Genomic DNA, 56,665 nt, shown 5'->3' with positions numbered 1-56,665 from the left:
GGCGCTGGATGACAATGCGTTTAATCAGGTATTATGCGCGGCCAGCCAGGCCGTGTTGGGGCCGGTAGAGCTTGTCAGCGAGCGTCAGGCGTTTGGCTTAACCATGCGTTACGCCAGCAGCTGGCAACGGGGCAGGGTGGTGCTGGTGGCAGATGCCGCGCACAGCATTCATCCGCTGGCTGGTCAGGGTATGAATTTAGGCCTGATGGACGTTACTGCGCTGGCCCAGTTAATTAGCGAGCAGCAAACTGCTGGCGACGACATTGCTGCGACGTCGATGCTCAGATACTACGAACGCTGGCGTAAAGCGGAAGCGCAAAGCATGATTGTCGCCATGGAAGCCTTTAAACGCGGCTTTACTGCCAAACCGGCACTGTTGAAATTGCTGCGCGGCGCCGGCTTAGTGGCGGCCGATAAGCTGCCATGGCTGAAACAGCAACTGATGGCCCATGCCCTCGGGCTTAAAGGTGACTTACCCGAGCTGGGAAAAAAACAAGGTAATGATGGCGATACATTGTCAGAGGCTTAATCCGCTGCTTTGCCTTAGTTTTATTTGTAACAGCAACTGTCGCATTACAAAAAGTAATCCAAATTGGGCTGTTTGCTGCCGGGGCTATGCGGTATAATCGGCCGGTATTTTTTAGTCTCAAGCTTAGCATTTTTACGTAATAGCCTGAAAAATAAGGCTTATTGCTATTGTTAGTTTTACCGCTTGTGGCCCTCACAATAAGTAGGAAAAAATAATGGCTCAAAAAACCGCGTTACATGCCAGCCACCTTGCTGCTGGTGCCAAAATGGTCGACTTTTTTGGCTGGGAAATGCCAATTAACTACGGCTCACAAATTGAGGAGCACCATGGCGTTCGTCGCGATGCCGGTATGTTTGACGTATCCCATATGACCATTGTTGACTTAACCGGTAGCAATACCCGTGAGTTTTTACGCTATTTACTGGCCAATGATGTTGCTAAACTGACTGTACCGGGTAAAGCACTGTATACCGGCATGCTGAATACAGCAGGCGGCGTAATCGATGACTTAATCGTCTATTTTATCCAGGATGATTTTTTCCGGTTAGTGGTTAACTCGGCCACCCGCGAAAAAGATCTGGCGCATATCAACGCTGAAGCTAAAGCTTTTGATGTCACCGTGACCGAGCGGCCGGAATTTGCGATGATTGCGGTGCAGGGCCCGAATGCTAAAGCCAAAGTCGCCACCTTATTAAGCGCTGAGCAGCAAGCGGCGGTTGCGGGCATGAAACCTTTTTTTGGCAAGCAGGCCGGCGAGTTATTTATTGCCACGACCGGTTACACCGGTGAAGATGGCTATGAAATAGCGATGCCTGAAGAGCAGGCCGCTGCTTTCTGGCAAAAACTGCTGGACGCCGGCGTCGCCCCGGCCGGGTTGGGCGCACGTGATACGCTGCGCCTGGAAGCCGGCATGAATTTATACGGCCAGGATATGGACGAAACGGTATCGCCGCTGGCCGCCAATATGGGCTGGACCATTGCCTGGACGCCGGAAGATCGCAACTTTATTGGCCGCACGGCGTTAGAGCAGCAAAAAGCCGCCGGTACCGATAAACTGGTGGGGCTGGTGATGGAGCAAAAAGGTGTACTGCGTCACGGTCAGCGGGTAGTGGTTGACGGTGGCGAAGGCGTTATTACTTCAGGCACCTTTTCACCCACTTTAGGTTACAGTATTGCGATGGCGCGGGTTCCGGCTAACACTGGCGACACGGCTGAAGTGGATATTCGCGGCAAGCTGGTCAGCGTTAAAGTGGTTAAACCGGCGTTTGTACGGATGGGTCAAAAAGTCATCTGATAGCAGTACTGCCAACAGCAGATATAATAACTAACGTAGACAACTAAAACATACGTATCAAGACAGCTAAGGAATTTACAATGAGCTCAATCCCTACAGAATTAAAATATGCGAACAGCCATGAATGGGTTCGTAACGACGGTGATGGTGTTTTCACCGTAGGTATTACCGAGCACGCCCAGGAGCTGCTGGGTGACATGGTATTTGTTGAGCTGCCGGAAGTGGGTGACACTGTTACCCAGGGCGACGATTGCGCCGTGGCAGAGTCAGTAAAAGCCGCCTCTGATATCTATGCACCGCTGTCAGGTGAGGTGGTAGAAGTAAATGAAGCGCTGGCCGATTCTCCCGAGCAGGTCAACGCCAGCCCGTATACCGACGGCTGGATGTTTAAGATTAAAGCCAGCGACGAAACTGAGCTGAATACCTTACTGGACGCTGCCGGTTACAAAAGCAGCATCGACGAAGCTTAATAAACAGATCGCTATAGCATAAAGCCCCGTACTTACCGGGGCTTTATCTTACTAACAGCTGTGCTGCACGCTGTAACAATATTAGGACATTCAAAGCATGACCCATACCGCTGTGAAAACCCTGTCGCAACTTGCGAACCACGACGAATTTATTCAACGCCACATTGGCCCGGACGAGGCTGAAACCGCCGCGATGCTGGCCGAGCTTGGCGTTGACAGCATGGAAACGCTGATTGCTCAAACGGTACCGGCCAGTATTCGCTTACCCAAGCCACTGGCTACCGGTAACAGCCGCACTGAAAATGACGCGTTAACCCATTTAAAAGCGGTGGCAGCAAAAAACAAAATGTATAAGTCATACATTGGTATGGGTTATCACCCGACGTTAACGCCGAATGTTATTCTGCGTAATGTGCTGGAAAACCCGGGCTGGTACACCGCGTACACGCCTTATCAGCCGGAAATTGCCCAGGGCCGCTTAGAAGCGCTGCTAAATTTCCAGCAAATGTCGCTGGATTTAACCGGCTTAGAGCTGGCCAGTGCGTCTCTGCTGGACGAAGCGACCGCCGCTGCCGAAGCGATGGCGCTGGCCAAGCGGGTGAGTAAAAGCAAAGCGAACCTGTACTTTATCAGTGACGATGTGCACCCGCAGACTATCGACGTGGTAAAAACCCGCGCTGAAATGTTTGGTTTTGATATCGTTATTGGTAAAGCAGCAGACGCTGCCAGCCATGATGTTTTCGGTGCCTTAATTCAATACCCGACCACCAATGGTGATATCCGTAACGACAGCGCGTTAATTTCCGCGTTGCAGGCGAAAAAAGCAGTTGTGGCCGTAGCGACTGATCCGATGGCATTAATGCTGTTAAAGTCACCGGGCGAGTTGGGTGCCGATGTGGTACTGGGTTCAATGCAGCGCTTCGGTGTACCTATGGCCTACGGTGGCCCGCATGCGGCCTTTTTTGCCACCCGCGATGCTTACAAACGCTCCATGCCGGGCCGGATCATCGGTGTGTCGAAAGACCGTCGTGGTAATCAGGCACTGCGGATGGCGATGCAAACCCGTGAGCAGCATATCCGCCGCGAAAAAGCCAACTCAAACATTTGTACCGCTCAGGTATTACTGGCCAATATCGCCTCGTTCTATGCGGTTTATCATGGCCCGCAGGGCTTAAAAGACATCGCTGAGCGCATTCACCGCAGTGCTGATATCTTCGCCGCCGGTATTAAAGCCAAAGGCGTTGAACTGGTAAACAGCCACTGGTTCGATACCGTTACCTTTAAAGTCAGCGATCGCGCTGCCGTGGTGAAACGGGCACTGGCTGCCGGCGTTAACCTGCGCACTGACGTCAGCGACAGCCTGGCTGTCAGCTTTAATGAAGCGACCCAGGCCGCCGATCTTGCTGAGCTGTTTGATATTGTATTAGGCACAGGCCATAGTCTGGATGTTGAAAAGCTGGATGCTGATATCGTTGCTAATGGCTCTGCGTCTATTCCGGCTGAATTGGCGCGTACCACCACAGTATTAAGCCATCCGGTATTTAACCAGTATCACAGTGAAACTGAGATGCTGCGTTATATCAAAAAGCTGGAAAACAAAGATTTAGCGCTGAATCATTCAATGATTTCACTGGGCTCCTGCACCATGAAATTAAACGCCACCGCCGAGATGATCCCAATCACCTGGCCGGAGTTTGGTTCATTGCACCCGTTCGTGCCACGCGATCAGGCAACCGGTTACTATGAAATGATAACCGAGCTTGGCGACTGGCTGGTTAATATTACCGGTTATGACAATATCTCAATGCAGCCTAACTCAGGCGCCCAGGGCGAATACGCTGGTATGGTGGCGATTCGTAAATACCATGAAAGCCGTGGTGAAGGGCATCGTAATATCTGTTTAATTCCGGTATCGGCGCACGGTACTAACCCGGCAACAGCGGCAATGGCCAGTTATGATGTGGTGTTGGTCGACTGTGATAAGTCGGGCAATATCGATATGGCTGATTTAAAAGCCAAGGCAGCAGAAGTGGGCGAGCGCTTAGCGGCCATTATGGTTACCTATCCGTCTACCCACGGTGTGTTTGAAGAGAGTATTCAGGAGCTGTGCGACATCGTCCACTCTTACGGTGGCCAGGTGTATATGGACGGCGCCAATATGAACGCCCAGGTTGGTTTAACCTCACCGGGCTTTATCGGCTCTGACGTATCGCACTTAAACCTGCATAAAACCTTCTGTATTCCGCATGGCGGCGGCGGCCCGGGTATGGGCCCAATCGGTGTGAAAAGCCATTTAGCGCCGTTTTTACCAAACCACCCGGTGGTAAAAATTGACGGTACCGGTGACAGCAACGGCGCAGTATCTGCTGCGCAGTTCGGCAGTGCCGGCATATTACCTATCAGCTGGATGTACATTGCGATGATGGGCGCAGAAGGTTTAAAACAGGCCACCGAGTTTGCCATTTTAAATGCTAACTATATGGCCAATAAACTGAACCCGCACTTCCCGGTACTGTACCGTGGTACCAACGGCCGGGTAGCCCATGAATGTATTATCGATATCCGGCCATTAAAAGAGGCCAGCGGTATTACCGAAATGGATATTGCCAAGCGCTTAATGGATTACGGTTATCACTCACCGACGATGAGCTTCCCGGTAGCCGGCACGCTGATGATTGAGCCAACTGAATCAGAAAGCAAAGCCGAGCTGGATAAGTTTATTGAAGCGATGAGCAGTATCCGTAACGAGATTGCCAAGGTAGAAGCAGGCGAGTGGACAGTAGACAACAACCCACTGGCCTATGCGCCGCACACCATGGCTGACATTCTCGACCCGGCCTGGGATCGCGCCTACGAGCGCACCTACGGCGCCTTCCCGGTAGCCTACGTTGCCGAGAACAAGTTCTGGCCAACCGTTACCCGTATCGACGACGTATATGGCGATCGTAATTTAATGTGCGCCTGTCCAAGCCCTGAGGCTTATCGGTAAGCGAATCACTAGCGTGTAGCGTTTTAGCGCAATAACTAAAAACCCCGGCCAACGTGCCGGGGTTTTTTATGCAGGATACCCTGCTAAATATGAGTTTGGTTTGGTCTGATAGACTACGACGTGCACGAAGCAGACATTCCTAACCTCTAGCCATACTATTAACACTGAATTATATCCACTTCACATTTGGATGCCACAGGTGCTTGTTAGCCGAGTCAGCAGGTACTGTAGCTTAATCAAATATTAGCTGTACCTATAAGTTATTGTAAGTTTTAAAGAACCGGTGTAATGTTCTGTACATTGAATTTACAAAGAAAGGTTAAGCCGGCTGAGTTTGAGCGCAAATGCGCATAACCGAGTTTCTACTTTTTATGGGTAAGAACAGCACAAGCAAAAGTTCGGTGCATTGTTATCTTTTAAATTAATATCAATATGTATGGAAATTAAAATGGTAGATGTTGCCCAAATTAAACCAGAAAACTTGAATCTTTCGAAGGAAGAAATTTACAAGAAAGATCAAAGAGCTAGATTAGCCAAATATTTAATCGGTGAAAAAGATGCTATGGGGTATACGATAAGTAAAATTTATGCCCGAGGAGATGAGCATGTGATTTATGAAGTTAAAGAAGCTTCTGCCATAGAGTCACTTAAAGTAATCATTGATACCGAAATTGAAACCAACGGAGAGCCGATCAATAATTTTCAAAAAGTCAAAGACAAATTCGACAAACTCAAATCTGTAATGTATAAATCTGGTTCGGATGCATCCTATAAACAACGTGCAGCTAGTGCGTTAGTTACTGGAATTATGGGTAATATAGCGGAGTCTAAATCTCTTTTTGAAGGTATTGAGGCAGATGCTCTTGAAGAATATAAAAATAAAATTTACGGGCGTTTATTTTATTTATTGGGCGCAGTAATCCTTACTGTTATTTTTGTTTTTATATCCCTAGGTGTATATTTTTTTAGACATGCCGACATTATTAAAAATAATACTCAGTTTGCCTATATTATGTATAGCGTTACTTTTGCGTGTTTCGGTGGTTTTTTTTCAGTTTCTTTAAAAGCAAAAGAGGTTTTTACTCAACGTGCTTTAGGATATTGGATGTTTGCAGTATACGGGGCTGAAAGGTTGATCATTTCGATAATTGCAGGAATCGCTGCGTATACTCTAGTTTCTTCTGGCTTGTTATTTTCAGCGTTTCAAAACAATAGCTCCAACATTTTTCCTGTACTAGTACTTTGCTTTGTATCTGGGTTCAGTGAAACCTTAATCCCTAACTCACTCAATAAATTAGAAAAAAAGACTTAAAAGCAGCGCTAACACATATGAGCCTTCTCGGATTCAATAGGTAAAACCGTTCTTCTGGCCGCGTTAGCGGTCAGTCTGTTGTCCATCAGCAAGATAGACTGCTTCATCTGCCATCATGGTTACCAGGCGCTAGCCTGCAACAAACACATATCGGGGCTCTCTTATCTCATGCTCAATGAGTGACTGCTGATTTCAGCATCCTTGCTGACAGCAGGGGCACCGGACATTCATCGGTTAACCTGTTGCTGGCACTATTCAATCAAAAGGGTCACAATCAAAAGGGTCAGGTTCATTGATTTTGGATAAGTGGGTTGTTCTCAAGAGAAATTAAGTTGTCAAACCGACCAATCTTCAACCTGCAAATCCAGTACCCGTTTAAATTCCCGGGTGTTATTGGTTACCAAAATACAGCCTGTGGCGATGGCCTTACCGGCAGCAGCCAGGCAGACAACAAGTTCTTGTCACCCGTTAACCTTTATTTTAGCGACTCAAAAGAGATCTGGTTTTGGGAGGTCAGGTAATTGCTATGAAAAAACTCGCCATATATGCACTACTTGTTGTTGTCACCTTTATCTTAAATTTTGCCATTTACAACCTGTCGTTTAATCCACAAGCCACTCCGTTCTTGCATGAAGAGCAGAGAGTTGTAAGCGGCTTACTGATGTTGAAAACCACCTTGCCCGCATACTTTATTGCCGCTGTTGTTATTGCGGCGATGTTTTATTGGCTGGGAAAGCGCAGGTAGGGCTCTCTAAAATGAGGGGTGATGGATTATCTGGGAGCAATCAAAAGGGGCAGTGTCATTGATGCATAGCTGAATTGCTTCTGATGCAGTATCAAGGAACCTGACCCTTTCGGTCTGTATTTTGTAGGTTGGGGGACGTTAATGCTAATTAATGCGGTACTCGCCCAAGGCAAAAATCGTAGTGGCTCGTGGTTTTTAATTTCATTAATCTTGGGGCCTATTGCCACTTTAATGCTGGCCCTGGTTTCCAAGCTGCCAGAAAATCGGTAAGGTAAACTTTTTTACTACAAACGGTTGTTTGCCAGCGCGGCTACGCTGAGCGTTATCGCGCAGATAGGAACGATATGAGCGGACCACAGAAAAGCGGAGTTATAGTTTACTCAAACAATATAAAGAGATTGTCTGATTTCTATACTGGTATGTTTAACCTGACCTTGCTAAGAGAAACCGATGATTTTATCAGTGTTGGCGATAGTGATTTCAATATTGTGATCCACACACCACCAATTGAGATTCCTGAACACCACTTCAATACAGTAAAAATATTTCTCACGGTAGAGAGCCTCGAAGAAGCAAGAGGTCGGGTTGAAAAGTTGGGTGGCGAAGCGCTAGCGGGGGAGTGGTCAAATCCCGTATTTAGCGTCTGCAATATTTCAGATCCAGACGGAAACCACATACAAATCAGAGAGTTTAAGCTATAAAAACGCTATCTCTTACGTGCCTTTTAAACAGGTTCTAATTATATCGCCAAGCGATCCCCGTCTGGCAAGGCTAACCGTTCCGCATGGCGCTCCAGTTTGGACTCAAGATGTGTACTCGGCGATAGAAATAAGCTATAGAAGGGTTACGGGGAAATAACAAGCAGTAGCAACCTCGTTTGGATAAAACAAGGAGAGACAAATGAAATGCATATTGCTGATACTTACCTGCGTTGCAACATTAACTATTGGTGCTGTTAGCGCCGCCGACGTTATTGTGCCATTTGGCATACCCAAACCCCCTAATGCGAGATTGGCTATTAATGATGCCTATGATAGCGGTGCTGGTGACAGAGAGGAATGGATAGCAAGGTTCGGCACGAAAGCATCACGCCAGGACACTATCGCTTTTTATCGTGATGCGCTGGAACAGGCTGGGTTTGAAATTTATTCAACAGCGGACAGAGCTGGTTCTGCCATGCTGGCGGCCAAGCGGGATAGTGACCGCATTACCATTTCTTTTAAAGATAAAAGCGATTGGGTTGAGACGAATGTAAGCGAAATTTCTATCAAAGCGGTGTACAACAAATAGCTGATATCACTTAACACAAGCGCGCCCGTTGCCTGCGGCAGGCTCAGACATTCCCCTGTTCGTTTAAAAGAGGTTCTATCCACTATTGATTAAGTCGATACTTAAAAGAGAGCGGCTGACCCCCCGTTTTGGTTGACACAGAGTGTCACCTTGCCCGCATACTTTATTGCCGCGATGTTTCATTGGCTGGCGAAGCGCAGATAGTGCGCTTTAGAATGAGGGTTGCTGGGTATACTTCACCCATCGGCGACAAACCAACAACACCATACACCTGGTAATTAAGGGCTACAGACAATGAGCAAGATTTACGTGCTGCATGAAAACAATGACTGGACAGTTCATTTACAAAACAGACTTGATGAACTGAATTACCCTTATGAGTTATGGCACTTAGATGAGGGCTCAATCGATTTATCGGCTGAGCCACCACAAGGCGTTTTTTATAATCGTATCAGTGCATCGTCCCACACCCGGGATCACCGGTTTGCCCCTGAACTGGCTGGCGCGGTTATCGCCTGGTTGGAATATCATGGCCGTAAAGTAATAAACGGCAGTCGTGCATTAAGTCTGGAGATCAGCAAAGTACATCAATACTTAGCCTTAGAAAAAGCAGGTATAGCGACGCCAAAAACCATTGCCGCAGTAGGTAAAAAACATATTATTGAAGCGGCAAACTCGCTTGGCATCAGCTCATTTATCACTAAGCATAATCGTGCGGGCAAAGGCCAGGGTGTGCAATTATTTCACTCAGTACAGGCACTGCAAGACTATCTCGACGGGCCCAATTTTGATGCGCCGGTTGATGGCATTACCCTTATTCAACAATATATTAAGGCAACCGAACCCTTTATCATCCGGCATGAGTTCATTGGCGGCAAGTTTTTGTATGCGGTTAAGGTTGATACCTCTGAAGGCTTCGAACTATGCCCGGCTGATGCCTGTTCAATTGGTGACATGTTCTGCCCAACTGACGAAACCTCCACTAAGCCCAAGGCTAAATTTGAAATACTGCAAGACTACCGCCCGGCGTTTATTGAACAGTATGAAAGGTTTTTGGCAGCGAATGCCATTCAGGTTGCGGGTATCGAGGCCATTCAGGATGCCGACGGCAACAGCTATGCCTATGATGTGAACACCAATACCAATTACAATTCAGACGCTGAGGCAAAGGCGGGGCAATTTGCCATGCTTGAGCTGGCACAGTACCTTAAAGCTGAGTTAGATAAATTAGCGTTGTAAAACGTCGGTTTCTGGACGAGTAGGGTTATTAAGTAGCAGGCAAAGTAGCAGGGACAGGTCTTGCCTTTTGCCAATCCCCAAAGGCAAGAAACAAGACCAGAATCCGATACGCGTAAATTACAATGTCGCACACTCTGATTAGTTGTCTCTATTGCTTAATGGCTTTTTCCGGCACTAAATCCGGGTTCCATTTTCTAAAGGTGTTGTCTAAAAATTCATTGGCAAGCGGCTCAAACTCAGGGTGTTGGCTCATTCCGTAAAAGGCGGGCGAGCTTAAGATAAACTTCTCAATTCCTATGGTGAATGTGTCCAGCATTGGTTGGCGCTTAAACATATTCTGGGTTTGCTGTAGAGAAATATCGCTTTTGAAATACATCAACCCTGCACACCACCAGCCAAGCTTATTTTGGGTTTGTTGGCATAGGGAATTTGCATTAGCAAGGTTAGTTTGCAGTGCCAGTACATAACTGTCGTCGCCTTTGCGTTTTTTAACGGCTGCGTAGTCATAAGGCTCACTGCGATTAAGATCAACGCGTTGCATAAACTCCTCTGCGCTTAGGCCTGCCAACTGCTGCTGTTGTTCATACAAGGTTTCGTCGCCTAACAGCAGCTTGTAGTATGTCAGTAATTCGGTTTTTGTAGATTCACTAACCGGTAATTGTTGATAGCGCAGGTGTTGTTGTTCGTTGAGTTTGCCTCGCATATCTAAATCCAATAGTAGTAAAAAGGCGTTATAAAATTGTTCTGCATAATCCGGTGACTGGCGTAACTCTGCTGCCATATAATCCAGCGCGGTATCGGTATTGCCGGTCAGGATATTAACTGCAGATTTTGCCCTTCTATAGTCTGCAACTGGCTCGCCGCGGTAGCCGCTAACCAGGGCTAAGGTCGCTTCAATATCCTGTTGGTAGGCGTAACTAAAATAAAGGTTGCTGACGAAGTTCAGTGAGCTGTCGGGAAATAGCCGTTCCATTCTTGATAACAATGCCTGAGCTTTAGCTGGCTGTTCCGTTACTAAGTACAAATACACCAGGTTGGACATATTGACCTGACTTTGCGGATTGGTTTTCAGTATCTGCTCCCGGCGCAGAATCATATCCTGGTAATTATCCAGCCTTAACGTACTGATATTTTGAATGAGCGGGTCGTTAGGGGCTTGTGCATAAGCTTGTTGAAAAAGCACCTGACTAACCTCTAGCTTAATGTTGTTCTCAGCGTGCTTTGCCATTACCAGCGTTTTAAGTGGAAAGTCTGGTGCCGCCAATAGCTCCCAAAACAAGCGTTCTGTCTCTGCCTGACGCAATGCGTCGGTAAAACCACCATAGTCTAAGGCAAAGGTATACACCATATACAGTTGCGCCTTAGCCAGAGAAAACTGCGGATCGAGTTTAATGGCTTGTTGCAATAAGTCAGCGGCTTGCTCTAATGACTCTGAGGTGCGCTGATAAGCCAGCTCCCGCCCCTGAATAAATAACTCATAGGCGTCGGGATTGGTGGTCATCCCGGCTTCATGTTCAACCTGCTCGGGTAACAGATTCAGTTTGAGTGCCTGGGTAATGGCAAAGGTCAGCTCATCTTGCAGGTCAAAAATACTGGTGAGTTCACGATCATAGGTTTGTGACCAGATATGTGCGCCAGTGGCAACTTCAATTAACTGCGCGGTAATCCGTACTTTGTCTTTATCTTTGCGCACGCTGCCTTCGAGTACATAGTTAACATTAAGTAGTTCGCCGATTTTGCGAATATCAGTTTGGCTGCCTTTAAAGTTAAACGAAGAGGTACGTGCTATCACCACCAACTGATTTAAACGCGCTAAAGAATTAAGGATTTCTTCGGCAATGCCATCACCAAAATAACCCTGGGAATTATCCCGACTCATATCTTCAAACGGTAATACGGCAATAGAGCGCTCAACTTTCATCGGCTGAACTGACAAACCAGTTTTGGTAAAAGATAAACGCCAATGCCAGCGCTAACGCGGCGGCTAAAATATAATTAATTTTACTGCCGGTTTGCTTACGAATAGACTCGTTAATATCCACCTCATGAGTGCGTTTAAGCCCCTCAGGTGTCAGTTCAAAGGCCCAGGCAAAAATACAGACAAACGGCAAGGCAATGGCCAGAATGACGGTGGTAATGGTGCTAAATAGAGTAGGCAGATGTAAGGCGGGCGAAATAACCGCAACAATTTGCAGGATAATCCAGCAGGTAACCAGATAAACACTGGCAACCTTGAATACATTACGGCGTTTTAGCTCAGTAAATAATGTCATGCGTCCTGCTCATTATTTTTTGTAAGTTAACCTTAAAGGATAAACGGCAACAGTACAAATAATGTACGAATATATTCATGCTTGAAACCACGCGATGCTATTTGCTACCGGACTTACCTCTATGAGCTGCGGGATCCGAGCTGCAGGGTCGGGTCTTGCGTTTTGCTAATCAGAATAATGCTATTTATATCAAGATACTGATGTAAACTCTGCTTCAGGTAAAAACCAGTAAGCAGGGTATGTGATGAACAGTGCTTTACACTTGTTTCTGTGGATAGCAGGGCTAACAACGCTTTGTTATTTTGTATTTCTTATCCTGACTCATATGGTCGAAGACAAAAGGCAACGTGGCATTGAGATGATTAATGGCAGAGAAGTCGATATGGGCCTGCAGGGAAGTGCCTATGACGATGAATTATTGCAGGCTGGGTTACATTTATGGCCTGGTAAAGACGGCGAAAACGAGTTAATTAGTGCTGCGCCTACTGCTGCAATCATTTCTGAATTAATGGCTGAACTGTACTGGCAAGAGATTAGCTATGTAACATTGGTATTTGCCGATTCCAGCAGGGTTGAGGTCAGTGGCAGTTTAGATGACGGCTTTAGTGCAATGTACCAAAATGGCGACGAGGAGCAGTTTGCCGATCCGGCCCCCGCATCCATTACCGAGATGACTGATATGCTGTGCGCTTTTAAAGCGGATCCGCAAGCGGCTTTAAAGCAATATGGCTTTGTATGAAATATTAGGGGCGGGCCTTTCTTTTTGAATCAGTGGTCGGAGTTAATTATCGCCATTATCCTGCAAGGTATTGAGATGCATGGAGTTAACTTAGGTCATCTTTATTTTTTTCCGCCCCTTTTTCCTGCTCTCTTTTTCCGTGTTTATCTATAGTATTGCTCTTTACCATCGATATAATACCGGGCAGGTTTGACTGGTTGTGATTAATTAAAGCATTACTAATTCATGGCACTATACGTTTAACCCTATAAGAACGACATTAACCCAAGCATAAAAGGTGTACTTACAATGGAAGAAATAACAGTAACATGGAAATTGGCAATAAAAGTATGGTGGAGCTGGTTCTGGCGGATGTTTATCTGGGCTATTCCTGCAGCTTTATGCGTGGGGTTTTTTATTGGAATGGTCTCAGCAATGGTAGGCTTTTCGCTTAGCGAATACGGACTACAATTGAATCTTATTGGTGTGCTTATTGGCATGTTCTTTGGTATCTACGCAATGAAAACCATTTTAAATATCCGTTTTAACGGATACCGTATTGCGTTAATTAAAACTGATGACGGGGTAACGGCTATTGATGCCTGAAGCATAAATGAGTGGGACAGGTTCTGTATTATTTTCCAATTGAAAAAGTAACAAACAAACCTGACTCTGAGACGTGTTAGCTTTAAGGGAGTTAAATTTGAAACTTGCAGAAGCATTAAGTATAAGAGCCGATTTGCAGAGAAAGGTAAATCAGCTAAAAGAACGGATATTAAGGAATGCAAAGATTCAAGTTGATGAGAAACCAGCTGAAGATCCAAATGAGCTACTCTTAGAATTAGATCAGGCTTCGAAAGAGCTTGTTGTTCTGGTGAAAAAAATAAATAAAACAAATAATATTTTGACGTTTGACCAGAATAATACGATGGCTGACATCTTGGCCGAGCGAGAGCAGCTGGCCTCTTTGCGAGATCTCTACAGAGAGCTAGCCAAACAAGCTACTGTTTCTCAAGATCGTTATAAAAAGCTAGAGATCAAGTTTATGCCTGCTGTGGACGTAAAGAGTGTTCAGAAGCAGGCTGATGACTATGCCAAACAGTTCCGTGAACTTGACGTCAGAATACAAGCATTAAACTGGACTGAAAACTTGATTGATTAAAGAAGTACGGTAAGTTTGTATTCGGGCGAATGTTTCCCGTCAACTGGGTTAAGTTGTACTACGGTGAGGTGTAGGGGCATACCTCGAAGGTTCAACTCCTTCATTTATTGTTATCCCCTGTATTGTGTACATTAGAACATAGTACTTATTACTGTTACTCCCAAAAACATTGACGTTTACAAGCTGAGGGTGGGGACGGGGTCTTCTTTAACTAAGCATTTTTGAGCTTTTTGTCTCATTTGTTTGATAGTGGGGGCGGGCATTGTGTCCGGTTTTAGATGCACTGTTGCACTGGGTAGAGCAGAAAGCCTCGCTTTGATAGAAACGTTCTTTTGAATACTTACTTGACGGTTGAAACACAGTGTTGGTTCATGAGCCCTTGCCTGCAATTGTGCCGACTTGTTATACGAACGCGTTTATAGAAAACGGAGCCAGCGTGAAAATTATTCGCAGTAAAGACTTTAGCGCCAGCCGCGCCTGGGGCGCGCTGGATATCGCCAGTATGAATGGCATTACCACCCGCTTGCACTGGACAAATCAGCCTTATAAATGGCATATCAATGATGGTGAAGAAGTATTTGTGGTGCTTGATGGCATGGTAGATATGCATTACCGCCAGGATGGCAACGAACAGGTTAGCCGGTTAGCTGCCGGTGATATTTTTTATGCTGGTATTGGCTGTGAGCATGTCGCTCATCCGGTGGGCGAAGCTCGGATTTTAGTGATAGAAACAGCGGGTAGCGTTTAACAGGTTTTGCCGCGCTAAGAAAATGACACCGACACCGACAATGACAATGACAATAACAGTCCGATTAATTAAACCGGCAGATATTATGGCAGTCGTGGCACTACAGGATAGCTGCTACAGCGACGCCTTATATGAAAGCCCGGCACTATTGCAGCAACGTTTAAGTGTCGCTGCCGACAGTTGCTGGCTGGCTGAAAACGTTAACGGCCAGTTATTAGCTTATTTATTTAGTTATCCGTCAATCAATGGCCAGATTACGCCGTTGGCGTCGGCTTTTACATTAAATGCTATGCCTGAGCTGCTATACCTGCATGATATGGCCGTAAACCCGGCAGCGCGTGGGCTGGGGCTGGCCAGCCGCTTGCTTGCTACCGCTCAGCAGCATGCATTAAGCCAGGGCCTGATGAAACTGGCCCTGGTAGCCGTGCAGGGCTCGGTACCTTACTGGCAGCGACAAGGTTTCAGGGTAGTTACTAAGCTAACCGGTAGCGCAGAGCACGCTCTGAGCAGCTATCAGGGTGAGCACGCGCGTTATATGCAAGCTGCGCTGTTTAGCGATACAAAAGGCTGAAGCGGAGGGCTTTTGGATATTATTGATACCTTTATTGCACCGGCCTGCCATGAAGCTGTGGATGTTTTATATCAGGACGAGGCGATATTACTGATCAATAAGCCGGCAGGCCTGCTGAGCTTATCGGGTAAAAACCCGCTTAACCTTGATTCGGTGCACTTTCGGTTAGTGAATGGCCGTTTGGTAAATGGCCGTTTAGTAAATGGCCAGCCTGCTGTCAGTCCATCGTTTCCCCATGCCAGATTACCGCACCGCTTAGACTTTGGTACCTCGGGCATTATGGTGGTTGCGCTGACCCCAGATGCCACCGCTAAGCTTAATAAACAGTTTCAGGATGGCACCGTCCAAAAGCATTACACTGCGATGTTAGAAGGTTGGGTGAGGGCGGATGAAGGGGTGATAAACGCGCCGATTGCCAAAGATAACAGCCAGTTTCCGCGGGTAAAAATTTGCCAGCGCACTGGCAAAGCCGCGACCAGCCAGTTTAAAGTATTAAACCGGTTCAGCGATCCAAAGCGCAGCCTGGTGCAATTTACCCCGCTTAGCGGCCGCACCCATCAGCTGCGTATTCATAGCCTGAGCATCGGCCACCCCATTCTGGGGTGTGATTTATACCATAGTGCCAGCAGCCAACAGCTGGCAGACCGATTATTACTGCATGCCAGTGATATCTATTTTGAACATCCGGTAACCGACGAGCCGCACCACGGCCACTGCGCCAGCCCTTTTTAGGTTCTATCCTCTATTAGTTAAATCCATACCTGAAAGAGAGCGGCTGGAACCCCGTTTTTCGTCAACCTCGTAAACTACAAAAATTGACAATCTTTGTCGCCAAGCCTAGCATGACGGATACTAGTGCTTACCCTTGGAGGCCATCATGCATGTATCCCTGACGCCCGAATTAGAGTCTCGCATTAAAGCCAAAGTTGAGAGTGGCTTATACAATAACGCCAGCGAAGTTATCCGCGAAGCCTTGCGTTTTATGGATACTCACGAAGACTGGATCCATGAAGTAAAACTGGCTCAGCTGCGCGAGCAATTGACAGTGGGTACTGATCAACTGGACCGTGGCGAAGGTATTGCAATTGAATCAAGGGCAGCACTGGATGCGCTGTTTACTGATATAAAAGGCTAAACATATGCCTGCTTACATGCTCGTTATTGCGCCTGCGGCTAAAAATGACTTGAAAGATATCTATCAATACGGACTTCGGCAGTGGGGGCAAGCCCAATCAGACAGCTACCTGCTGGCCATTAAACATCAGCTTTGGTTGCTAACAGAGCAACCGCTAATCGGCGTCGAACGTCCAGAACTGCTACCTCATATCAGATGCTTACCCATTCAAAGCCATATTTTGTTTTACCGGGTTATCACCAACCAGGTTGAAATTATTCGCGTGCTGCACGGCCGACAAGATCCTCACAGGCACATGCTTGCGCTCCCGATAGCTGGAGGGTAGGGATTGCGCTTTTAAAATGTGACATCTTATTTTGCAGCATTAGCAACGAGCGGGTGTTAGTGTCAGGTTTTGCGGTGCTGTATCTAAAAGGCACCGCTTATATTTAATGGAAGTTTTGTTGGCCGTTAGCATGCCGGACACAACACTCTTCCTCACTCGCCGGGGCAACTCGCCCGCAGCCTTGCGGCAGGGCTCAGACACTCCCCGGCTCCTTCAAAAGAGGTTCTATCCTCTATTGATTTAGCCGATGACAGTGCCTGAAGCTGCCACTACAATAACCTGCAATACCTGTTACTAGCACGGTAAACCTAAGGAGTCTGGCTTGGAAGTAGATATTTATATTGTTGATGCCTTTACCAAACAGCAGTTTAAAGGTAACTCTGCCGCGGTGGTGCCATTACAAGATTGGCTGGCGCCTGAGCTAATGCAAAATATTGCCGCTGAGAATAATCTTTCCGAAACCGCCTTTATCGTTGCTTCAGCTGCTAATCAATATCAGATCCGCTGGTTTTCGCCGTTAACCGAAATCGACTTTTGTGGCCACGCCACCCTGGCGGCTTCCTATGTGATATTTCAGCATTTGGCCGGGCAGGGGGAAATTGAGTTTGTCACCCGGGAAGTGGGCTCTTTGTTTGTTAAGCAGCATAGCGACGGCAGAATTGAGATGAGCTTTCCCAACCAGTGCCCGCAACTTGTTGAGCAGGTGCCGGAGGCCTTACTGGCCGGTTTATCAGTAACACCGATTAAGGTTTTAAAAAACCGCCAGGCCTATTTTGCGATAATGGCATCGGAGCAGGAGGTTAAAAAACTGAGCTATCGCTCTGAGCAGTTAAAGCAGTTAGCGCCTTATGATGTGGTGGTTAGCGCTAAAGCCAGTGCCACCAGCAACACAGATAAGTATGATTTTATTTCCCGCTATTTCTGGCCGGCGAACGGTGGTGATGAAGATCCGGTAACTGGCTCTATTCATGCCGGGCTGGCGCCTTACTGGGCGCAGCAGCTGGCTAAAACAGAATTAGTGGCGTACCAGGCATCAGCGCGCGGCGGCACCTTGTATTGCAGCATCAGCAATGACCGGGTGTTAGTATCAGGTTTTGCCGTGCTTTATCTTAAAGGCACAATTTTTATTTAAAGGTACTGTTTTTATTTAAAAGCGTTGGTTTTGTTAGCGTCGCGGTTGGCAGGCTATGCCATAGCCAGGCGCTTAGTCCTTTGTTTTGGCTAACATTTGTTTACACTCTCCATTTGAATCTGCCAGCTTGCTGGGGTTTAATAAGCCAAAAAAAGAGAGAAAACACCATGGACCTTAAGCGCTTATTCTCAGGAGCAGTCGCCGTCAGCCTGCTGTTAACCGGCTGCGGTGAACCCGGTTATCCTGATCATTTGCAGGTGCAACGCATCGATCAACCGGATCTGCAGGCAATGTTAATTATGCCTGAAAACCCCGGCACGGCGCTGCCTACCGTGATTGTGGTCGGTGGTTCAGATGGCGGGCTGAATAGCGCAACCACTGCCGCTCAGGCCTTTGCGGAGCAGGGGGTTGCCGCTCTGGCTGTCGGCTATTTTGGTATGCCCGGATTGCCAGAAACGCTGAACCGTATTCCGCTGGAATATTTTGACGCTGCCTTGCAATACATTGACGCATCTGCGCAGCTAAGTCGCAATCAGTGTCAGAAAGTGGCGATTATCGGCAGCTCCCGGGGGGCGGAACTTGCGTTGCTGCTTGGTGCCAACTTTGATGGCTACGGCCCGGTAATGGCCGTTTCGCCCAGCTCACACGTCTGGGGAGCCGTCCAGGACAGTAATGCTGCCGCCTGGACGCTAAATGGGCAGCCGCTGAATTATGTACCGCGCCATTCTCAGCCCGATTATTCGGCCAAACGCTTTATTGGCCGTGAGTATTTCAGGCAGGATTTACAGCACCCCGATGCAGTTGCCGCAAAGATAGCGGTCAGTTCGGTTCAGACTGAACTATTACTTTTTGCCGGCGCCGATGACCAGCTTTGGCCTTCTGCGCAAATGGCAGAGGCCATTGCCGCTGAGCTTAAACAATCGGGCCCGCAATCAAGGGTGACGTCCGTTATTTACCCTGCGGCTGGCCATGTGATTACCCCGGGGCTGCCTGCTAATTTAACCGAAGCCACCCTTATTAACGGCCAAACGCTGGTACTGGGCGGTCAGCCTGACGCCAATGCCCGGGCGCAGCAGGATATTCTGAAGCGGGCCGTTCACGCCATTAAACATCCGGTTTGCTATGACAGCAACGCAGCGTTTAACCGCAATAAACTTAACCAGTTAACTGAGTTTGTTAAAACGACCGGCACCTCGTCGATGGTGTTGATGCGCTCCGGTGAAGTGGTTTTCAAATATGGCGATATTCATCAGAAGCATACTATTCATTCTATCCGCAAAGCCATGCTGAACTCTCTGTACGGTATTTATGTTGAGCGCGGTGTTATTAACCTTGATGCCACCCTGGCTGAGCTGAATATTGATGATGTCACCCCCCTGACAGCAATCGAAAAAGGGGCGACGCTTCGTCAGTTGCTGCAATCCCGCTCCGGGATCTATCTGCCTGCGACGGCCACTTCAGCGGGTATGCTGGCAGCCATGCCGTCGCGTGGCCAATTTAAGCCCGGTGAACAATATGTATATAACAACTGGGATTTTAATGTGGCCGGTGCCATTTTTGAAAAACTGGCCGGCGAATCAATTTATGCCGCCTTTAAGCGGGAAATCGCTGACCCCCTGGGTATGCGGGACTATAACGGCAGCTATACGACCATCGATAACGATACTGACATTGCCACGCTGACAGTAGATGGCTTTTATCAGTATGAGCCTGAAAAATCAGCATTCCCGGCCTATCATTTCCGGATGTCGGCTTATGATATGGCGCTTTACGGCCAGCTGTATGAAAACTTCGGTGTCTGGAATGGCCAACGTATTTTGTCGCGCGAGTGGATAGAGCAAAGCACCACCTCTTATTCTGTTACCAACCGATACATGGACTTTGGCTATGGCCTGCTGTGGAATGTGATTAATGCTAACGATAAACGGCCCAACCAGGCCTTTTATCATACTGGTGTTGGCATTCACATGCTTGGGGTATACCCGGGCTCTGATCTGGTTTTTGTGCATCGCGTTCAAACCGAAACGGAGTACGAATTTGATCAGCAAAACCTGTATCGGATTATTGGCCGGATGTTTGATGCACTTGAAATGGCAGCAGAAAAATAAAGCAAACAGCACAACTGTATAATATTAGTTTTGCAGCTGGCGGCTCAGTCAGTAGCTTGCCAGACATGCTCCCGTAATAATTCAAGGTAGGGACCAGATTCTGGATCATCATTAAACCAGAGCGTCAGCACTTGCAAAAATGCCGGGTGCTGGCGAACCAGTGGCAGTACCTGATTTATCTTTTCAATCGCCGCCCGGCCCCATTCTGAGTTGGTACAACCAATAGCGCCCAGCACATGCTGACCCTGGTTTTCGGCAACCTGCAAAAATACCAAATCGTCAGAAGGGTTTTCAGCTTTATCTAAATTATGCAGAATTTGATACTCAAGGGTGTAGTCAATCCGCCCCTTCTTAATCATCGCCAGAATAGCGACTGTTGCGTTCTCTCCGGTGTGAGCAATCCGGCTGATGTCGTTCTGTAGTGCGTTATCTAAAATATTTTGTACTGCAGGGTAATGACGGCCGTCGGGATAACCAAAGCGAAAAGTACGGTCGCTAATTAAACTGGCAAGCCGAACCGGATTACCATGCCGTGCCTCAATTAAACGCGCCTTTTCCGGGGTGGTGATAATGCCGTGTGGATAGTAAAAGTGAGTGGGTTCGCTTTGAATGGTATCGCCCGGGACAGGGCGATAAATCATGCAGGGAAAACATTGGTTTTCTTTGCGTTGGAACTGCTTGCGGATGCGTGATTGAGGCAACACAAGACGGTTACTGGCAAGTTCTGGTAAATGTTGATCAATAACATCGGTCAGCACATCACAAATGCCCTGGCCAGCAAAAGGACCATCTACAATATGAAATGGTGGCGCGGCGTTAATCACCCATTGCAGAGAGTCAAGCTGGTACTGCTTAGGATCCAGCGCTACCGCTGGCATCAAGACGCTCGGCAATAACGTCGCCAGCAATAACAGCTTTTTTTTTAGCAACACTCCAGTCTCCTCCAGTCAGCGAAACCAAGATTAAGTTGACGGCATTGTACCCTGTGATCATAAATCGCTACTGAACCCGACATCAGGTTTGATGTTTAGTGGTTAAGCTCGCTAGACATCAATACGGTTATGTGATGCTTTGCAGTTCAATGAATATTGCTAATTTACCCTAATAGCATTCTTACTCAGCGCTGTTATTGCTGTAGCTTCGCTGCGTTATAGGCTTCGGTACCCCAAAGTGGCACTGTCGACAGGCTGTGTTTAAAGCTGCCTGAGGTTTCCTTGGTGGAGTAGGACACATACATCAGGGTCTGGTTGTCGGCGTCGTAAATGCGGCGAATTTTCATGGTTTTAAAAAAGATGCTTTTGGATTTGGTAAACAGTACATCACCGTTTTTGCTTTTATCTATCTGCGCAATCATTTGTGCAGTGATAGGGCCGGTCTGGCGACAGGCGATCGAGCTGTCTGACGGGTCGGAAAAATCCAGGTTAGCCTCAATACTGGAAACATGGCAGGTGACGCCGGTAACTACCGGATCGACCACCGCATCCAGCTTTATATCCTTAGTAGTAAATACCCCCAGCGATACATCGCCCACTTCGTTTTTGCCACAGCCGGCAAGTGCCAGCAACAGTAAGCCACAGTAAATAGCGCGCATCATCAGCTCTCCTCAGGTTAATTATTGCTATGTTGCCAGCCTTGGCAGTTGACACTCAGCATAGCATTGTCAGATTGCTATGTAGTGGTTATCTGCTAGATTATCAGGCAACTGATGACGATTTGGCGGGCCAGCGTATGGAGCAATTGATCAGGGAAGGTCTGGTGCAGTGGGCGAGTGCAGCGATCCAGGCGTCACTTGCTATGTCAGCGGCCTTTATCTTTTATAAAGGACTGGTATTTTTAATTGCCCGCCTGTTCAGGCCTGATTCTGCTACCCGTATCTTTTTTAATGCCTCGGCCCGCGCGCTTGGTACTACGTTAATTCTGTTAGCGCTGTATAGTGTGCTAAATACGGTGCCGGAAGATCTACCATTGCTGGCGCCTATTCTGCACATCACAAAGCTGCTGTTGATCATCTCGTTATCCTGGACCGCAGTCAGTTTTACCTCAGCCATTGGCGATGTCATCGTGATGCTGAACCCCGCCTTTGAAAACGAATGGAAACACGCCCGTAAGGTTGAAACACAAACCCGATTTTTTGTCCGTGGTTTAAATATTGTCATTGTGCTGGTGGGCTTTGGTGCTGCGCTAATGACCTTCGAAAACGTCAGCACTATCGGCTCCAGCTTGCTGGCTTCAGCCGGTATTGGCGGTATTATTCTCGGCTTTGCTGCCCGCCCGGTCCTGAGCAACCTGCTGGCAGGAATGCAGATTGCGATTACCCAGCCATTTAGGATTGATGATGCGATGTATGTTCAGGGCGAATGGTGCTGGGTGGAAGAAGTCACTGCTACTTATGTGGTGCTAAGGGTATGGGATTTGCGGCGGCTGATAGTGCCACTGCAATGGTTTATTGAAAATCCGTTTCAGAACTGGTCGCGAAATACTTCAGATCAGACAGGCAGCGCGCTGATTTGGGTAGATTATGGTATTCCTGTTGATGCACTGCGCGAAGAGTTTGGCCGGCTGCTGGAGGCAACACGCGATTGGAATGGGGTAACCCAGTCAGTTCAGGTGGTCGAAACAGGTGAAAAAGCAATGCAAATCCGATTTCTGGTGAGCGCTAAAAACTCCAGCACCCTCTGGAATTTACGGTGTTATGTGCGCGAAGGGATGATTCGTTTTATTCAGCAGAATTATCCGGGCTATCTGCCACAGCACCGGGCTCAGCTAACTAAAACCCCGGAAGCGGGCGGGGAACAACCAGGCTTCAGCGCAGATAAACCCACTTTTTAGTAAGCTTGTGTTGATTTTATTGCGGATTAACAAGGCTGATAAAATTGCCCTACGGAGTAACCGATGAAGCAATCGCAATATCCATTATGGTTACCACTGGCAGCACTAAAGCAAAAGTTAAAAGTATTGCTGCAGCAGAAGTAACTGCAGCATTTCAGTCAGCTAAACCGATAACCCGTTGTAATTAAAATAGAACCGGCGTAATGTCCTTACATTTAATTTATAAGGTCGATAAAGTCTGCTGTTTAGCGCAGATTTTTCTCAAATTACTGACTGGGAACGCTATCAGTGGTGACATTTAAACCTGCTACAAATTTGGCAAAAGCGGCGCGGTATACCCTGACCAATATGCGGTCTTATTATCAGCAGTATTCGGTTGAGTGGGATGAAGCGCAAATTGAGAAAATAACTGAGGATCTTATTAATTTTGATATTTTCTCTGAAGGTGAAACGGTAGGTGTAATCAGGTTGCAATTTGACAGTGAAGGCTGTTACCTGCGTGATTTGCAAGTTGATAAAAACTATCAGAATCGAGGTATCGGCTCTGAAGCCATCGCCGAAGCAGTGCGGCTTGCCAAAGCGCATGGCTCACATTTACTTAAACTCAGAGTATTTAAAAACAGCCCGGCAGTATATCTGTATAAGCGGCACGGCTTTAGTGTAACCAGTGAAGACGAGCGGTTTTATTATATGCGCCGCGCTATTGGCTGACTATCCGTTTTTACCGAAAGCTATTCTTGCCGCATTAAATAGCATCTGGTTGCTATTTCCCACCAGTTAGGCGGCTGCAGACATCCAGGCTCTGAATAATCCCCCTGTTTCAGCGACGTTTTAGTCACATTGGCTTTGCTAACATCGCAGCGTTTCATCAGAAAAATACAGCGGATTGTTGGAGGATAGTGATATGAGCAGGCACGCAAGACAGGTATCGTGGGAAACTGGCAGAGGGATAGCACTATGAGCAGACAATTGAAACAGGGTTCGTGGCTGATACTGTGGGCGCTACTGGCTGGCTTGCCGTATTTTAGCCACGCAGCAGAGGCGCCTGGTGCACTGACCGTTATTGTTAAAGATCAGCTGACTGAGCGGCCACTCCCAAACGTGCAGATCACAATCAGGGAGCGGGAAACCGCTGCCAGCCAAACCTTAGCCACTGACGAGCTGGGGCGCATCGTTGTTGAGCAGCTCGACCCGGGTCTGTACTCGGTAAACGTTAGTAAAAGCGGCTTCGCAGCATTGTATGAGCCAAGCGTGCGCGTGGTGACGCGCAAAAATATCAAAATTGAATTTGACCTGCGGCCGCAGGCAATTGAGGTCGTAGAGGTGCGGGCGCAGCAAACCGATCCATTTGCATCTGCTTCCAGCACCTATCTTGACCGAGAAGCGCTACGCAGTGCTGTCGGCGGTGGTGCCGATCCGCTGCTGTCGCTGGACGGCTTGCCTGGCCTGGCATCGGCCAGTGAATTTGCCAGCTTTAGCGTGCGCGGCCGCGGCCCAAGAGATAATTTGTTACTGGTGGATGACTTTCCGTTTGATAAAGCGGTGCATTTTGATGCAACCCTGGGTGAAGAGGAAGATGTTGGCGGTGGCGGCCGTTTCTCGATTTTTGCGCCGAATGTTATCAGCGGCGCAGAGTTCTCACCGGGAGGCTGGGGCCCTGCTTATGGCGGCCGCGCAGCATCACTGCTGAAACTGGACGTTGCCGATGGCAATCCAAGCCCGTCAGCCAGTCTGCGTCTGGACCTGGCCGGTTATGAAGTGGGTTACGACGGTCCTGCCGGTATTACTGATGACGCGACATTGCTGGTTTCTGCCCGGCGGCTGGACTTTGGCGCGTTATTTGAAACAATTGAAGAGCTGGACATTGGTGAGCCGGTGTTAAGAGATATCATTGTAAAGTCGGTTATACCCATTAATCAGAATCACACCTTTGAAATTCTGATGATTGATACCCACGAGGATTACAGCCGCGATGTGACGCACGTGTTCGAATCGCCCAACTTCGAAGATGCTGCGCTGCAGGATTCTGAACAAGACAGTGATTTGTATGGTCTGACATTGCGCTCATTAATCGGTGATAAAGCGGTCTGGACCAACAAGGTTTACTACCGCAACAGCGACAAGGTTAGCTCAGAGGGCGAAGCCTTTCCTGATCTGGTACCTGAAGGATCGCCTGCGGCTGATTTTCCGCTGCGCGAAGACATTATTACCATCGGTGAAGCTGAAACAGAAATAGGCTGGCGCAGCGATTTTGAGACAGTCAATCAGTGGGGGCTATTCAGTGCCGGGTTGCGGGTAACCCAAATTGAACTGGACTACCACACGGTGTTGGACGGCGACTGGATCCGCTTTGTTTACGACGATGATGATTTCAGACCAGACCCCGACCAGCGGTTTATTGTGCTTGAGCCCGGCAACATCAACTCTGCCATCAATCAAAAGGAAATGAGCTACGCTGGCTATGTCGATCAGGTGTTTGAGCACGGTGACTGGGATTTCAGCACGGGCTTACGGCTGGAACGGGACGGCTTTGCCGATGAAAGCGTCGCCTCGCCCAGGTTCAGTGTTAACTGGCAGCCGGGCAGAACGGTCAGATACTTTGCCACTGCAGGGCTGTTTTATCAGTCGCCACGCTATCTGGAGCTTGCCGCTAACGAGTCAAACGCGCTTAAAAACGAAAAAATCAGCCATGCCAGCGTCGGTGTTAAGTATTTCCCGGCCAATAACTGGTCTGTATTAACCGAGGCCTATTATCAACACCTCGACGATCTGGTGGTCGATCTTGATCGGGCCAGCGGTACCTTTGCCAACATTGGCGATGGCACATCGTACGGTGTCGATATCGTTATCAACGGTATCCTTCGCGAGGGCCTTTACGCTACCGCAACCTATTCATATAACGATGCCGTCGTCGACCGCAAAGATGGTCGGGGTGAAGTTGCCGCTGAATTCAGCCGCAAGCATGTTGCCACCCTTGGCCTGACCTGGGAAATCAGTGACCGCTGGAAAGTTGCCGGGCGTTACAAATATCTTTCCGGCAGGCCAGCCGACAACTTTATTATTCACGCCGACGTATTGGGACCGGGGCAACCGCTGCGGTACTCGAAAGAGATCACTGAGCGCAATGTGGGTCGCAACAGTGGTTCCGGCTTGCTGAATGCTCGCGTTGACTATCGTCGCGCCTTTGGCCCGATAGATTTAACCGCCTTTCTCGACGTTATCAACGTCACGGCAGCGTCTGCGGGCGATGACACCGAGTTTGACTACCGCCGCGGTGTTCTGGTGCAGGACGATAGCGAAGCCGAACCGCTGATCGGTCTGCGACTGGATTATGCGTGGTAAATTGGGCATGGTAAATTGTGCCTGGTAACAACAGGTAATAGCGGGCAATAGCGGGTAAGGAGAAGCAGCTTATGGTTTACGCGCTTGGTGTAATGCCGGTCAGAGTGTTGATTGTCGAAGACAACCGCGACATTTGCGCAAATATTGCTGCCTATCTTGCAAAACATAGCTACGTGATGGATTTTGCCTATGACGGGATAAGTGCGATGCAGCTGGCGCTGACGCATCGGTTCGATGTTATTGTGCTGGACCTGATGCTGCCCGGGATGGATGGCTTAAGTTTTTGCAAAAAACTACGCTCTGATGCCAAAGCTGATACGCCGGTGCTGATGCTGACGGCCAGAGACACCCTCGACGATAAACTTAAGGGCTTTGCGGCGGGCGCCGACGATTATCTGGTCAAGCCATTCGCATTACAGGAGTTACATGCGCGGCTGCAGGCGCTGTACAAACGCAGTCACGGCAAAACCGACAATTTGTTAACGGTGGGTGAGCTGACGCTGAACCGGTCTACACTGCAGGTGCATCGCGCCGGGCGGCGTGTCGACCTTAATCCTACCGGTATGAAATTACTGCAACGACTGATGGAGCAGGCACCGGCTGTGGTGACTCGCGATGAGCTTGAAACCTTGTTGTGGGCTGACGAGCCCCCTGATGGTGATGCCCTTCGCTCGCACATGTACAAGCTGCGCCAGGCTATCGACAGGCCGTTTGACAGCCCGCTGATCCATACGGTGCATCGTATCGGTTACCGGATTGCGGAGGATGCATAGAGGATATATGAAAGATAAACAGCCGCTAATGTACCGGCGCAGTTTACGCAGCCGTGTCGCTCTGGCATTTGCGCTATGTGTTGCGGTACTTAGCGTGGTCTGGGGCTTCGCTTTCGTCGCTGCGGTCAGGTTGAGTGAAGACCGGGTACTGAGCCAACAGCTGCAGCTTGCCGCCAACAGCTATCCGACAATGCCGGCGAACCTTCGCGGCTATGATGATATTGCCAGCTTGCCGCAATCACTGAGGGCCTGGGCAGAGACTAACCCTGCTGAGGGATTGTACGAATTCGAAGCCGACGAGTTGCATGTCGCGGTGCTATCTGCCGACAATGAAAAGCTGCCTGCCGGCAATGCACAGCGACCGGCCTTTGTGGTGTTTGACGTTGCCGGGATTGAGGCGGCCTCGTCAGAGGATTGGTGGTTGCTGCTTGTTATCAGCGGCGTTGTCGGTACGCTTGGTGTGCTTGGTTTCGGCCTGGGCGTTATTGTGATGCGCAGAGCGGTCGCCCCTGTGGCGCAACTGGCCAGAGCGGTTGCCGACATCGACCTGGAACATTTGTCAGCTGAAGATTACAAACGGATAGACTCCAGCCGCTTTGGTGATGATGAGGTTGGGGTGCTTGCTGCGGCTATTGAGAAAACGCTTGAGCGTATCAGCGCCTTTGTTGAGCGGGAGCGCTATTTTACCGGTTCTGCCAGTCATGAGTTACGCACGCCAATTACGGTAATAACAGGCGCACTTGAGCTGCTGGAACAAAGCGACCTGTCAGCGACCGATGTCAAGGCGCTGGATCGGGTGCGGCGGGCGACGCTTGATATGAAAACCACCATTGAAATGTTCCTGTGTCTCGCCCGCGAAACCGATGACGGCTTGTATGACGAGCAGTTTTCGGTGTTGCCACTGGTGAACAAGGCGATAGATCAGCAGCGCTACCTGTTAAACGGCAAGTGCATCGATGTTAATATCGACCAACTGGCAAACCCCAGTATCAGCGGCCATCCACAGGCTTTTGCTATTGCCGTCAACAATCTGGTGCGAAATGCGTTCGAGCACACGCTCGACGGCCAGGGCCCGATTACCATTCGTATTAATGCGCATGAGCTGTTAGTTACCAATCAGCTGAGCCATGACACTGATGAGTTGCACCCGCCAACCGGGGCGTCGCCTCACGGTTATGGTCTGGGGCTGGCTATCGTACAACGGCTATGTGAGCGCAATGGCTGGTCGTTTTCAATGCTCGCAGATGAGAAGCGGGTAGTCGCCCGTCTTTCCTGGTGACGATGGACTGCTCTTTTGCAGGTTGAATGTTTTTAGTAGCAAAATGCTGTTTAGCTTGAGACGGCCATCAGTCAGCTGCTTAGTCATCCGTTGTTCGGCACTGACTATGCGCATGTGCTGACTGGCTATCGCAGTTTGCAGGTAGAGTATCACGCAGTTTTCTATCGTGTGCTGCAGTCAAAGCTGCGGATTGTTCGCGTTCTGCACCAGGAGATGGATGCGCCCCTGAAGCTGTTGGATTAACGTTATAAACCACACACACTGATTCTTAGAAGTTTTCATATTGGTGACGATGGCTAAGACTGCGTACACCTATAAATCATTGTAAATAAGCCAGTTACAATGTAATGTCATCAACATCCAATTTACAAAGACGTACAGTTATAGCAACGGGGTGGGGCATACTGCTCTATCGTGCAGGTTTTGGCGACTGCTGACAGCGTTCTTGAATTTTAAAAAAGGAGTTCGTATGAAAAAAGGAATTATTTCGTTGTTGGGTTTTATATTTTTTAGTTCAGGCACACTGGCTGATAAATTTGATTACGATGTGTTTGTTAAAGCTTACTACCAGGCAGAGGTGATGACTCAGCAACCAAATGCAACGGCGGAAGATTTGGAACATTATTTGTCTTTTCTTACCGATGACGTTGGCAACCAACATTTCCCGAACGCGCCTGATGACTCTCGTGAACCAGATGGCAAAGCCTTGATGCGTAAAGGTATGACCCATTATCTTGGTGTTCATACAGAATACAAAGCGGAACTCATCGACTATCAGTATGGATACAACGCGGTTGCCATTAAACACAAGTATTCTGCAAAAGGCAAAAGAGCAGATGGTTCAGATTTTAGCTACAGCAAAGTAGCACTGGATGTACTTGAACTTGAAAATGGCAAAGTCTCTGTTATCCGTCGCTACAGTGAATAACTCACAGATCACAAATTTTATAGCCAGCAAAAAACCGTTGGCTGCGCCGCCAAACCGCTGCGTGGCTTTTGGCGGATTTGGCGGCTGTTAGCCGGTTTTCGGGTTATATTGCTCCGTGTAAGTGGGATATAAAATGACAAAATTTAGTGTGTTTGCTTCGCTATACTTATTTTTTGCCTGTGCTGCCAATGGTCAGACTTCCAATGTTGATGTCCATACTGCAGTTGATGCTCAACTGCGGATTAATCAGCAAACACATGGCATTCCTGGTCAGGCCGTGCTTGTACTTCACAACAGCGATATTTTGTACCGCAATGCTACTGGCATGACAGCGATTGAAAACGGTACCTTTGTCACGCCCGAAACGGTCTTCCCGGTGTATTCAGTAAGCAAGCTGTTTGCCATCACCCTGGCGATGCAATTGCAGGAAGAGGGAAAGATTGATTTTTCTGCGCCGGCCTCACGTTATGTAAAGAATCTGCCGCAATCCTGGCGAAATATCCGGATCGATCAGTTTTTAAACCATGTGTCAGGCATTCCTGAATATTTTGACAGTAATGATTTCACACGTCCTTTTCCGCCCAGCCTGGCAGCTGTTTTTGCGAACTTAAAAGATGTGCCTGTATCTGCACCCGGCGAACGGACAAACTACACCAATACCAACAATCTGGTTATCGCGGCTATCCTCGAATCCATAACGGGTAAACCATACCGCATGCTGGTACGCGAGCGGATCATTGAACCGCTTGAGCTGCAAGATACGTGGCTTGATCGTGCTGACGTACCCAAAAACCGCCTTGTTGAAAGCTATCGGGCGAATGAGGGCAAGATTGTGCCTGACTTATTGATAGTGTGGCCGGATTACAGCGCCGCGCACGTGGGCGCTTACATGACACTGGACGACGTGGGCAAATTTATGTCTGCTATCGCGCAAGGGCGTCTTGTTGCAAAGCAGGAACTACAGCGCCTTTGGCAGCCTTATCAGTTCGCTAACGGTAACGTTGGATTTTTTGCCGCAGGCTGGGATTATGGTAAGTCAGGTCGCTGGCACGAGGTCGGCCACGACGGTGGCACCAAGGTGCGGGTGCGCATTTTGTTCGATGATAATCTTGATGATCATTACGTGGTCGTCTATCTGACCAATGGCAATAAAGATGGTGTCTGGTCGCACACGCTGGTCACTTCGGTCCAGACGCTGATATTACCGAAATAGCTGTGGCCTGGCAGAATAGCGCAACGTTTCTGGCCAGCTTCATTGAAGTTATTAAAATAAATGGAAAAATAATGAAGAGAAGGAATATCGCCAGAAGAATAGTTACCTTTTTAGGTTTGTCACTGATTGCTTCAGCTGTTTTCGCTCAGCAGGCATCAGTTTCCAACAATGAATACAGAACAGTGACTGATACCCTTTATTCGGACGTTCTGAGCGAAAACAGAACTATTACGGTGCAACTCCCCAAGAGCTATAACGCTTCGCCGGACAAGCACTATCCTGTTATTTATCGGCTGGACGGTAAGAGTAATATTCCGCTTGTGTCGGCAGTGTTAGAGCGGCTGCAAAAAACAAATGCGGCGCCTGAAGTTATCATTGTCGCCATTGAAAATACTGACAGGTTGAGAGATTTTTACCCAACCGTCAATCAGGAGCCGCAGGGCCCTGTTGGCATTGGCGGGGGGGCGCCAAAATTCTTAAAATTTATCGAAAACGAACTTATCCCTTTTGTTGATAAAAAATACCGTACCCATGATTTTAAGGTCATTGCCGGGGCCTCCGCTGCCGGCGTATTCGTACTTTACGCTTTGCAAACCAACCCCGAACTTTTCCATGCGCATCTCGCTTACAGTGCAGCTGTTTGGTGGAATTATGGGGCATCGGCAAAAAGCACAAAAGCGTTTATGTCTGAAACAAAAAAACTCGACACCTATTTATATATGAACATTGGTGAAGAAAGTGGCGTGATGAGAGAGCGCTACAACGATTTGCAAAGCTTTATTTCAGCCAACCGGCCTGAAGGCTTAACATTGATAAATGATGAGTTTGACAATGTCCCGCACGGGTTAACCTCAGCCGCTGGCATTTTTAATGCCTACCAGAATCTGTTCTTACCGTTACGGATGCCGCTTCGAGACTATACCGGCGACACCAGCTCAATTGCAGATTATTACCAGCGGCTATCAGCTCAATATGGTGAGCAGACTGTGCCGCCGGAATGGATGGTACGTGAGTTGGCTTACCACTTCGTCAATATCGGCAATTTTGAACAGGCGATTAAGCTGTTCAAATATGACATATTGCTTTATCCCGAAAAACCAGATGCATACAACGGTCTGGCCTATGGCTACGAGCAAAGTGAGAAGTACGAAGCGTCACTCGCCGAGGTTAACAAAGCAATTGCTTTATCCGGTAAAGACGACGACGGCTATGACGTTTATCTTGCCCGTAAACAGCGACTACTTAAGCGTTTGGCGCAGTAAATTTTAAACCCGGGGCGACCCGTCGAATCAGTGTTATATGCCATGTTAGAAATATTATTTGCTGCGAGTTTAGTTACATTTATTAAAGATGATGCCTTTGAGGTTGAATCTTGTACTGCCACTCCATTCGAAGTTGTTAAATCGGAAATACCAAAATGGCCAAATGATGCTTATTCAACTTACGGTTTTACTGAGTTTCGAGTGTATGTTGATGAATCAGGTAGCGTTATAAGTAGTGCAATTAAAGCATCTGAGCCAACAAGAATATTTGATAGGGTGTCTAAAAGAGCATTAAGTGGTTGGCAATTTAACAAATCTAAAAACAAGGAACGTTGCTTCAATGTTAAATTTAAATTTCAGTTGGCAGAGTAATGGCTTATAACAAGTTGCATAATTTCGTTCGTCAACTCACTGAGAAAATTACAGCTGGCGGTTCCGGCCAAAGCGCAGTATTTTCTCATTGGCAAAGCGTTAGCGCTAAAATCGGTTCGCATCCTGGTTACGAGCAGCATCATAAAATTAAGGGAATAAAAATGAAGAAAATCGTTCATGGATTACTGCTGCTCATTTTGGCGAGCCACTGGAGTAGCTGGGCTGCCGCGCGCCTTCCTGTATTACAGGAACTTACTATTGATAGTGCTGTACTTGGCGAAAAGCGTGATCTGGTACTTTACCTGCCTGAGGGGTATCAAACTAGTCAGGATCGTTATCCGGTTTTATACCTGACCGATGGTAACATTCAGGGCCTACATACTGCCGGCACAATAGATTATTTAGCAAAATTCGAGCAGATGCCGCCGATGATTGTGGTCGGTATTGTCAACCCGCGAGAAACTCGTGAGAGAGATCTGACTGTAACCCCCTTAGAGAAGCAAAACCCTAATCAACTGGAAAATGCAGACAGATTTTTAGATTTTGTTGAGAACGAAGTGATTGCTTTTGTGAAAAAACAGTACCGTACTCTGGACTATCAAGTACTGTCCGGTACGTCCCATGGTGGTCAGTTTGCTATCAATGCTTTGGTGAAACGACCTGGCTTATTTGATGGCATTATCGCTATCAGCCCGTCTTTATATTGGAATAACCATCAATTGCCTGGATTAGCTGAGCAGGCTTTAAAAAGCGATCAGTTGCAAGGGCGCTTGTTTGTATCGATAGCCAATGAAGAATCGACAATGACAGAGTCGTATCAACGTTTTGTTGATTTGCTAGCGCGTTATCCATCTAATAAGTTGACCGTCGCGTCCCAGACGTTTAGCAATGAAACCCACAATACGACCGTGTTGCAAGGACAGTATGCCGGGTTAAAGTATTTGTTTTCCGAATGGCCTATTCCAGAAGGTGAGCCTAAAACGTTGGCCGATTTACAGGCGAAATTTGCCAGTCGCTCGAAGCTGCTCAAAACAGAGATTATAATCCCAGAAGATAAAGCCAACGGTTACGCTGGGTGGCTGCAATATTTAAACCGGCAAGATGATGCGTTGGCATTACTGAAATGGAATCGAGCCAATTATCCTCAGTCTTTGGATGCTCATACAGCTTTAATTAAGGCTTACTTACATTTCAAAATGCCGGAAGATGCCAAAGCAGCACTTAAAGATGCACTAAAGACGTTAAATGAGCTTAGCCCTGAACAAAAAGCTCAGTTTGAGGCTTTGTTCACTTAGTATGTATTTGAGTCTGATGCGCAAGCAAACGCCATCATAACGGGCCATTTTGGCGCTCGACTCGCAATAAGTTGCTCGCATTTGTGGCGCGCGTTAAATTCCGGTAACCAGAAAGTCTATGGCAGCGACAATATCCTCTCGACAGTCAGTAAGTGAAGCTTCTTTCTCTATCAAAAAGCTGACCGAGACGCTCGTTAATTGATGAGTAAGAAGAACAAACTGTTTGTTTTTGATTTCATTGACAGGACAAAGGTGCTTGGGGTAGGTTTTGTCAGATTTTTGAACGGGCGTTAGTGGTGTTACTACTCTACTGTTAAGTGTATCGAGAAGGCTATTTTGAATATCAACAAAGTAGGGATAAGTCTGATTAGTGTCTTGATCGGGATTTACGTAAAGGTCAAACTGCTCCATCAGAGTAGCCGATGTTTATCAGAAAAAAGACCGTTTTCTTCGACAAGTGTATTACAATTATCAATGGCTTCACGGTTATCTTTCCGCCACTGATTGCGCTTTTCCAGGCGGATTTTCTCAGTCAGTGCCCATTCAAGATTTGCTGAGAGGTTTATGTTCAGGCTGCGAGCCTCTGCCAATAAATCTCTGTTTATAGAAAGGTTTGCCGATTTTTTAGAGCTAGCGTTGCCAGATAAAGGTTGCATCAAATTTGCTCCAAGCATAACCCGTGCGTATTTTTAATGCGCATTAATGTAGTTAGACGCATTTAACAAGTCAAGTAACCAGACTGCTTCGCCGCCTGTTCTCAAAGGCGTTAACGACCGTTTATCGCCCTGAGACTTTCAACAAGCTTTTTATACTTTCAGCAAAAGCCTGCCCAAAAAGCTGAGCAGGGTTTTGGGCAGCCAGAGTCAATGATTACATGCGTGCGGTGTTAGTTAATCTAAAAAACATAAATAAAACCAACACCTATCTCAGCCTCATAGTTGCTGCGGGCGATGGGGCTATTGCGAACATCGCTGCTAAAATACTCATACAGTGCCTCGGCGAAAATCTGCCAGTTATTGTTGACGAAATAGCGGTAGTTGTAATCGAGCCCGAACGAGCGTAATCCTCCACCCAGGTTGGTTTCATTCAGCCCGGATGCCGCCGACTGCTCTGCGGTAACGCCGAAACCAGTATTGGCGTATTCGCTATCGTGAAATACCACAACGGCATTCAGTTCAGAGCCGGAGCCGTCATTTTTATCGCCGAAGCGCCGGCCAACTCCAAACAGCCCAAGATTACCGTTTTCAGTGGCCACTGCCCGGCCAACTAACCAATAACGCCAGTCGGCATCCAGTGCACGGCGTGCCTGGAACACTAACTGAAAACCCTCTTCTGTATCACCAAGCCCATCCAGACGACCGTCATCGGAATCACTTTCTTCGCGGCCCTCATCGAAGCCTATTAAGGCTTCAAGTAGCCAGGTATCAGAACGAAGGCCGCGCCAGCCGAGCGCTTCACCGGCAAAAAAGAATACATTGTCACCGCTGCGCCATTGCACTGCTCCTGCAGGCTGGATCTCAACACCAAACTCATCCGAGCCCTCGTAGGCTGTCTCATATTCAACCCCAAGGCCCAAGCCAAAGCTCCAGCCATCTTCACCATTGGAGAAGTCATCAACCGAGGGCAAAGGTACCAAAGCTGTTCTACTTTCCTGGGCTATAGCTGTCTGTACCAAAATTAACTGCATGAATAATAACGACAATAAAGTTGTAAACGTTTTCATCTAAACACTCTCCAGACTAAGTTGAAGCAAAATGCTATTCCCAAAGTATAGTATTTGCTTCACCTTAACGTGCGGCGATAGCAAAGCGATCTCTTTATGGCGCTATTTATTTAAATGTTCGGTTCGCTCTGATTATTCGAAGCCCAATCTATAGTTTGCCGCAGTAAAGCTGTTTACAATGCCGGTTAAGATTGTCAAAAAAGTTGCCCAAGAAAATTGCCAAAAGAGAATACCAACCATCATGAGCCTGATTTGTGAGACTGCACGTTTAATAATCCGCCGTTTTACGCCAGAGGATGCCGGCTTTATTGTGCAGTTATTAAACGACGAGTCGTTTATTCGATATATTGCCGATAAACAGGTGCGCACTTTAGCCGATGCCGTGAATTATTTAGCCAGCGGCCCGGTTGCCAGCTATAACGCCCAAGGTTTTGGCCTGAATATGGTGCTGCTAAAAAATGCTACGCCGCGCTTAACCAATGAACCGGCTACTCCGATTGGCATGTGTGGTTTGCTGAAAAGGCCTGAACTGAGTTTGCCTGATTTAGGCTTTGCATTTTTGCCAGCATTTTGCGGCCAGGGTTATGCCCGGGAAGCGGCAGCGGCGGTGCTTAGCCAGGCCATTCAAACTCATAATCTGCGCACGGTGCTGGCGGTAACTAAACCGGACAACCTGCGCTCAAATGCTTTGTTGCTGAAGCTGGGCTTTGCTTTTAAACACAACATTTCCCTGTTTGGCACAGAAAATAAGTTGTATCAGTATCAGGCGGCGTAAAGTTCCTGTTATGAAAATATCTCCGGCAAACGTAACCAACAAGAGAATGCTATGCGCGTAAAGGGCAAGATAACCCAGTGGGACGATGATAAAGGCTTTGGCTTTATTCAGCCGATGCTGAAAGCTACTTCAAAAGTTGAGCGGGTATTTTTGCATGCCAAAGCGCTGCAGAACCGCAGCCGCCGGCCACAAGTGGGTGAGGTTGTTACCTATTCGATGGCTAAAGATCAACAAGGCCGCAGCCAGGCAAAAGGCGTTACCTTTGCCGGTGAAAAGCAGCTGGTTAAATCAGCCAGAGCAACAGGCAGCTGGCCGCTAAAAGTGGTGCTGCTGTTCTTTTTGCTGCTGGCTGGAGCCTGTTGGTTTGGCAAACTACATTACTATGTTCTGGCCGGCTACGCTGGCCTGAGTTTGCTGACTTTTATTGCTTACGCTTCAGATAAGCAAAAGGCAAAAAATGGAAGGTGGCGTACTCCGGAAGCAACATTGCAGCTGATGGCTTTAATTGGCGGCTGGCCAGGTGCTTTGTTGGGGCAAAGCTGGCTGCGGCACAAGTCGAAGAAAATGGCTTTCTTGCGGGTTCTCTGGTGCTGTGTTTTACTCAATTCGGCATTGTTAATTGGCGTACTATGGCAGCCAGCCATCCTGCAGCTTTTGGTTGGTTAGCGTTTGCTATGCTATATTTGTGGCACTTTACCGACCATTCATAACAAATAAGGACTTATTTTATGAAATATTTGCTGTTATCTGTTGCTGTATCTTTGGCCGCACTGACAGGTTGTGCCAAAGAGTCAGAAGTGCAGTGCACAACGGCTGCTAAAGACACCTGGCAAAGTGAACAAAGCTTTAAAGATAACCTGATTGCTGAAGGCTACACAATCAATGAATTTAAGGTAACACCTGGCAACTGCTACGAGATTTATGGTACTGATGCCGAGCAGAATAAAGTTGAAATATATTTTAATCCGGTTGACAGCGCTGTGGTGAAAAAAGAAACAAAATAACAGTGTCTTCCGGCAATAAAATCCTCGTCTGGGACCCTCTGCTGCGTCTGCTGCATTGGGTCTTTTTCGTTTGTTTTATCTTAAATTACTGGGTGCTTGAAACCGGCGGGCTCTGGCACAGGATCACAGGTTTATTGGCACTAACAGCGGTACTTTGCCGGTTGTTCTGGGGTTTTTATGGCCCGGCTAATGCCCGTTTTTCGGTAAAAGCATTGTCAACACAACGCTGGCGGGCCCATTTCAGACATATCAGACAGCGCCAGTTCGATCCCAGACAGGTGCACAACCCCTTTGGTTATGTATTACTGTATGCAGTATTGACGTTATTTGCCGCACTGGCAGTGACAGGGTTGCTGCTGGAAGAGGTGGATTACTTTTTTGGTAGTGATCGGCTGGAGCGTATTCACGGCACTTTGGCCGACATCGTCTTTGTACTGGCATGCATTCATATCGCAGCCGTGTTTATTATGCAGTGGTGGGGCAAAGTCGCCTTGATAAAACCGATGCTGACCGGCAAACGCAGGCTATAATTGTTTGCTTCAGGCCTCGTAGCTGATGCGGATTTAAGCTAAATACCGACCGGGGACACTGATTGGCAGATTTTAATGGTTAAAAGCAGAAATTCACGGTGAGGGCCTGCGGTTTAATGTAGAATGCGCGCACTATTCTGCGCGTTCAGCTTTATGTTGTGAGTGTGCCCACCTGTAGGAAATTTTATGAAAAAAACATTCGCGTTAACCCACCCTAAGCTGAATACCGATCGTCTGGTCGACGCCATTAAGCATGAGATAAAAAAGTACCTTGCCCGCGAGCGGCGCAAAGCCCTGCCTGACGGTAAAGACTACTGGACTTTTGATTGTCGCTTTGGCGCAACAGAGGACACGGCAGAGCAGATTTTCACCTCTGAGATTAATAAAAAGATAGATGCTGCGGTGGCAGAAGCGTTGCCGGCGTTCTATATCGAGATTTTGGCCCGTGCTTGTAATCATAAGCCGCGCGATACCGATGTAGCGGCAGACTAATTCACTGATATTATTAACTGTAGCGTGGCTACAGAGGACACCTGATGCACTTTTCATCGTTAGATTTAGCTCCTGATTTACAACGCGGCCTGGCAGAATATGGCTACAGCGACATGACCCCGGTACAGCAGCAGGCCATTGTGCCGGCGCGCCGGGGCAAAGACTTACAGGTAACGGCGCAAACCGGTACCGGTAAAACCGCCGCGTTTGCCATTCCGCTATTACAACAGATGCTGGATAAGCCAAAAGCGACCGTTGAAAAACGGCCGCGGGCGCTGATCCTGACCCCAACCCGCGAACTGGCCGAGCAAATTGGCGTGGCAATAACCGGCTATGCGCAGTTTTTACCGCTAACGATTACTGCTTTGTATGGCGGCGTAAAAATGGGTGGCCAGACTAGTAAATTAGCTGCCGGCATGGATATTGTGATCAGCACCCCGGGCCGCTTGTTAGAGCACCTGGCGCTGGGCAACGTTATTCTGAGCGATGTTGAATTTGTGGTGCTGGATGAAGCCGACCGCATGTTAGATATGGGCTTTAGTACTGATGTGCTGAACCTGCTGCAACAAACAGCTACTAAGCGCCAGACCTTGTTGTTTTCGGCAACTACCTCGCCGGCAGTCAATGAGTTATCACATAAAATTCTGCGCAATCATCAGCAAATCCGGGTGGCGAAAACCAACAGTGCCGCCGACACGGTTAACCATGTAATTTATCCGGTGGAAGAAAGCCGTAAAATTGAATTGTTTGAGCAGTTACTGGCCGAGAATAACTGGTTTCAGGTACTGGTGTTTACCAGCACCAAAGAGCAGGCCGACCGTTTATTAGCCGGGCTGCAGCAACGTAAAATTGATGCTGCGGTATGCCATGGTGATAAAAGCCAGGGCGCCCGTCGCCGGGCTATCGCTGATTTTAAATCAGCCAAATTGCAGGTGTTAATTGCCACTGAAGTGGCAGCCCGTGGCCTGGATATTCAGGGCCTGGATTATGTGGTGAATTTTAACCTGCCGTATTTGCCGGAAGATTATGTGCACCGGATTGGCCGCACCGGCCGGGCAGGGGCCTCGGGCACGGCTATTTCGTTTGTCAGCCGCGAAGAAGAGCAAACCTTAGAGCGCATTCAAAAGCTGATAGGCGCCGGAATTAAACGTATCGTTAAGCCGGGCTTTGAAGTCAGTAACCGCGAGTCGCTGTTAAAAAGTATCTCGCGCAAAGTGTTGTCGGGCCGCGCCAATAAAGCCAGTGAAACCGCGATTGATTTGGAAAAAACCAGTAAGGCTAAATCGAAAGCGAAGCCAAAGTCAGCAGCGAAACCCCGAGGCACTAAGTAGCGGGGTAGGGATAAAGTAACTGTCGGAACATTGATATGGATAGTAAAACTAATAAAACAGCGCGTATTCATTCGGCTACAAAGATTATGCCTTGGTTGTTAGCTTTAGTTTTAATGATGTTTGCCTTAGCTATTTTCTTTGGACGCTATGATCTGAACGCAGTGAGTCTGGCCAGCATTGGCTGGGGCGCGGTGTTTAGCGGTTTTTATTTTATCCTGCTCATCCTGATTTGGCGGTTTGATCTTGATTGGTTGGGGTCTTTACTGGCTGTAGGAGCGCCGTTGCTTTTGGTGCAAAGAGATAGCGCAGATTCGTTAGAACCCGACGCTATTTTTATTGGCTTAATATTATTTATGCTACTGTTTATTGTGCTGAAGAAGCCACTATTTAGATTGGTAGTTAAAGAAACTTAACTCATGCAAATGGCTAATCAGTGGCATGATTTAATTTATAAATGAGTGGCCTTAACAGGCACCCGGCAATAATTGCGGCATACCACCATAAAATAGACAGCACCTGCAAAGCGCAAGCCATCATAGCTGACAAATATGCGCCAAATTGCCGCCAGACTGAACATATTGGTTTTAAATACCCGATAAATACGCTTTCCAGTAGCTGCGCCAGAATTCCACCTGTGCTTCACTTTCTAACTTTTCATGCTGAACTGACAGCGCCGCTTTATCGGTACTTTTCTGATAGATATTGATATTTACCCTTGAGCCATCAGCCAGGCCGCAGCGCCAGTAGCGCCATTTTTCAGTCTGGCTGATATCCGGTCCGCGGCTGATGCTGATATCAGCAAAGGCTTGTTCGTTAGCGACCAGTTGCTGCCAGCGCTGCAGTGCATCGTCCATCGTCCCCGGCAGGGTTTTATTGACCGACACACTAAAGCTGCCGGTACAATCCTGTCCCACCACCCGCCGGCCAATATGCTGCTCGTACTGCACTGCCAGCATTTGCGCCCACCACGGGCTGGCCTCGTGCTGGCTTAAGTATGCAGCAATTTCTTTATGTGACAAGTTAGCCGCCTGCTGCTGTTGCAACAGCGCCAGCCAATGCTGCCATGGCTGACCACTGCCTTTTAAGATGGCTTGCTCTGACATAGAAATGGCCATGTTGTGACCCGTTAAAGTGAAAACGCCTTGGTTTAAGATAGCAAAAATTGTCAGCACTGGCCTGCCATTTTTATCCTCGCCGCAAGCTTATTCCGTATCCGGATAGGCTTTTATCTAAACGCGCACGCAAATAACAATAATTATCATTAGTATTGACGTTGGCGTAAGAGGTCGTCTATTATCCCCTGAATTTTTTAGAGCGCTCTTGCTCACGGATATAAAAAGGACGATAAAAATGAACCACCTGACGCCGGCAAAACTGGCTTTAGTTATTGGCGCAACGCTTTGTGGCAGGGCACTGGCTGACCCGGCAAATATCCCTGATGGTATTGAACATATAGTGGTAACAGCGTCAGGGTTTGAGCAAAAGCTGACAGAGGCGCCAGCCAGTATTTCAGTGATTACCCAGGAAGAAATCCGGCAGCGCTCTTTTACCAGTCTGCTGGACGCGGTGAAGTATCAGGAAGGCATTGATATTGGCACGACCCGTGATAAAACCGGCCAGGGCTCGGTCAGTATGCGTGGTTTAACCGGCGAATATACCCTGTTGCTGATTGACGGTCGGCGCCAGAACAATCATGGTGATATTTATCCGAATAATTTTGGCGGCAATGCGTTTAATCATGTGCCGCCGCTGGCTGCCATTGACCGGATTGAAGTGATCCGTGGCCCGGCCTCGACCCTGTACGGTGCCGATGCGCTGGGTGGGGTAATTAATGTTATTACCAAAAAACACACCGAAAACTGGACCGGCGAATTCAGCATGGGCCGCAGCGTGCAGTCGGATGATAGCTTTGGCGACGACTTTACCACTGAAGTATCGGTAATGGGCCCGCTGATTGACAACGTACTGAGCCTGGGCCTGCGCGCCAGCCTGTATAATCAGCAAGCCTCGTCACCGGCTTTTGCCCCGGCCATTGATCCAAACGGCAACCAGATCGTGCGGGAGCTTGGTTTTGGCGGCGGTGGTCGTACCGTTGATAATAAAGATGAACATGCCGGCTTCTCGCTGTCATGGACCCCGGCCGGTAATCAGCGGCTGAAGTTTGATTACGATATCTCCAACCAGATTTACGACAATACCCCCAGTTACGATCTTGCCAACGATACCATTGTCTACCCACTGGGCACCAAAGACAGCATCGAGGCACTTTGGCAGGCCAGAGGGGGGCAGGTTAATCCGCGGGCAGGTTATGCTGCTGATCAGGAGTTTGATCGCAGTTGGTGGTCACTGGCCCATGAAGGCAACTGGAACTTTGGCTCCAGTATGCTGGCACTGTCCTATGTTGATACCGCTAATAATGGTCGTACTTTGCCGCTGAGTGTGGCAGAGCGGCAATTATTACAGGCAATGTATGACGGCAGCGGTGACTATGCCGGTTTAACAGAGCAGGCCCGGCGTGATTTGGCTGAACAAACGTTTCTGCCGCGGCCGGCCCGGCCGCTTGAAAGCAATCAGTATACGCTGGATGCAAGGCTTGATATTCCGCTGACTGCAGCGGGCTACCATAATCTGGTTGTCGGCGGCCAGCTGATAGACGGTGAACTGATTGACGGCGTGTTTGGCCTGGAGTCGGGTAACGCCGGCGGGGTGCAGCAGCAAAAAATGTATTCGCTGTTTGTTGAAGACAACTGGCTGATGACCGACTCTTTCACGCTGACGGCAGGCGTACGGTACGACAAGCACGACACCTTTGGCAGCCAGATATCACCCCGCGTGTACGGCGTTTATAACATCAGCCCGCAGTGGACCTTGAAAGGCGGAGTGAGTACCGGCTATAAAACGCCCAATACCACCGACTTATATGACGGTATTACCGGCTTTGGTGGCCAGGGTACCAGCCCGTTTGCCGGTAACCCGGAATTACAGCCGGAAACCAGTGTTAACTCAGAAATAGCGCTGTACTGGAACGCGACTGACAGCAGTCATAATTTTAATATTACCTATTTTGCTACCCGGTTCGACGACAAGATAGCCAGCGGCGATACCATTCAAAGCTGCAGCCAGACTGGCGGCGTGCGGCCATGCGTTAACCTCGGCGAGTATGACGAGCTGGGTTATCAGAGCTACAGCCAGAAAATTAATATCGACAGCGTTGATATTCAGGGGATAGAAATTGCCGGCCATTACCAGTTATCCCAGAACTGGGCAATGCAGGGTAACTATACCTGGACCGACAGTGAGCAGAAAAGCGGCCCGCAAGCCGGCCTGCCACTGACTAATACCGCCGAGCATATGGCTAACGTGCGGCTTAACTGGACACTTGCCGACAATCTGCACCTTTATCTGCAGGGTGAATTGCGCTCTGACCGCTATCGTGGCTACGACAGTGTCATTGAGCAGGAACTGTATTATGAAAACTACAACCTGCTGAATATCGGCGCCAGTTACCGGCTGAATGACATGATCCGGTTTGATGTCAGAGTCAATAACCTGCTGGATCGTGATTTTACCTCTTACTCAACCGTCTTTACCGACTTAAACAATGATGGCCAGTACGATTATGTTACCGGCCGTGGCGCGGTCAGCGAGGTATTGTTTACTGATGACTACAACGTTAAAGACAAGGCCCGTAACTTCTGGTTCGGGATGACGGTAAGCTTCTGATGCGGCTTAGTCTTGGTTCAGTCCGGCAGTGGCACTGGGTAAGTGCCGCTGTCACCCTGGTGGGCATGTTGCTGTTTGCGATTACCGGCATAACGTTAAATCATGCCGCCGCCATTAAAGCCGATCCGCAGATCATTACTATTGAAGCCGCAGTGCCCGAAGCGCTATTGCAACCGCTGCTGCGCTTGCCGCCAGGCAAAGTGACATTACCGGCAGCGTTGCAGCAATATCTTACCGGCCAGGGGGTCAACATTGGCCCGCAGCAACCCGGCGAGTGGGATGGCAGCGAGTTTTACGCGGCGATGCCAAAGCCCGGAGCTGACGCCTGGCTGGCGCTGGATGCTCAGATAGCAGAGTTTAGCTATGAGCGGACCGACCGTGGCTGGGTGGCTTATTTTAACGATCTGCATAAAGGACGTGACAGTGGCGTGGTTTGGTTCTGGTTTATCGATGCCTTTGCCGTGGTGTGTGTGGTGTTTTGCGTCACCGGACTGATTTTACTGTTCAGGCAGGGGCCGCACCGGCCAATGACCTGGCCGATGATCGCCTTGGGCGCCTTGCTGCCTGTGGTGATAATGCTGGTATTTATTTAAAAAAGGAAAACAACATGGCCCGACTACTTATTCGATTAACCCTGCTGCTCAGTGTCTGCAGCAGTGCAATGGCAACAGCGTCTGAGGTATCGCTGACGGTAACCTTGCCCCGGCTGAACGTGGCTGAGTATCACGCGCCCTATGTGGCGGTTTGGATTGAAGATGAGCAGCGACAGGCGACTCAGGTTGCGGTGTGGTACGACGTAGCGATGGCCAATGGCGAAGGCCAGCAGTGGCTGAAAGATTTACGACAGTGGTGGCGGCGCGGCGGCCGGGCGCTGAGTATGCCGGTAGATGGCCTGACCGGGGCAACCAGAGGGCCGGGCCAGCATACGGTCAGTACCCGGTTAACTGCGGCACTTTCGTCATTGCCGCCAGGTCAGTACCAGCTTGTAGTGGAAGCCGCGCGTGAAGTGGGCGGTCGCGAAGTGTTGCAGCTGCCGGTTACGCTGCCATTAACGGCGCAACAATTACCCAGCGAGATCACCGGACAAAGTGAGCTCGGTGCTATCCGGCTGCATTTTTGAAGCCGCTGTTATTTCTGAAGCGACTGTTATTTCTAAAGCGACTGTTATTTCTAAAGCTACTTTAATTTCTGAAGGAAAACGATTATGCGTTTAACCATTATGTTTATCAGCGCCGTCTGGGCACTGACCCTGTCAATGACGACAAGTGCCCACCGGGCGTGGCTCGAACCCAGTGCAACGGTATTGTCCGGCGAAGATGCGCTGGTTACCGTTGATGCTGCTATTTCAAATACTTTGTTTCACCCGGATCATGTTGCCATGCCTGTGGATGGCATAAAGGTAACGGCCCCGGATGGCACCAACGTCGGGATGATTAATGCAGTAAAAGGGCGCTACCGCAGTGTTTTTGATGTGCCCCTTGCTCAGCAGGGTACCTATAAAATTGCCAGTGGATCAGGTGGCTTACGGGCTTTCTGGCGTGATGAAGCCGGCAACCGGAAAATGTGGCCGGGCCGCGGCCAGCAAGCCAACGAAGCCGATTTTGCCAGCGCCGTGCCGGCCAATGCCACCGATTTAACAGTATCCCGTGGCTGGCGTCGGGTTGAAACTTTTGTAACCGTCGGCGCACCGACCAAAGAGGTGCTGCAACCGGTCAATCAGGGTTTAGAGCTGGTGCCGCTAACCCACCCGAACGATTTGTATGCCACCGAAACGGCGACCTTTAAACTGCTGATTGACGGTGAACCGGCAAAGGGCGCCGAAGTGGAAGTGGTACCCGGCGGTATGCGTTATCGCGACAGCCAGCAGGTTATTACACTAACCAGCAATTCGCAGGGTGAAATCAGCATTACCTGGCCCCATGCCGGCATGTATTTTCTGGAAGCCAGCTACCAGGATAATAACGTAGCCCGGCCTGCCACTGTCCGCACCGGCAGCTACTCTGCCACCTTTGAGGTGTTACCGCTGTAATGACTGTGTTAGCCGTTACGCTTTGCCTTAGCTGGCTGTTCTGGACGCTTAGTGTGGTCTGGCGTCACCGCAAACCCGGTGCCGCTGCGACAGCGCTGCAGCCGGTGCTGGTGGCCTATGCCAGCCAGACCGGCTCTGCCCGGGCACTTGCCCTGCAGCAGCAACAGGCGCTGGGCGGGCCGGCGCAGGCCAGTATTCTGCCATTATCAGAGCTGGTACCACGGCAGTTGTCGCAGGTACAAAAAGCGGTGTTTGTGGTCAGTACTTATGGCGATGGCGAGCCACCTGATAATGGCCGGCGTTTTTACCGCGAGTTGCAAAATCTGACCGCAGACACTGCGGCTGATGGCGCCAGCGGTGTGTTAAGTTCATTAGCCTATGAAGTGGTGGCACTGGGTGACAGCAGCTATCCGAAGTTCTGTCAGTTTGGCGTCGATTTGTTTAGCCAGCTGGCCCGGCTGGGCGCAAAGGCAACTGCGCCGCTGCAAACCAGAGATCAACAGCAAACAGCAGCTGAGGGCAGTGTTATCTGGCAAAGCTGGCAACTGGTGTCGCGCCAGCGCTTAAATGCCGGGCCGGAACCTGGCTTGTATCTGTTGCGTTTTAATACGGCGCAACCGTTGCCCAACTGGCGGGCTGGCGATCTTGTCGCGATAAAACCATACAATAATGATCAGGCCACCGCGCGCCGTTATTCGGTCGCGTCAGTGCCGGCTGACAATGAACTGCAGCTGGTGGTGCGTCAACAGGTTAACGAACAGGGGGAGCCGGGGCTGTGCTCAGGTTGGCTGACTGATAGTGCCGGGCTGGGGCAACGTATCAAGATGCAGCTTGTTCAAAATCCGGCTTGCCATATTGCTGAGTATCAGGCACCGCTATTGCTAATTGGCGCAGGCAGTGGCCTGGCCGGCATTCGTGGCCATCTGGCAGAGCGGGCACAGCAGCTGCAGGCAGGGCCCGCATGGCTTATTTTCGGCGAGCGCACTGCCACGCTTAACCAACCGCTGCAGGCTGAGCTGACACGTTGGCAGCACGCCGGCGTGTTGCAGCAACTGGACTGTGCCTTATCACGCGATCCGGACAATCCTCGCTATGTGCAGGATATTGTTGCTGCCAGCGCGGAACAGGTTAACCGATTTATTGGCAAGGGTGGCCATGTGTATGTCTGTGGCCGTTATCAGGGGATGGGCCTGGCGGTTGATGTCAGCCTGCGCACTGCGCTTGGCAATGCCGCCTACCAGCAAATGCTGGCCCAGGGCCGTTATCATCGCGATCTTTATTAACTTATACCCCCCGCTTTACGGTTCAAAACCGATCTGGCGCCAGGATGAGCTATTATCTAAGCAGCAGCCTGATTTACTATCATTTTATCCCGGCAACTGGCTTGCCGGTGTATTTTGATGTTTGTCTTTTTGAGCAACGGGACGGGAGTGGCATGTCTGAACCAGCAACCGGGAAAGTCGATTTAAAAACCCGGATTTTTCAAATTATCTTTGAATCTGATACCCCGGCAGCCAAGGCCTTTGATGTGGTACTGGTCGTGCTGATTTTTTTCAGTGTGGCCATCATTATGCTCGACAGCGTGCAGGCATATCATCAGCGCTACGGCACGATCTTTTACTATACCGAATGGGTTATAACCCTGTTGTTTACCGTCGAGCTGGCGCTGCGGATTTATTGTCTGGAAAAGCCCCGGCTTTATCTTAAAAGCTTTTTTGGCATTATTGATATGCTGGCGGTGCTACCGACCTGGCTGGCGCTGATTGTGCCGGGCGCCCAAACTCTGGTGGTGCTGCGGCTGCTTAGGACCTTACGCTTATTCCGGGTACTTGAAATGACCTCCCTGGTCGGGCAGGGGCAATTGCTGTTAAGGGCGCTGGGACGCAGTCGCGGCCAGATCATGTTATTTTTGTTCTCGGTGTTAATGCTGGTCATTGTATTTTCAACAATGCTGTATCTGATTGAGCCTGCTGAGGCGGGCTTTACCAGTATTCCCAAATCTGTTTACTGGGGCATTGTTACCCTGACCACAGTTGGTTATGGCGATATCGCCCCGGTGACCCCGCTGGGACAGTTTATCTCGGTGATGATTATGCTGTCGGGTTACTCGATTATTGCGCTGCCGGCCGGCGTATTTTCGGTTGAGGTTATCCGCGCGCTGCGGGAAGAGCAGTATTCTGATGAAGCCTGTCCGGGCTGTGGTGCCCATCAGCATGAACATAATGCGCTGTTTTGTAAATACTGCGGTACCTGGCTGGATGAAGAAGATCCGAAACCGGACTCGCCGACAAAATATGCCAGGAAAAAACGACTGGGCAGGAAAAATATTTTATTTTAACCCTCATTTTCAGCCGCAGTGTTAGCGGTCGCAGCAAGGGTATGGCGGCCGCGATTTTCAGCTTTGCTAGAGAAAATAGCTAAAGCAATCTACTATTTAGAGTATCCGACACCTTTAATTTCTTCGAATTTCTTCGCTTACGGATAGGAGGTTTTGAACAGTGTACCCGGCAAACTGTGAAGTTAACGCAGCACACTCTGCACCAGCATCAGCCATAACATAAGCAAGAATAGAAACTGATGAGTACGACTGACGATCCAAAATCAGCGACTGATCTCAGGGTCGATCCAGAGCACAAGGAGCGGCTGCTGGCGCGAGGTGAGTGGACGCTGGCTAATGTGCAATCGTTAAGTGCAGAAATTAAAGCATTGGCACAGCAGGCGTCGCAACTTGATGCCAGTGAAATTTCAAGGCTGGATGCGTCCGGCGCCATGCTGCTTGATAAGCTGTGCGTGCAGACTGGTCAGGATATATCAGACGCCGGTCTGGCAGAGCAATGGCATACCCTGTTTAAGACCGTTGCTGCGATATCGGAGCAACAGCTGCCAGAGGATGAGGCGCCGCCAGCCTGGTCACGCCTGCTGGCGGGCATTGGCCGCCGCACTGTCGGCTTCTGGCAACAAAGTCTGCTTAACATTAATTTTCTGGGGATGATTGTCCACCGGCTGGGCCGAAGCGTGCTTAAGCCTGGCCGACTGCGCCTGACGGCCACGGTCTGGCATATGCAGCAAACCGGCCTGAATGCGGCGCCGTTACTGATTTTACTGGCCAGCCTGACCGGCGCAGTTGTTGCCTATCTGGGGGCAACGGTGCTGAAGGACTTTGGCGCAGAAGTGTTTATTATCGATTTGGTGACGTTCGCCTTTTTACGGGAATTCGGGGTGCTGCTGGCCGCTATTTTGCTGGCAGGGCGCACCGCCAGCGCATTTTGTGCCCAGATTGGCATGATGAAAACCCGCGAGGAACTGGACGCGATAAGAATTTTGGGGCTGGACGAAATTGAGGTGCTGGTGCTACCGCGGCTTATTGCCCTGATGATAGTACTGCCGCTACTGACCTTTATCGCCACGATAGCCGGGCTGTTCGGCGGACTGCTGGTGGCGGTGTTGTCGCTTGATATCAACCTGGCCACCTTTATCGAACGGATGGAACAAAGTGTTACGCTGCAGCACTATCTGGTGGGCATGTTTAAAGCCCCCGTTTTCGCCGCTGTCATAGCGCTTGTTGGCTGTCTGGAAGGCATGCGGGTCAGTGGTTCGGCGCAATCTGTCGGCGAGCATACCACAAGTGCTGTGGTACGCAGCCTGACGCTGGTTATCGTGCTTGACGGCCTGGCTGCTATCTATTTTATGGAGATTGGCTGGTGAATAGCGCTAAGGCAGCAACAGACCGGGCACCGGTTATCCGCATCAGAAAGCTGGAAAACCGCTTTGGCAGCCAAGTGGTGCACAGCGAGCTGGATTTGGATCTGCACCAGGGGGAAATTCTGGCGGTGGTCGGCGGCTCGGGCAGTGGCAAGTCGGTGCTGATGCGCTCTATTCTGGGTTTGCTGCGCCCCGACAGCGGAACAATTGAGGTGTTTCAGAACGAGATCACCGGTACTGAAGCATTACAGCAACTGATGGCGCGCCATGCCGGCGTGTTGTTTCAGGAAGGTGCACTGTTTTCATCGCTGACCGTACTGGAAAATGTTGAGTTACCGCTGAAAACCCGCTGGCCGAAGCTGTCGGTGCCACTGCGCCAGCAATTGGCGCTCTCTAAGCTTGGCCTGGCCGGATTAGCCGCGGCAACGGCTCTGAAAATGCCGTCAGAATTATCCGGTGGTATGCGTAAGCGGGTAGCCCTGGCGCGGGCTTTGGTGCTGGAGCCTGAAATACTTTTTCTGGACGAACCGACTGCCGGCCTGGACCCGATAGGCGCAGCCGAATTCGACAATTTGCTGCGCACCTTGCAACAGGCACTGCAGTTTACCGTGTTTATGATCACCCACGATCTGGACACCTTGTATGCGATTGCTGATCGGGTGGCGGTGATTGCTGATCAGAAAATTGTAACAACGGCGTCGCCCGATGAGGTTGCGAAGCACAGCCACCCGTGGATCCGCGATTATTTTACCGGGCCCAGGGCAAGGTCGGCCCGGCAGCAACGCGCTGACACCACAGAATGAGGAATGAGGATGGAAACGAAAGCCAATTACATTATTGTCGGTGCTTTTACCCTGCTATTTGCGCTGGCTGCCGTGCTGTTCGGCCTGTTTAGTGCTAAGTATGCCAGCGACAGCGCCTGGCAGCGCTATCAGGTGGTTTTTAATCAGTCTGTTATTGGTCTGGCAAACGGCAGCCCGGTTTTGTACAACGGGGTTAATATTGGTCGGGTTGCTGATATTAGTCTTAATCCCGGCAATGTCAGAGAAGTGCTGGTCACCGTTGACATTACAGCAAAGGTGCCCGTCTATCAGGACACTGTTGCCACTATTCGTCTGCTGGGGCTGACCGGCAATGCCGCCGTGCAGCTGAAAGGTGGTACGCCGGGCAGTGCAGTATTAGCAACGAACCCTGCCGAGCCGGGGCAGATCGAATCGGTATCTTCACCGCTTAACACGCTGCTGGAATCGTCTGAGGGGATAGTGGTTACGGCCAATAAGGTGCTTAGTCAGCTTGATACCTTGTTAAGCGACAGCAATATCGAACGAATCAACACCACACTCGGCTCACTGCAGCGCTTTAGCAGCTTGCTGGCCGCACCTGACAGTGCGCTTAATCAGCTACTGACTAACAGTGCCCGGGCCAGTGATGGCTTGCCAGAGTTGCTGAACCAGCTTAGTCAGATCACCGCTAAATTCGACAAGGTGCTGACTGTTGTCGACCAGGAATTTATTGAAGATTTGCCAGAGCTTAAGCACAACCTGGCTGGTACCCTGGCTAATCTGGAATCGCTGTCTGGCCGGCTTGACACGCTGGTTGCCGGTACTGAGCACCAGCTAAGCCAGTTCAGCGGCGTCGGTTTGCGGCAGTTGTCTGCTGGTCTGGAAGATCTGCGCACCCTGATCCGTGACCTGAGCAGGCTGGTGCAACAACTTGAAAACAATCCGGGCCAGCTGCTGCTGGGTACCGAGCAACCAGAGGTATACGGTAATGATTAACTGCAGACAGTTAACAGCACTATCCGGCCGGTTAGCGGCGTTTGTATTACTGCTGGCAACTGCCGGCTGTTCTGTGTTACCAGAACCGAAGCCAGTGCAGTTGCTCGACCCACAGTTAGCGACACCGGCGGCGCTGCCAGCGCCGGAAAACTGGAGTCTGAACATTAACCGGCCGGTTGCCGATCCGCTGCGCGACTCAAACCGGGTGTTGATCCGCACCCGGCAAGGACAACTGCAGGTTCATCCTTCTGCGCGCTGGGTTGCCGCAAGCCCTGATCTGCTGCGCACTCTGCTGGTCCGCTACCTGCGGGATAGCCGGGCATTACCGCAAACCGGGTCTGCCGCGGGCGGGCTGGATCGGACCCTGGATATCGATTTACGGCAGTTTGAGCTGGTGGAAGACAGTAACCGGCTGTTAGCCAAAATCAGCGTCGAAGCGAGACTTTACCACAACCGTTCAGCAAAACTGTTAGCGCGGCAGCTTTTCACCCGGCAACAGCCAGTGTCTGGCATACAACCGGCGCCGCTGGTCAGCGGCTTTGAAGCTGGACTGCAACAGATTATTCCTGAAATCAGTGACTGGCTGCTGGCGTATGATGCACCGCTGGACCCGCCTGGCAGCAAGCCGCGGCAATAAAAAAGGGCCTGTCGGCCCTTTTTGTCAGGTGTTGCTCAGTATTTGTTATTATCTGTCCAGGTTCATCACCTTAGTCCAGGCGTTAACAAAGTCATCGACAAACTTCTGCTTTGACGTATCAAAAGCATACACTTCGGCGACCGCCCGCAGTTCCGAGTTGGAACCGAAAATCAGATCAACTGAGGTGGCCGTCCACTTTTTATTGCCGGTTTTACGGTCAAAACCTTCATATACGCCATCGGTATCAGACTTTTTCCAGACCGTTGCCATATCCAGCAGGTTAACAAAAAAGTCGTTGTTTAAGGTGCCGGGCCGGCTGGTTAATACGCCGTGCTTAGCGCCCTGATAATTGGCATCCAGCGCCCGTAAGCCACCAAGCAATACGGTCATTTCAGGCACGCTTAAATCAAGCTGATCGGCTTTATCAATCAGCATCTCAGTCGGTGATTTATAGCTGGCATCTTTATCAAAGTAGTTTCTGAAGCCATCTGCTGTTAATTCCAGCAGGCTGAACGCATTAACGTCAGTCATTTGCTGAGTGGCATCACCACGACCGGGTTTAAACGGGACAGTGATAGAGTAGCCGGCATCTTTGGCCGCTTTTTCTAGCGCTGCAGCACCACCCAGTACAATTAAATCGGCCAGTGATACTTTTTTTCTGTTGCTGTTAAAGCCGGCCTGGATTTCCTTTAGAGCGCTTACTACTTTGGCTGTTTCCGCCGGGTTATTTACCGCCCAGTCTTTCTGTGGCGCTAAGGCAATCCGGGCACCATTGGCGCCACCACGCATATCGGTGTCGCGGTAACTGGCCGCTGATGCCCAGGCCACGCGTACCAGCTCAGGTACCGTTAAACCGGTGTCCAGAATTCTGGCTTTAAGGGTTTTAACATCGCGCTCGTTAATGGTGGACTGGCTTGCCTGATCAACCGGATCCTGCCACACCAGAACATCTTTTGGCACTTCGCTACCTAAGAAATTACGTGGCGGGCCCATATCGCGGTGGGTTAATTTGTACCAGGCTTTGGCAAAGGCTAAGCGGTACTCTTCCGGATCGGCCAGAAAACGCTCAGCGATTTTGCGGTACTCAGGGTCAAACTTCAGCGCTAAATCGGCCGTGGTCATCACCGGCGGGTTAAATTTGCCTTTGACATGCGCATCAGGTACCGCTTTATGTAGTGATTCATCAGTGGGGATCCACTGAATAGCACCGGCCGGGCTGCGGGTTTGCTGCCAGTCAAAGTTAAGCAGGTTACTTAAATACAGTGAAGTCCAGCGGGTAGGGGCCTGAGTCCAGGCGCCTTCCAGGCCGCTGGTTACGGTATCTTCAGAGTGGCCTTTACCACATTTGTTTTTCCAGCCAAAACCTTGCTCTTCAGTGCCCTCGGCAGCCGGCTCAGCGCCCAGACAATCTGCAGCTTTGTGCGCGCCATGCATTTTACCAAAAGTGTGGCCACCTGCGATAAGTGCCAGGGTTTCCTCATCATTCATCGCCATCCGTTCAAAGGCAACCCGAATGTTTTTGGCAGAGCCCATTGGGTCCGGCACGCCTTTTGGCCCCTCGGGGTTAACATAAATAAGGCCCATATGGGTGGCCCCCAATGGCCGCTGTAATTTGCCGTCGGCATCTTCCCGATCACTGGCCAGCATTTCTACTTCCGGCCCCCAGTACACCATATCAGGCTCCCAGTCATCAGTCCGGCCACCGGCAAAACCATAGGTTTTGAAACCCATATTTTCCAGTGCGACATTACCGGCCAGCACCATTAAGTCAGACCAGGACAAGGCTTCACCGTACTTTTGTTTAACCGGCCATAACAGCCGTCGGGCTTTGTCTAAATTACCGTTGTCTGGCCAGCTGTTAAGAGGCTCAAAGCGTTGCTGGCCGCCCCCGGCACCACCACGGCCATCCAGGGTGCGGTAGGTGCCGGCGCTGTGCCAGGTCATGCGGATAAAGAATGGGCCATAGTTACCAAAGTCGGCTGGCCACCAGTCCTGTGACTCGGTTAACAGGGCGTTGATGTCCTGCTTTACTTTGGCCAGATCAAGTTTGCTAAACGCCTCTGCATAACTAAATTTGCTGCCATACGGGTTAGACCGTGCATCGTGATCACGCAGCGCCGACAAATCAAGTTGATCAGGCCACCAGAACTGATTATCCCTGACGGCCACCCCTTTGCTTGCGCCGGTAGCCACTGCGCCTTGCGGCTTGGCCATTTCAGGTTTTTGCGGATCGTTGGCAAAAGCCGCCCCTGAGGCCAGCAGCATACTCATCATGCCGGCCAGGATTGTTTTGTTAAATGCTGTTGTTTTCATTGTTTGCATCCTTAATGTTATCTATGGTTGTTGAGACAATGACACGGTAAAAGCTGAACCACACTGATCAGACTATAGTAAGTTTCTGATTGTTTTATGTGAAATAAAGCGATTGTCCTAACCTTAAAAATCGATTTAAGGCAAGCAGGGCCACTCTGCTGCAGCGATCGGTTTGAATATTGGCTGACGGTTTTTTTATCTGATGAAGGGGCAAAGCATGATTGCGGTATGGCTGATAAACAGCTTAGTTGTGGCCATTGTGGTGATTATTCACTACGAATTTTTATACCGGCTGACAATAACTATTCCAAATCTGAACATTAAGCACCGTTACCGGATTGTAGTGGGCGTGTTCGGCGCGCTGATTGCCCATGCCATTGAAATATGGGTATTTGCGCTGGTGTATTATCTGATGCACCGCTCTGATGGCTGGGGTGAGCTCAGTGGCAATTTTGATGGCAGCCTGATGGACTGTGTCTATTTTTCGTTTACCGTATTCAGCACAGTCGGTTTTGGCGATATTGCGCCGTTGGGGGAACTGCGGTATTTAACCGGCATTGAATCGCTGACCGGCCTGGTGTTGATCACCTGGACCGCCTCATTTTTGTTTTTTGAAATGCAACGGAACTGGAGCGGGCGGAAATAATTATCGTAAAACAATTCTACGAACAGCTCGTAGTTAAAAGTTTCCACCATATAAAATGTATGATTTATAAAATTTTATTCTGACTCCCACTCATAGCGCGTTGGTAAGGCAGTAAAAGCGCCGAAGTGCTGGCAGGTCAGTGAACCTGCTTTAATCGCTTTGCTGAGTATAAGTTTTTGTTTGATTTCGTCCTGCAAAAGTGCAGGCCAGGTTTGGTCGGATAAATGCTGACTAAGCTGATAAAGCCAGGCGCCAACGAACGAATCACCCGCTGCTGTCGTATCGACCACATTAACTGCAGAGACAGGTAAACTGAATATATGCTTGCCATAGCTGTTTACTGCATTGCTACCAGCAGTAACTACTAACCAACTATTGCGTTTAGCTTGCAGTTGCAAAAGCCAGCTTGTTGGATCTTGTTGCTGTGCAAGGTAATTCAACTCATCATCGCTAAGTTTAATGATATCGGCCTGCTGTAATAACTGTGATACCAGACTAATGTCTGCTTTGCCATTTGCCCAAAGATTATGGCGTAAATTGGCATCGACCGACACCAACCAGCCATGTTTATGAGCTTGCTCTACCATGGCAAAACTTGTATCCGCAATTGCTTTATCTGTCAGACTATTAGAACACAAGTGCAGAATGGCAGGAGCGTGCCAGAAACCCACCGGCAAATGCGCCATGGTATAAAGCAGGTCAGCTGCTGGTGGCCGGTAAAACGAAAAGCTGCGGTCGCCTTCGTCATTCAATGCTACAAAGGCCAGCGCTGTTTTTGCGTCACTGGTGGTTGTGCAGGCATGGCAGTCCACACCGTAATGAGCAAGTTCTGATAACAAAAACTCACCAAACATATCAGCGCCCAGCATGCCCACAAAGCAGCCCTGACCGCCAAGTTTTGCTACGGCAACGGCAACATTTGCCGGTGCGCCACCTGCAAAACGACGAAACAACCCGGGCTGTTTTGGGTCTTGTAAGAAGTCGATTAGAACTTCTCCAAAGCAATATACTGGTAATGACATATAAGTCTCCCGGGATGGAATAAATGTGTTCAGATATTAGATGTTAATCTAAAATGTTTAAGTTCAGGCTACTCCATAGGGTGAATATTGTAAATATTCTGACCAAAAAAACAGCTGTTTTTTTCTTATCTACTTGCATTACAGTCTGAATAAGGCAAATATAGTGTATTGCGTAGGAGAGGGGAACAGAGAGATGGCCAACAGAAGCTTATCAGAATTGCAGCATAATCCAGTAGCGCTGGCTAATTTTTCCAGTGAATTACTTAAACGTTATAGCTCTTCTCTGAAAGCGATAGCTAAACAGAACTGGCCGCTGTTTGAAGCCCGTTTAAAAACGCATTTACCTGCACTGGTGCAACTATATCTGCCGCTATATGGTGAGCGTTTTGACAGTTATTATTATTTTGAACAGCTGTTAAAGCTATTGGCTAAAGCCGTTTTTCAGCGGCCTGCCTATTTACTGGCAGATGATGAGCAGCCACAAGACTGGCATAAACATCAGAATGCCCTAGGCTCTGCCTGTTATGTCGATTTATTTGCTGATAATTTTACGGGGTTGGCTGAGCGTATTCCTTATTTAAAGCAAACTGGCATTAATTACCTGCATCTGATGCCCCTGTTTAAAGCGCCAGAGCCCAATAGTGATGGCGGTTACGCTGTGTCTGATTACCGTAAGACGATGCCCGCGCTTGGCAGCATGCCGGAGCTGGCTAAATTAATGCAACAGCTGCATCAGCATGGCATCCGGCCGGTACTTGATTTTGTGTTTAACCATACTTCTGACGAACATCGTTGGGCGCAAAAAGCCAAAGCGGGTGATAAAGACTACCAGCAGTTTTATTTCTTTTTCAGCGAGCAGGAATGTGAGCAATATGCGCCATGGTTGCGTGAGATTTTCCCTGAGATCCGTCGCGGCTGTTTTACTTTTGAACCGGGCACACAGAGTTGGATCTGGACCACCTTTAACAGCTTTCAGTGGGATTTAAATTACGCCAATCCGGCGGTATTTAATGCCATGGCCGAAGAAATGTTATTTCTTGCCAATCAGGGGGCCGCGGTACTAAGGTTAGACGCTCTGGCGTTTGTTTGGAAAGAGGCTGGCACTAATTGTGAAAACCTGCCAAAAGCACACACTTTAATTAAAGCTTTCAACGCGGTCACCCGGATCGCTGCACCAGCGTTACAGTTTAAGTCTGAAGCGATAGTGCATCCGGATGAGGTGGTGAAATACATTTCGGAGGAAGAATGTCAGCTCTCATATAATCCTCTGTTGATGGCGTTGTTGTGGAATAGCCTCGCTACCCGTAAAACCCGTTTATTGACTGAATCATTACAACGACGTTTTGCGATAGACCCACATTGCAGCTGGGTAAACTATATTCGTTGCCATGATGACATTGGCTGGACCTTTGATGACAATGTGGCCTGGCAATTGGGTATTAACCCTGAGCATCACCGGCAGTTTTTAAACCAGTTTTATACTGGCCAGTTTAGCGGAAGTTTTGCCACTGGCGTGCCATTTCAGCAAAACCCTGTTACCGGGGATTGTCGCGTTACCGGTATGCTGGCGTCGCTTACCGGGGTAGAGCAAGCGCTACAGAATTCAGATGACGCGCAACAGCAGCTG

At 49.2% G+C, this 56,665-nt stretch carries 59 protein-coding genes (2 of these 59 only partly in view); 49 read left to right on the top strand and 10 right to left on the bottom strand.

Annotated elements, in window-relative coordinates:
• The 9 genes from R3187_RS02410 to R3187_RS02370 all read left to right on the top strand — a co-directional run.
• Positions 1-529: the final stretch of an FAD-dependent oxidoreductase gene (locus R3187_RS02410; protein ID WP_318965102.1), read on the top strand. The gene continues 728 nt to the left of window position 1, outside the view; only the last 529 of its 1,257 coding nucleotides appear in the window; the start codon falls outside the window, past its left edge; it ends in the stop codon at positions 527-529.
• A gap of 214 nt (positions 530-743) precedes the next feature.
• A complete protein-coding gene (gene gcvT / locus R3187_RS02405) occupies positions 744-1,823 on the top strand; it encodes a glycine cleavage system aminomethyltransferase GcvT (RefSeq protein WP_318965101.1) in 1,080 nt (359 codons plus the stop codon).
• Between the two features lie 80 nt (positions 1,824-1,903).
• Positions 1,904-2,293, top strand: coding sequence for a glycine cleavage system protein GcvH (gene gcvH / locus R3187_RS02400; protein WP_318965100.1), 390 nt, complete (start codon positions 1,904-1,906; stop codon positions 2,291-2,293).
• 97 nt (positions 2,294-2,390) lie between these two features.
• Positions 2,391-5,282: an aminomethyl-transferring glycine dehydrogenase gene (gcvP, locus tag R3187_RS02395; protein WP_318965099.1), complete on the top strand. Its 2,892-nt coding sequence runs from the start codon at positions 2,391-2,393 to the stop codon at positions 5,280-5,282.
• Positions 5,283-5,730: 448 nt separating this feature from the next.
• Positions 5,731-6,594, top strand: a complete 864-nt coding sequence (locus R3187_RS02390; RefSeq protein ID WP_318965098.1) for a hypothetical protein — start codon at positions 5,731-5,733, stop codon at positions 6,592-6,594.
• A 526-nt stretch (positions 6,595-7,120) separates the two neighbouring features.
• Positions 7,121-7,339 carry a hypothetical protein gene (locus R3187_RS02385; protein ID WP_318965097.1) on the top strand — a complete coding sequence of 73 codons (219 nt, stop codon included), beginning with the start codon at positions 7,121-7,123 and terminating at the stop codon, positions 7,337-7,339.
• A 344-nt stretch (positions 7,340-7,683) separates the two neighbouring features.
• Positions 7,684-8,040: a VOC family protein gene (locus tag R3187_RS02380; RefSeq protein WP_318965096.1), complete on the top strand. Its 357-nt coding sequence runs from the start codon at positions 7,684-7,686 to the stop codon at positions 8,038-8,040.
• Positions 8,041-8,239: 199 nt separating this feature from the next.
• The gene (locus R3187_RS02375) at positions 8,240-8,629 is read left to right on the top strand and encodes a hypothetical protein (RefSeq protein WP_318965095.1); all 390 of its coding nucleotides are present in this window, start codon (positions 8,240-8,242) and stop codon (positions 8,627-8,629) included.
• A 294-nt stretch (positions 8,630-8,923) separates the two neighbouring features.
• The gene (locus R3187_RS02370) at positions 8,924-9,868 is read left to right on the top strand and encodes an alpha-L-glutamate ligase (protein WP_318965094.1); all 945 of its coding nucleotides are present in this window, start codon (positions 8,924-8,926) and stop codon (positions 9,866-9,868) included.
• 148 nt (positions 9,869-10,016) lie between these two features.
• Here R3187_RS02370 and R3187_RS02365 read toward each other — a convergent pair whose 3' ends face one another.
• Together R3187_RS02365 and R3187_RS02360 are read right to left on the bottom strand one after the other, a co-directional pair.
• Entirely contained in the window at positions 10,017-11,789 is a 1,773-nt protein-coding gene (locus R3187_RS02365; protein WP_318965093.1) for a hypothetical protein, read from the bottom strand.
• Positions 11,779-12,141, bottom strand: coding sequence for a hypothetical protein (locus R3187_RS02360; RefSeq protein ID WP_318965092.1), 363 nt, complete (start codon positions 12,139-12,141; stop codon positions 11,779-11,781). The genes R3187_RS02365 and R3187_RS02360 overlap by 11 nt, the downstream gene beginning before the upstream one ends.
• Positions 12,142-12,385: 244 nt before the next feature.
• Between R3187_RS02360 and R3187_RS02355 the strand changes: the two genes are divergently transcribed.
• From R3187_RS02355 to R3187_RS02310, 10 genes are all read left to right on the top strand, one after another.
• Positions 12,386-12,880, top strand: coding sequence for a hypothetical protein (locus R3187_RS02355; protein WP_318965091.1), 495 nt, complete (start codon positions 12,386-12,388; stop codon positions 12,878-12,880).
• A gap of 288 nt (positions 12,881-13,168) precedes the next feature.
• On the top strand, positions 13,169-13,465 hold the full coding sequence (locus R3187_RS02350; protein WP_318965090.1) for a hypothetical protein: 297 nt from the start codon (positions 13,169-13,171) through the stop codon (positions 13,463-13,465).
• Positions 13,466-13,562: 97 nt separating this feature from the next.
• Positions 13,563-14,021 carry a DIP1984 family protein gene (locus R3187_RS02345; protein ID WP_318965089.1) on the top strand — a complete coding sequence of 153 codons (459 nt, stop codon included), beginning with the start codon at positions 13,563-13,565 and terminating at the stop codon, positions 14,019-14,021.
• A gap of 436 nt (positions 14,022-14,457) precedes the next feature.
• Positions 14,458-14,769 (top strand): hypothetical protein, encoded by a 312-nt coding sequence (locus R3187_RS02340; RefSeq protein WP_318965088.1) that lies wholly within the window; start codon positions 14,458-14,460, stop codon positions 14,767-14,769.
• Between the two features lie 46 nt (positions 14,770-14,815).
• Positions 14,816-15,340, top strand: a complete 525-nt coding sequence (locus tag R3187_RS02335) for a GNAT family N-acetyltransferase (protein ID WP_318965087.1) — start codon at positions 14,816-14,818, stop codon at positions 15,338-15,340.
• 12 nt (positions 15,341-15,352) lie between these two features.
• Positions 15,353-16,072, top strand: coding sequence for an RluA family pseudouridine synthase (locus R3187_RS02330; protein WP_318965086.1), 720 nt, complete (start codon positions 15,353-15,355; stop codon positions 16,070-16,072).
• A gap of 145 nt (positions 16,073-16,217) precedes the next feature.
• Positions 16,218-16,475, top strand: coding sequence for a type II toxin-antitoxin system ParD family antitoxin (locus tag R3187_RS02325; RefSeq protein WP_318965085.1), 258 nt, complete (start codon positions 16,218-16,220; stop codon positions 16,473-16,475).
• A 4-nt stretch (positions 16,476-16,479) separates the two neighbouring features.
• Entirely contained in the window at positions 16,480-16,800 is a 321-nt protein-coding gene (locus R3187_RS02320; RefSeq protein WP_318965084.1) for a type II toxin-antitoxin system RelE/ParE family toxin, read from the top strand.
• Positions 16,801-17,122: 322 nt separating this feature from the next.
• Positions 17,123-17,932, top strand: coding sequence for a PhzF family phenazine biosynthesis protein (locus tag R3187_RS02315; RefSeq protein ID WP_318965083.1), 810 nt, complete (start codon positions 17,123-17,125; stop codon positions 17,930-17,932).
• Between the two features lie 167 nt (positions 17,933-18,099).
• The gene (locus tag R3187_RS02310; RefSeq protein WP_318965082.1) at positions 18,100-20,040 is read left to right on the top strand and encodes a serine hydrolase; all 1,941 of its coding nucleotides are present in this window, start codon (positions 18,100-18,102) and stop codon (positions 20,038-20,040) included.
• Positions 20,041-20,084: 44 nt separating this feature from the next.
• Here the strand turns inward: R3187_RS02310 and R3187_RS02305 are convergent, their stop codons facing one another.
• Together R3187_RS02305 and R3187_RS02300 are read right to left on the bottom strand one after the other, a co-directional pair.
• Complete coding sequence (locus tag R3187_RS02305) at positions 20,085-20,972, bottom strand: hypothetical protein (RefSeq protein WP_318965081.1); 888 nt, start codon at positions 20,970-20,972, stop codon at positions 20,085-20,087.
• 194 nt (positions 20,973-21,166) lie between these two features.
• Positions 21,167-21,634 carry a CreA family protein gene (locus R3187_RS02300; protein ID WP_318965080.1) on the bottom strand — a complete coding sequence of 156 codons (468 nt, stop codon included), beginning with the start codon at positions 21,632-21,634 and terminating at the stop codon, positions 21,167-21,169.
• Between the two features lie 26 nt (positions 21,635-21,660).
• Between R3187_RS02300 and R3187_RS02295 the strand changes: the two genes are divergently transcribed.
• From R3187_RS02295 to R3187_RS02250, 11 genes are all read left to right on the top strand, one after another.
• Positions 21,661-22,869 carry a mechanosensitive ion channel family protein gene (locus R3187_RS02295; RefSeq protein WP_318965079.1) on the top strand — a complete coding sequence of 403 codons (1,209 nt, stop codon included), beginning with the start codon at positions 21,661-21,663 and terminating at the stop codon, positions 22,867-22,869.
• 288 nt (positions 22,870-23,157) lie between these two features.
• Entirely contained in the window at positions 23,158-23,580 is a 423-nt protein-coding gene (locus R3187_RS02290; protein ID WP_318965078.1) for a GNAT family N-acetyltransferase, read from the top strand.
• Positions 23,581-23,826: 246 nt separating this feature from the next.
• On the top strand, positions 23,827-26,211 hold the full coding sequence (locus tag R3187_RS02285; protein WP_318965077.1) for a TonB-dependent receptor: 2,385 nt from the start codon (positions 23,827-23,829) through the stop codon (positions 26,209-26,211).
• A 71-nt stretch (positions 26,212-26,282) separates the two neighbouring features.
• Positions 26,283-26,984: a response regulator transcription factor gene (locus tag R3187_RS02280; protein WP_318965076.1), complete on the top strand. Its 702-nt coding sequence runs from the start codon at positions 26,283-26,285 to the stop codon at positions 26,982-26,984.
• A 7-nt stretch (positions 26,985-26,991) separates the two neighbouring features.
• Complete coding sequence (locus R3187_RS02275; protein ID WP_318965075.1) at positions 26,992-28,263, top strand: HAMP domain-containing sensor histidine kinase; 1,272 nt, start codon at positions 26,992-26,994, stop codon at positions 28,261-28,263.
• Between the two features lie 66 nt (positions 28,264-28,329).
• A complete protein-coding gene (locus R3187_RS18790; protein ID WP_413229011.1) occupies positions 28,330-28,506 on the top strand; it encodes a type II toxin-antitoxin system RelE/ParE family toxin in 177 nt (58 codons plus the stop codon).
• A 226-nt stretch (positions 28,507-28,732) separates the two neighbouring features.
• On the top strand, positions 28,733-29,191 hold the full coding sequence (locus R3187_RS02270; protein WP_318965074.1) for a nuclear transport factor 2 family protein: 459 nt from the start codon (positions 28,733-28,735) through the stop codon (positions 29,189-29,191).
• 133 nt (positions 29,192-29,324) lie between these two features.
• The gene (locus R3187_RS02265; protein ID WP_318965073.1) at positions 29,325-30,404 is read left to right on the top strand and encodes a serine hydrolase domain-containing protein; all 1,080 of its coding nucleotides are present in this window, start codon (positions 29,325-29,327) and stop codon (positions 30,402-30,404) included.
• A gap of 2 nt (positions 30,405-30,406) precedes the next feature.
• Positions 30,407-31,666, top strand: a complete 1,260-nt coding sequence (locus tag R3187_RS02260; protein WP_318965072.1) for an alpha/beta hydrolase-fold protein — start codon at positions 30,407-30,409, stop codon at positions 31,664-31,666.
• 42 nt (positions 31,667-31,708) lie between these two features.
• Positions 31,709-32,038, top strand: a complete 330-nt coding sequence (locus tag R3187_RS02255) for a hypothetical protein (protein WP_318965071.1) — start codon at positions 31,709-31,711, stop codon at positions 32,036-32,038.
• Entirely contained in the window at positions 32,038-33,333 is a 1,296-nt protein-coding gene (locus R3187_RS02250) for an alpha/beta hydrolase (RefSeq protein ID WP_318965070.1), read from the top strand. The genes R3187_RS02255 and R3187_RS02250 overlap by 1 nt, the downstream gene beginning before the upstream one ends.
• A 93-nt stretch (positions 33,334-33,426) precedes the next feature.
• On the opposite strand, the gene R3187_RS02245 is transcribed toward R3187_RS02250, so the two are convergent.
• The 3 genes from R3187_RS02245 to R3187_RS02235 all read right to left on the bottom strand — a co-directional run bounded on the left by R3187_RS02245 (position 33,427) and on the right by R3187_RS02235 (position 35,056).
• A complete protein-coding gene (locus tag R3187_RS02245; RefSeq protein ID WP_318965069.1) occupies positions 33,427-33,744 on the bottom strand; it encodes a CcdB family protein in 318 nt (105 codons plus the stop codon).
• On the bottom strand, positions 33,744-33,989 hold the full coding sequence (locus R3187_RS02240) for a type II toxin-antitoxin system CcdA family antitoxin (protein ID WP_318965243.1): 246 nt from the start codon (positions 33,987-33,989) through the stop codon (positions 33,744-33,746). The genes R3187_RS02245 and R3187_RS02240 overlap by 1 nt, the downstream gene beginning before the upstream one ends.
• Before the next feature lie 239 nt (positions 33,990-34,228).
• Positions 34,229-35,056: a MipA/OmpV family protein gene (locus R3187_RS02235; RefSeq protein ID WP_318965068.1), complete on the bottom strand. Its 828-nt coding sequence runs from the start codon at positions 35,054-35,056 to the stop codon at positions 34,229-34,231.
• A gap of 241 nt (positions 35,057-35,297) precedes the next feature.
• Between R3187_RS02235 and R3187_RS02230 the strand changes: the two genes are divergently transcribed.
• The 7 genes from R3187_RS02230 (at position 35,298) to R3187_RS02200 (ending at position 39,601) form a co-directional block, all read left to right on the top strand.
• Positions 35,298-35,831: a GNAT family N-acetyltransferase gene (locus R3187_RS02230; RefSeq protein ID WP_318965067.1), complete on the top strand. Its 534-nt coding sequence runs from the start codon at positions 35,298-35,300 to the stop codon at positions 35,829-35,831.
• A 51-nt stretch (positions 35,832-35,882) separates the two neighbouring features.
• Complete coding sequence (locus tag R3187_RS02225; RefSeq protein ID WP_318965066.1) at positions 35,883-36,497, top strand: cold shock and DUF1294 domain-containing protein; 615 nt, start codon at positions 35,883-35,885, stop codon at positions 36,495-36,497.
• Positions 36,498-36,559: 62 nt separating this feature from the next.
• Positions 36,560-36,835, top strand: coding sequence for a PepSY domain-containing protein (locus R3187_RS02220; protein WP_318965065.1), 276 nt, complete (start codon positions 36,560-36,562; stop codon positions 36,833-36,835).
• Positions 36,836-36,837: 2 nt separating this feature from the next.
• Entirely contained in the window at positions 36,838-37,365 is a 528-nt protein-coding gene (locus R3187_RS02215) for a cytochrome b/b6 domain-containing protein (protein ID WP_318965064.1), read from the top strand.
• Positions 37,366-37,551: 186 nt separating this feature from the next.
• A complete protein-coding gene (locus R3187_RS02210) occupies positions 37,552-37,857 on the top strand; it encodes a DUF6172 family protein (RefSeq protein ID WP_318965063.1) in 306 nt (101 codons plus the stop codon).
• Positions 37,858-37,901: 44 nt separating this feature from the next.
• Positions 37,902-39,188 (top strand): DEAD/DEAH box helicase, encoded by a 1,287-nt coding sequence (locus tag R3187_RS02205; RefSeq protein ID WP_318965062.1) that lies wholly within the window; start codon positions 37,902-37,904, stop codon positions 39,186-39,188.
• 35 nt (positions 39,189-39,223) lie between these two features.
• A complete protein-coding gene (locus R3187_RS02200; protein ID WP_318965061.1) occupies positions 39,224-39,601 on the top strand; it encodes a hypothetical protein in 378 nt (125 codons plus the stop codon).
• 171 nt (positions 39,602-39,772) lie between these two features.
• On the opposite strand, the gene R3187_RS02195 is transcribed toward R3187_RS02200, so the two are convergent.
• Complete coding sequence (locus R3187_RS02195; RefSeq protein WP_318965060.1) at positions 39,773-40,303, bottom strand: hypothetical protein; 531 nt, start codon at positions 40,301-40,303, stop codon at positions 39,773-39,775.
• A gap of 235 nt (positions 40,304-40,538) precedes the next feature.
• Between R3187_RS02195 and R3187_RS02190 the strand changes: the two genes are divergently transcribed.
• The 10 genes from R3187_RS02190 (at position 40,539) to R3187_RS02145 (ending at position 51,057) form a co-directional block, all read left to right on the top strand.
• The gene (locus R3187_RS02190) at positions 40,539-42,911 is read left to right on the top strand and encodes a TonB-dependent receptor domain-containing protein (RefSeq protein WP_318965059.1); all 2,373 of its coding nucleotides are present in this window, start codon (positions 40,539-40,541) and stop codon (positions 42,909-42,911) included.
• Complete coding sequence (locus R3187_RS02185) at positions 42,911-43,504, top strand: PepSY-associated TM helix domain-containing protein (protein ID WP_318965058.1); 594 nt, start codon at positions 42,911-42,913, stop codon at positions 43,502-43,504. Before R3187_RS02190 ends, R3187_RS02185 begins: the two co-directional genes overlap by 1 nt.
• Before the next feature lie 14 nt (positions 43,505-43,518).
• The gene (locus R3187_RS02180; protein WP_318965057.1) at positions 43,519-44,031 is read left to right on the top strand and encodes a DUF2271 domain-containing protein; all 513 of its coding nucleotides are present in this window, start codon (positions 43,519-43,521) and stop codon (positions 44,029-44,031) included.
• An 84-nt stretch (positions 44,032-44,115) separates the two neighbouring features.
• Positions 44,116-44,940: a DUF4198 domain-containing protein gene (locus R3187_RS02175; RefSeq protein ID WP_318965056.1), complete on the top strand. Its 825-nt coding sequence runs from the start codon at positions 44,116-44,118 to the stop codon at positions 44,938-44,940.
• The gene (locus R3187_RS02170) at positions 44,940-46,223 is read left to right on the top strand and encodes an NADPH cytochrome P450 oxidoreductase family protein (protein WP_318965055.1); all 1,284 of its coding nucleotides are present in this window, start codon (positions 44,940-44,942) and stop codon (positions 46,221-46,223) included. Before R3187_RS02175 ends, R3187_RS02170 begins: the two co-directional genes overlap by 1 nt.
• Positions 46,224-46,267: 44 nt before the next feature.
• Positions 46,268-47,278, top strand: coding sequence for an ion transporter (locus R3187_RS02165; protein ID WP_318965054.1), 1,011 nt, complete (start codon positions 46,268-46,270; stop codon positions 47,276-47,278).
• A gap of 239 nt (positions 47,279-47,517) precedes the next feature.
• Entirely contained in the window at positions 47,518-48,645 is a 1,128-nt protein-coding gene (locus R3187_RS02160) for an ABC transporter permease (protein ID WP_318965053.1), read from the top strand.
• The gene (locus R3187_RS02155; protein WP_318965052.1) at positions 48,642-49,445 is read left to right on the top strand and encodes an ABC transporter ATP-binding protein; all 804 of its coding nucleotides are present in this window, start codon (positions 48,642-48,644) and stop codon (positions 49,443-49,445) included. The genes R3187_RS02160 and R3187_RS02155 overlap by 4 nt, the downstream gene beginning before the upstream one ends.
• Before the next feature lie 9 nt (positions 49,446-49,454).
• The gene (locus R3187_RS02150) at positions 49,455-50,420 is read left to right on the top strand and encodes an MlaD family protein (RefSeq protein ID WP_318965051.1); all 966 of its coding nucleotides are present in this window, start codon (positions 49,455-49,457) and stop codon (positions 50,418-50,420) included.
• Positions 50,413-51,057, top strand: coding sequence for an ABC-type transport auxiliary lipoprotein family protein (locus tag R3187_RS02145; protein WP_318965050.1), 645 nt, complete (start codon positions 50,413-50,415; stop codon positions 51,055-51,057). Before R3187_RS02150 ends, R3187_RS02145 begins: the two co-directional genes overlap by 8 nt.
• A 48-nt stretch (positions 51,058-51,105) precedes the next feature.
• Here R3187_RS02145 and katG read toward each other — a convergent pair whose 3' ends face one another.
• Positions 51,106-53,328, bottom strand: coding sequence for a catalase/peroxidase HPI (gene katG / locus R3187_RS02140; protein WP_413229010.1), 2,223 nt, complete (start codon positions 53,326-53,328; stop codon positions 51,106-51,108).
• A 259-nt stretch (positions 53,329-53,587) separates the two neighbouring features.
• Here katG and R3187_RS02135 point away from each other — a divergent pair, with 259 nt between their 5' ends.
• Positions 53,588-54,016, top strand: coding sequence for a potassium channel family protein (locus tag R3187_RS02135; RefSeq protein ID WP_318965048.1), 429 nt, complete (start codon positions 53,588-53,590; stop codon positions 54,014-54,016).
• Positions 54,017-54,090: 74 nt separating this feature from the next.
• Here the strand turns inward: R3187_RS02135 and R3187_RS02130 are convergent, their stop codons facing one another.
• A complete protein-coding gene (locus tag R3187_RS02130) occupies positions 54,091-55,038 on the bottom strand; it encodes a carbohydrate kinase (protein WP_318965047.1) in 948 nt (315 codons plus the stop codon).
• A gap of 193 nt (positions 55,039-55,231) precedes the next feature.
• Between R3187_RS02130 and R3187_RS02125 the strand changes: the two genes are divergently transcribed.
• Positions 55,232-56,665, top strand: partial view of an alpha-amylase family glycosyl hydrolase gene (locus tag R3187_RS02125; protein ID WP_318965046.1) — the 5' portion only. Its footprint extends 507 nt past the window's final position; only the first 1,434 of its 1,941 coding nucleotides appear in the window; it begins with the start codon at positions 55,232-55,234; its stop codon lies beyond the right edge, outside the window.

This window comes from Arsukibacterium sp. (assembly GCF_033721375.1).
In the GTDB taxonomy this organism is placed as follows: Bacteria; Pseudomonadota; Gammaproteobacteria; order Enterobacterales; family Alteromonadaceae; genus Alishewanella.
This window is presented reverse-complemented; position numbering and strand designations above follow the sequence as displayed.

What these genes read in the sequence shown, in the direction of transcription:
- R3187_RS02320 (WP_318965084.1), top strand. Translation starts at nt 16,480, where the DNA reads ATGCCTGCTTACATGCTCGTTATTGCGCCTGCGGCTAAAAATGACTTG.
- R3187_RS02365 (WP_318965093.1), bottom strand. Translation starts at nt 11,789, where the DNA reads ATGAAAGTTGAGCGCTCTATTGCCGTATTACCGTTTGAAGATATGAGT.
- gcvP (WP_318965099.1), top strand. Translation starts at nt 2,391, where the DNA reads ATGACCCATACCGCTGTGAAAACCCTGTCGCAACTTGCGAACCACGAC.
- R3187_RS02350 (WP_318965090.1), top strand. Translation starts at nt 13,169, where the DNA reads ATGGAAGAAATAACAGTAACATGGAAATTGGCAATAAAAGTATGGTGG.
- R3187_RS02165 (WP_318965054.1), top strand. Translation starts at nt 46,268, where the DNA reads ATGAGCTATTATCTAAGCAGCAGCCTGATTTACTATCATTTTATCCCG.
- R3187_RS02245 (WP_318965069.1), bottom strand. Translation starts at nt 33,744, where the DNA reads ATGGAGCAGTTTGACCTTTACGTAAATCCCGATCAAGACACTAATCAG.
- R3187_RS02250 (WP_318965070.1), top strand. Translation starts at nt 32,038, where the DNA reads ATGGCTTATAACAAGTTGCATAATTTCGTTCGTCAACTCACTGAGAAA.
- R3187_RS02285 (WP_318965077.1), top strand. Translation starts at nt 23,827, where the DNA reads ATGAGCAGACAATTGAAACAGGGTTCGTGGCTGATACTGTGGGCGCTA.
- R3187_RS02190 (WP_318965059.1), top strand. Translation starts at nt 40,539, where the DNA reads ATGAACCACCTGACGCCGGCAAAACTGGCTTTAGTTATTGGCGCAACG.
- R3187_RS02150 (WP_318965051.1), top strand. Translation starts at nt 49,455, where the DNA reads ATGGAAACGAAAGCCAATTACATTATTGTCGGTGCTTTTACCCTGCTA.
- R3187_RS02360 (WP_318965092.1), bottom strand. Translation starts at nt 12,141, where the DNA reads ATGACATTATTTACTGAGCTAAAACGCCGTAATGTATTCAAGGTTGCC.
- R3187_RS02300 (WP_318965080.1), bottom strand. Translation starts at nt 21,634, where the DNA reads ATGATGCGCGCTATTTACTGTGGCTTACTGTTGCTGGCACTTGCCGGC.
- R3187_RS02265 (WP_318965073.1), top strand. Translation starts at nt 29,325, where the DNA reads ATGACAAAATTTAGTGTGTTTGCTTCGCTATACTTATTTTTTGCCTGT.
- R3187_RS02220 (WP_318965065.1), top strand. Translation starts at nt 36,560, where the DNA reads ATGAAATATTTGCTGTTATCTGTTGCTGTATCTTTGGCCGCACTGACA.
- R3187_RS02205 (WP_318965062.1), top strand. Translation starts at nt 37,902, where the DNA reads ATGCACTTTTCATCGTTAGATTTAGCTCCTGATTTACAACGCGGCCTG.
- R3187_RS02255 (WP_318965071.1), top strand. Translation starts at nt 31,709, where the DNA reads ATGTTAGAAATATTATTTGCTGCGAGTTTAGTTACATTTATTAAAGAT.
- R3187_RS02355 (WP_318965091.1), top strand. Translation starts at nt 12,386, where the DNA reads ATGAACAGTGCTTTACACTTGTTTCTGTGGATAGCAGGGCTAACAACG.
- R3187_RS02375 (WP_318965095.1), top strand. Translation starts at nt 8,240, where the DNA reads ATGAAATGCATATTGCTGATACTTACCTGCGTTGCAACATTAACTATT.
- R3187_RS02225 (WP_318965066.1), top strand. Translation starts at nt 35,883, where the DNA reads ATGCGCGTAAAGGGCAAGATAACCCAGTGGGACGATGATAAAGGCTTT.
- gcvT (WP_318965101.1), top strand. Translation starts at nt 744, where the DNA reads ATGGCTCAAAAAACCGCGTTACATGCCAGCCACCTTGCTGCTGGTGCC.
- gcvH (WP_318965100.1), top strand. Translation starts at nt 1,904, where the DNA reads ATGAGCTCAATCCCTACAGAATTAAAATATGCGAACAGCCATGAATGG.
- R3187_RS02295 (WP_318965079.1), top strand. Translation starts at nt 21,661, where the DNA reads ATGTTGCCAGCCTTGGCAGTTGACACTCAGCATAGCATTGTCAGATTG.
- R3187_RS02310 (WP_318965082.1), top strand. Translation starts at nt 18,100, where the DNA reads ATGGACCTTAAGCGCTTATTCTCAGGAGCAGTCGCCGTCAGCCTGCTG.
- R3187_RS02130 (WP_318965047.1), bottom strand. Translation starts at nt 55,038, where the DNA reads ATGTCATTACCAGTATATTGCTTTGGAGAAGTTCTAATCGACTTCTTA.
- R3187_RS02335 (WP_318965087.1), top strand. Translation starts at nt 14,816, where the DNA reads ATGACAATAACAGTCCGATTAATTAAACCGGCAGATATTATGGCAGTC.
- R3187_RS02325 (WP_318965085.1), top strand. Translation starts at nt 16,218, where the DNA reads ATGCATGTATCCCTGACGCCCGAATTAGAGTCTCGCATTAAAGCCAAA.
- R3187_RS02210 (WP_318965063.1), top strand. Translation starts at nt 37,552, where the DNA reads ATGAAAAAAACATTCGCGTTAACCCACCCTAAGCTGAATACCGATCGT.
- R3187_RS02200 (WP_318965061.1), top strand. Translation starts at nt 39,224, where the DNA reads ATGGATAGTAAAACTAATAAAACAGCGCGTATTCATTCGGCTACAAAG.
- R3187_RS02240 (WP_318965243.1), bottom strand. Translation starts at nt 33,989, where the DNA reads ATGCAACCTTTATCTGGCAACGCTAGCTCTAAAAAATCGGCAAACCTT.
- R3187_RS02145 (WP_318965050.1), top strand. Translation starts at nt 50,413, where the DNA reads ATGATTAACTGCAGACAGTTAACAGCACTATCCGGCCGGTTAGCGGCG.
- R3187_RS02135 (WP_318965048.1), top strand. Translation starts at nt 53,588, where the DNA reads ATGATTGCGGTATGGCTGATAAACAGCTTAGTTGTGGCCATTGTGGTG.
- R3187_RS02170 (WP_318965055.1), top strand. Translation starts at nt 44,940, where the DNA reads ATGACTGTGTTAGCCGTTACGCTTTGCCTTAGCTGGCTGTTCTGGACG.
- R3187_RS02160 (WP_318965053.1), top strand. Translation starts at nt 47,518, where the DNA reads ATGAGTACGACTGACGATCCAAAATCAGCGACTGATCTCAGGGTCGAT.
- katG (WP_413229010.1), bottom strand. Translation starts at nt 53,328, where the DNA reads ATGAGTATGCTGCTGGCCTCAGGGGCGGCTTTTGCCAACGATCCGCAA.
- R3187_RS02175 (WP_318965056.1), top strand. Translation starts at nt 44,116, where the DNA reads ATGCGTTTAACCATTATGTTTATCAGCGCCGTCTGGGCACTGACCCTG.
- R3187_RS02280 (WP_318965076.1), top strand. Translation starts at nt 26,283, where the DNA reads ATGGTTTACGCGCTTGGTGTAATGCCGGTCAGAGTGTTGATTGTCGAA.
- R3187_RS02180 (WP_318965057.1), top strand. Translation starts at nt 43,519, where the DNA reads ATGGCCCGACTACTTATTCGATTAACCCTGCTGCTCAGTGTCTGCAGC.
- R3187_RS02380 (WP_318965096.1), top strand. Translation starts at nt 7,684, where the DNA reads ATGAGCGGACCACAGAAAAGCGGAGTTATAGTTTACTCAAACAATATA.
- R3187_RS02235 (WP_318965068.1), bottom strand. Translation starts at nt 35,056, where the DNA reads ATGAAAACGTTTACAACTTTATTGTCGTTATTATTCATGCAGTTAATT.
- R3187_RS02270 (WP_318965074.1), top strand. Translation starts at nt 28,733, where the DNA reads ATGAAAAAAGGAATTATTTCGTTGTTGGGTTTTATATTTTTTAGTTCA.
- R3187_RS02275 (WP_318965075.1), top strand. Translation starts at nt 26,992, where the DNA reads ATGAAAGATAAACAGCCGCTAATGTACCGGCGCAGTTTACGCAGCCGT.
- R3187_RS02385 (WP_318965097.1), top strand. Translation starts at nt 7,121, where the DNA reads ATGAAAAAACTCGCCATATATGCACTACTTGTTGTTGTCACCTTTATC.
- R3187_RS02390 (WP_318965098.1), top strand. Translation starts at nt 5,731, where the DNA reads ATGGTAGATGTTGCCCAAATTAAACCAGAAAACTTGAATCTTTCGAAG.
- R3187_RS02185 (WP_318965058.1), top strand. Translation starts at nt 42,911, where the DNA reads ATGCGGCTTAGTCTTGGTTCAGTCCGGCAGTGGCACTGGGTAAGTGCC.
- R3187_RS02195 (WP_318965060.1), bottom strand. Translation starts at nt 40,303, where the DNA reads ATGGCCATTTCTATGTCAGAGCAAGCCATCTTAAAAGGCAGTGGTCAG.
- R3187_RS02370 (WP_318965094.1), top strand. Translation starts at nt 8,924, where the DNA reads ATGAGCAAGATTTACGTGCTGCATGAAAACAATGACTGGACAGTTCAT.
- R3187_RS02230 (WP_318965067.1), top strand. Translation starts at nt 35,298, where the DNA reads ATGAGCCTGATTTGTGAGACTGCACGTTTAATAATCCGCCGTTTTACG.